This window comes from Pseudoalteromonas umbrosa (assembly GCF_030125375.1).
GTDB lineage: Bacteria > Pseudomonadota > Gammaproteobacteria > Enterobacterales > Alteromonadaceae > Pseudoalteromonas > Pseudoalteromonas umbrosa.
On the sequence record NZ_JASJUU010000004.1, the window covers coordinates 170897 to 228567 of the forward strand.

The following is a 57671-nucleotide window of genomic DNA, read 5'->3' on the forward strand; positions in this document are numbered from 1 at the left end:
TTGGCAGGCTTACTCTATACAGGGCTTGGAAAGAATCCGTTAATTGGGATGGCGGCAGCATTTGCCGGTGTGTCAGCAGGTTTTAGTGCTAACTTGATCCCAGCTACGCCGGTTGATGTGATAATTGGTTTGAATGCGCAAATCTTTGCAGAGTCTCAAGGCGTGCCATTTGAGTCTTCTACAGGTGAGGCTCTTACGCCAGCTACTATGCATTATTACTTTATTTTTGTATCTACTTTCATGTTGGTAGGTATTGGTGCATGGGTCACGAAAAAATTTGTTGAGCCAAGATTTAAAAATGTGCCTTATGAATTACCAGAGGGCATGGACCTATCAAACTTTGCTGTAACTGAAGAAGAAAAAAAAGGGTTAAGAGCGGCGTTTTGGGGCTTGTTGTTATCGCTTGGGCTTGTTGTTGCACTTGCTTTAGGGCCACTGGCACCATACGAAACGGCTTCAGGTAAAGTTGTCACACCTTATTTGAATAATGTCATCCTATTGATCACCTTAGTTTTTACCATTGTTGGTGCTGCATTTGGTGTGGCAACAGGTAAATTCAAGAGCTTGATGGATGTAGTGCAAGCGATGATCGCGCAAATGAACACCATGGGTTACATCCTAGTGCTGACATTCTTTTGTTATAACTTTTTGGGTATTTTAGGGTATTCAGGTTTAGGCACTTATATTACCTATATTGGTGCAAGTGGCTTATCAGCACTTGGCTTACAAGAGTTCCCAATCCTACTTATTATCGGCTTTGTGATCACCACGGGTCTGATCAACTTGTTTGTTGGTGGGTTAACCTCTAAATGGATGTTACTTGGTCCTATCTTCGTTCCAATGTTGTATCAAGTAAACCCAGCGATGACGCCAGATCTGGTTGCTGCGGCTTACCGTGTTGCAGACTCCTCAACGAATATCATTACACCTATGATGACTTATGCTGGGGTTATTTTAGCCTTTATGCGTAAGTACAAGCCTGATTTGAGCTTTGGTGACGTGATCATGATGATGGTTCCTTATTCAGTTGCGTTTTTACTGTTTTGGACATCACTACTAGTTGGTTTCTTTGCATTTAATATCCCGCTAGGTTTCTAACTCTTTCTATTTTCAGTGCAGTGGCACCGCTGCTGCACTGCTTTTCAATATAAATATTGATTTTTCTTACTTTAAGACTCTTAATCAGCTAGACATTAATTAATCTAAATTTGTAAGTGGTAATGATTTGCGTTAGCATTTGTTCACGTTTAAGTTTAGGTATTTGATATGAGAAAAGAACGGCCGACTAACTTGGCGATCCAGACAATGGCGCTACCTATTACAGCCTATGCGTCTATTTTGCATCGCGTCAGTGGTGTTATCGTATGGGCTGCTTTGGTTGCTTTGTTGCCACTATTAATTTTTGCAATTCAATCGCAAGATAACTTCAATACGTTATCAGTCTTGTTCACTGAGAACTTTCTTGCACAGTTTATCGTGTGGGGGTTGCTTACTGCACTAGGCTACTATTGCCTAGGTACAGTGAAGCATATCATTCAAGAGTTTGGTTACTGTGAAGAGCTGGCAAGTGGCTGCATGATTTCTCGTGTCGCTATCGGTCTTGGTATTGTTTTGAGTGTTGGAATTGGAGTGTGGATATGGCTATAACTGGAATTGCGCGCTCAGGGACTAAACAGTGGGTATTGCAACGCTGTAGTAATGCTTTAATTGTTTTATATACGTTGATTTTGATAGGGCTTTTGGTCAATCAGCCAGTTACCGATCATCAAAGTTTGCTGGCTTTTTTTGAGCCTATTTGGTTCAAAGTTGCGACCACGTTATGTGTCATTATTTTTGCTTTGAATGGCATACTAGCTGGATGGCAAATTGCGGGTGACTATGTGAAAAGTGCAGGTGTATATAAGCTATTTAATACGCTTTGCGTTGTATTGAGTTTCACCATTATTGTTACTGGCGTTAAGCTACTTTGGCTTTAAGCCTTATTGAGAGTGCTCTTCTTCTAGTGAGAAGAGCAAATCTAATGCCGGTAATAACACGCTAACGGCTAATAAAGCGGCGCATAATGCCCATGCATAATTGAGTTCGGTATGGGTTTTTATTAGCCCTGATACACAAGTACTGAGCCAAAAAGTATTGATCAGCATAATGCTAAAGTTAGGCTTCAATGGCTTTGCACAGTATTTACACGTCAATGGCTCTCGGTTAAGCAATGCCAGTCTATCACTCAGCTTGAGTGGTTTGTTGCAACATGGGCAAGTTCGAGTAGCAAAATCTTTAATCATACGCGTAGGTTTGAATGATAATTGTTATCATTAAAGTCTACGCGTATTGCATCTGAATTAAAACCCCTAACAAGGATATATTTGGCTTTGTGCCCGGTCACCATGAGCACATACGCCAGAGTGTAAATAAAGGTTGAGAGGGTAAGTCGCAAAAGTAAGTTAATTTGCTGCAAACTTCCCTGTTTGCAGTAGAAGAAATTAGATCAGACTCATTAACGCGCCCGCCGACATGAAAGTGACTACCAACCAGATAATGGGCAGTTTTATTTGCTTCATTAAGAAAAAGCCAACAAGTACCAACGCGATATCGATAGGCGTCAATACTGCACTGATAAACACAGGTTGATATAAAGCCGCAGCTAATAGTCCTACAACCGCAGCGTTAACGCCAGTGAGTGCACCTGCTACTTTTGGTTTTTGTGCCAGTGCCTGCCAGTTTTTTAGCACCGCGAGCAGCAGTAAAAAGCCAGGCAAAAAGACCGCGATGGTTGCAATTAAAGCCCCCATAATTGGACTGCTAGGCAGCAGCTCATAACCTATGTAGGTTGCAAAGGTAAACATGGGGCCTGGTACTGCTTGTGCGGCCGCATACCCAGTTAAAAAGGCATCTTGGCTAAGCTGATCGCCAACAATATTTTGCAGTAAAGGTAGGACAACATGGCCTCCACCAAATACTAAGCTACCCGCTTGATAAAAGTCATTAAATAAAGCAATTGACGGCAGAATATGTGCTGCGAGAGGCAATCCAACCAACAGCGCGATAAACAAGCACAGTGGTACATAGCTAGGTTTAAATGTGGTATTGACTTGCTCTGTTGCTGCATTTTTTAAATAGCAGGCACCAATAATGGCTGCGATGGATAGGAGCGCGATTTGCATCAAGATACTGGGTGCGATAAGCAAAGCAATGGCGGTGACTAAGCAGAGGCTAGTGGTGAGGGTGTTTTTACAAAAGTTTTTGTACATACCCCAAGCTGCATCAGCAACAACGACGACGGCTAATAGCTTTAAGCCATGGACAATGCTTTGAAATACATCGTGCTGTGTTACTTGGCTTGCCACCACTGCCAACCCGATCATGATTAATACAGAGGGCAGCGTGAAGCCTAAAAAGGCTGCGAGCGCACCGGACAGTCCGCCGCGTTTGTAACCGAGCGCAAAGCCTACTTGGCTAGAACCGGGACCTGGTAAGAACTGGCTTAAGGCAACAATTTGACCATATTCGTGGTCATCAAGCCATTTGAGCTTTTCGACAAAGGTTTGTCTAAAGTAGCCAATATGTGCTGCGGGTCCGCCGAAGCTAACCCAACCGAGCATAAAAAAGAGTTTAAATATGGTAAACATGTTTGGCACCGTGTTGGATGCTGCTGTTGAGAATGCCACTAGGTTAGAAAATGCATTATAATTAATCAAATTAATAGTATTAATTGTAAACATGAATAATATGGGATTAGGATGAGTTTTACAGATGTGCCGTGGCGCAATATCGATTTAAACCTACTGGTTGCTTTTGCTTATTTGTATCGATATCAAAGTGTGAGTATTGCCGCTGAAAAAAGCTATGTGAGCCAATCGGCAATGAGCCATAGCTTATCTCGATTACGCGCCTTGTTTAATGATGTATTATTTGAGCGCAAAGGGCATAAAATGATGGCCACAGAGCGCGCTCATCAATTAGCCCCCACGGTTAACAAGTTACTCGATTGTGTGAGTAATGACCTTTTAACCAGTGCCCCATTTGATCCTGCTGACTATGACGGCATTTGTCGTATTGGCCTCACTGATTATGCTGAGTTTATATTTGCTCCAACCATTTTTGATGCTATCAGATTACAGGCACCAAAGGCGCAGGTAAGCTTTGTGAATGTCAATCGCAGTAATTACCTTGCTTTGGCTGAGCAGGAAAAACTCGATATCGTCATTGGCAGCATTACTGCACCTGATCCCGCTTTTCAATCCCAGCATTTATACACAGAAAGTCATGTATGTATTGCCGATCCGCATTGCATTGCATTTGAGCAGGGTTTATCAAAATATGACTTTGCCAATATTGAACATGCGCTAGTTAGCCCTGATGGACGTCTAGCAACAGGGGTTGATGATACACTGCAAGCTGAGGGATTAAATCGTAAAGTTACGGTGGCAACACGAAATTTTATGACTATTCAAAGCTTGCTCAAAGGTCGTAAACTTATCGCCATTGTACCGAAGAAAATGGCTGATGTAGCTTGCGAGCAGAGCCTGCTGCGTTATTTTGACCCGCCGATAAGGGTGCCGGATTTTGATATTTCGATACTGTGGTTTCAACGCAAAAACAGTGATGATAAAAGCATATGGCTTAGATCTTTGTTGATCTCACTGATGGCACAGCAGTAACTGGCCGCCATATTGTATGGCGGCTTGTATTTTATTGCATGCGTTTAATGGTGATAAAACCGATGTGTTCGCCACTGTTAAAATGTACGCCCTCAGTGAAGTCTGTATCGCTTCTTTCGCTATTAAGCAAAGTAATTGGGGTTTGTGGATCTGCGGTTGAATCTGCTGCGCTAAACGTAGCGCCATTGTCACTACCTGCATCATACACTTTAAGCTGTATAGTTTGCTCGTCTATCCATTGGTTATCGTTAAAAAGTAATAGGCTATCTATCCCAATAAACCAATCCGGACTCGGTGCAACCATAGAGACAATGCTCAGGTGAGGATAAGTTTGGCTTGCCTCAAAGGTCAGCGTCACACTTTTACTGCCATTAGGGATCCCTGCTTCGTCAATTAGGTAACTTGAATTCCCAAGGTTTTGTATATCACTTATCTCGCTTTTAAGTAGCGTTTTAGACCCTGTTTCCGCCATGCTGACAATACCGGCACTTGCAGTACTGTCGCGTTGAAAAATACGCCCTTGATCATTGTGTGTTAATCCGATCATGGGAGAAAAATGGGTACCATTTGGGTAATTGGTTGGAAAAGTGGTTCGCTCCCAGGTTTGGGTAAATTTTAACTCATAAGTCACTGAGGTCGCAGCGGGAGCCGTACTTGAGGTATCCGAAGATGAAGTGGTTGAGGACGTCGTTGTCGTTGAGGCTGTGGTATTTTGTGATGCCGAATTATTGGTGGGCGATGAGGCAGGCGACGAGCTGCTGCTGCCTCCACATGCGGTTAATCCAAATACTATAAACAAAGATGCTAATTTAAGCGGATGTACCATAGTCAAATCCTCAAGCGGTGAAATTGTCATCTTTTCAACAGACCTTACAAAACGAGATCCACTTTCAAAGTTTTGTTCTTTTTTTGAACAAATTATTAAATCCTAATGGCGCTTTGCATGATCTCACGTCCCTCGGTTTCTACATACGTTAAAAATACGCTGGCGATGGGTGATAGTGTTTTGCGTTTGGTCCACGAGAATGACCATTTAGATCGAATGGGAAGTGACTCGACATTGATGACATTGACATCATGGATCTCACCAAAGGCTAGAGTATGAGAGGATAAAATAGAAACTCCAAGGCGTGATAACACGGAATGAATAATGGCTTCATTACTGGCAATGGTCATTTTTATGTTTGGCGTCACAGCTTGGTTTTTGAAAAATGCTTCTGTGGCGTAGCGGGTTCCCGAACCCGATTCTCGAATGAGGAAGTCCTCTTGGCAAAACTCTTCTAATGAGACGGTGTCTTTTTGGCTAAATGGATGAGAAGCGGGCGCAATGGCGACTAAGTCATTGGACATAAATTCAATGACTTCTAAATCTAGTCCTTCAGGCAGGTGGCTGAATACATAAAAGTCATCTAGTCCTTGCTCAAGGCGCTCAATGACTTGCTGTCTATTGGCCACCGTAAATTGAATATCTATGCCTGGATATCGTTCGCAAAAGGGCCCAAGTAAATGCGGGATAAAGTATTTAGCCGTGGTGACGCTGGATAGCCTTAACGTACCTGACTTGAGCCCTCGCAGGTTAGAGAGGTGCATGTCCAACTCTTCGCAACTTTGCAATATTTGTTTTGCCGTCGCAACGGTAGCAAGGCCTGCATCTGTAAATTTTAACTGCTTACCGACTTGCTCATAAAGCGGCAGGCCAATTGCTTCAGCCAGTTTTTTTAGCTGCATCGACACTGTTGGTTGAGTTAAAAACAGCTTTTCTGATGCCGCTTTGACACTACCGCCTTGGTGTAGTGCTAAGAGGATTTCAAGTTGTCTAAAAGTCCCGATATGGGCATGTAATCTTGAAGCCATATTGCAACTAAATCCTTAAATTAGAGTTTTATCTATGGTTGTCTTAGTTACTATCTATTTTTATCTATATTTTGACTTTTGTAAAATCCTCAAAAATACAGAGGAGAGAGTTATGACATTTAAAAGTTTGGCATTACCTTTAATAACGTGCTTAAGTCTGTTGGCATTTTCGTATTTGAGCAGTGTACTTGGTCATGGCAGTACGGGTTTTATTCTGCTGGCTATATCTATTTTCAGTTTTTCAATCGTCAGTTTGATACAGTCTTCACGTGAGAATCACACACTAATGCGCGCCTCGTCTCGCCAGTTAAAAGAGGCAAAGTAGGTCATGATAGATGCGGTCGTCGCTTTTTTTTTACTTGGGATCATTGCGCAATTATTAGGTGCAAAAATCCCCTTTCCTGATGGGTTATATAAAACACTCAGCCTTTTTTTGATGGTCGCGATTGGTCTAAAAGGCGGTATCGCATTACAGCAGCATGTCGATCCTGCGCTGTTAACCATGTCTATCGCCGTTGTGGCCTTTGGTTTATTGTTACCGCTCGTTGCCTACCCATTATTACGTTATTTTGGTCAGTTAGATAAAATTAATGCAGGCGCAATTGCTGCGCATTATGGCTCGGTCAGTGTGGCTACTTATGCTGTTGCTGTCGCTTTACTTGAAGCGGGCGATATCGCGTATGAAGCTTATTTCCCTTTGTTTGTGGTGTTGTTAGAGATGCCTGCGATCTTGGTTGGATTAGTACTCGCTAAAGGTAACTTGAAGGTCATAAACCGTGCCTTTATCAAAAAAGAGCTGGTGGCAAATCAGAGTATTTTACTCATGGTGGGCAGCTTGGTGATTGGCTTTGTTGGCGGCGATAGCGTACAAAAACTCACCCCATTTTTTGTTGAGCTATTTTCAGGTGTATTAGCGCTATTCTTATTAAAAATGGGCTTGGTGGCAGGTGAGCAATTAGGCACTTTAAAGAAGAACAGTTTGTTTTTAATTAGCTTTGCGATATTGATGCCGATGTTAGGTGGCTTAGCTGGGACTGGTTTGGGCGTGCTATTGGAGCTAAGCGCGGGAGGTATTGCACTGATGGCCGTATTGGGGGCGAGCGCTTCATATATTGCGGTACCTGCGGCAATGAAAGAGAGCTTACCTGAAGCCAATGCTGGCATGTCTATCACAGCGTCACTGGGTATCACGTTTCCATTCAATGTATTGTTGGGCGTACCATTTTTCATCGCTTTAGGACAATACCTTGGCGCTTAAGCGTTTAGCATTTTGATGCCAAAAGGGATTAATTAACGGTTTTATGCTGACGTCTTTCGGGCGTCAGTGTAAATTAGGCACACAGCAATGAAGAAAGTACTTTAGGTTAATACTTGTGCCGGAAAAAAACTTACTAAAAGCGGAGCGCGTAGCGTATATCTTGGCAGATTTACAAGCACGTTATCCAAAGCCTCCTATTCCTCTGGATCATAAAGACCCTTATACCTTGCTAGTGGCCGTTTTACTCTCTGCGCAATGTACTGATGAGCGCGTGAATCAGGTGACGCCATCGCTATGGCAGCTGGCAGATAATCCCTTTGATATGGCCAAGCAATCGGTTGAAGATATTAAGCAGATCATCCGTCCGTGTGGCTTATCGCCGCAAAAATCGAAAGCTATCAAAAAGCTTTCTGAAATCTTAGTTGCAGAATATGACGGCATTGTGCCCGAAGATATGGATGCATTGGAAACGCTACCTGGGGTGGGGCATAAAACGGCAGGGGTGGTGATGGCGCAGGCGTTTGGTGTCCCCGCTTTCCCTGTGGATACTCATATTCATCGCTTAGCCCAGCGCTGGGGATTGACCAATGGTAAAAACGTGGCGCAAACAGAAAAAGATTTAAAGCGACTGTTCCCTGAAGAATGCTGGAATGATCTGCATTTGCAGTTTATTTACTATGGCCGAGAATTTTGTACAGCCAGAGGCTGTGATGGTACTGTTTGCCCCATGTGCACGACTTGCTATCCTAATCGCAAGCGGCCTAAAGTGGTTAAAAAGCCTTAATTGTTTAGTCTTGTGGGTTGGCGTGCTTACTGCGAAGCACGCATAGCAAAAAAACACACGTCACACTGGCAACTTAGAGCTCAGCAAGCTGTTGATGGATAGAGTGCACCAACTCTTTTGGGATGCAAAGCTGATTCGCCAAAGTTTGTAAATATTGCTGTGAAATCGTTTGCTGTAGATCGATGGCACTGGCGCTGGCAGCATAAACCTCAATACCTGTTTGCGCATTAGGCACTGCTTGCACCAGCTCAGAGAGGCTCATCGGTTGCCTTAATTCATCAAATAACATGGCTTTTTCTTGCACGCTGAGCGTCATGGTTTCAACTTGGGCAAATATTTTCTGGCGCTCATTGTCATCTATGTGCCCATCTGCATAAGCGGCTGCTATCATGGCTCGCATAAGTAAAAGTTGCCCAGAGCCACTTTCATCTTCGACAACCTGCTCGAAGCTGTGTTCTTGTATGGTGGCAGGTTTAAAATCGAAGTGACGCGTTGGTTGTGAGCGTGTTGCCATGGCTTTATCAAAAGCTGCGCTATCTCGCTGTTGTGCAGCCGCTTCATTTTGTTCGCTATATTGCTTGTAGGCTTTCCAAGCGAGTCCGCCTACGGCTGCAAGCGCGCCATATTTTACGGCTTTTTTACCCGTTTTTTTGCCTTTTTTACTGCTTAATAAGCTACTTACACCGCCGCCAGCAACGCCGCCCAGTAAGCCGCTCAATGCGCCAGATTTGTTTAAACCACTGACCAATTTTTGTAAATCTTTCATCGCGTTCTCCATTTGCTCTTATGTTTCTAGAGTAGGGCAAAGTCATCAGTTTGAGAACACTCAATTTGTTACAAATCGATTCAAATTGAATTAGTTGGTTTGCTCACACAGTAGCTCTTTTACTGGGATTTGATAAAAACGGGCAAGCTCTCTGGCGGTGCGGTGGTACACTTTACAGCCGCATTCTGCGCGTTTTAGTGTTGCGATGGAGACGCATAGGGCTTGCTCTTGGCAGGCGCAAGCCAGTTTCTCTTGGCTCAGCCCCATATTTCGTCTCAGTTGCTTAAGGGTTTTACAATCCAGCTTTACTCTGCCATCCATTATTTGACTCCTTGAGTAGGGTCCTAAAGCCTAGCAATGACCGATGACTTTCGCCAATGCCCTCGCTCTGAATGGGTGTGCGTTTTGGTGTACACATAAGGCGCAAAAGTTGCGTGAAATTTACGCTTTGTATCTGATACCAAAGTGATACTAAACTGATGCCAAAAAACCAACTCATTACGCCTAGACTAGGTCGCATCTAAAGTCGCTCCACAGACTGGAGCACCCATTCATCTATGACATAAAAGGATAAAACAATGTCTGAAGCAAATCGTATTTTAGGTGGTTTTGGTCCAATCGTTTTAGCACAAGATTTTGATAAAGAGTACATCAATGCATTTGAGCATGTTAACAAGCGTGATGGTGTAGAAATAAAACCTTTGGCAGCACAGTCTCAAGTGGTTAATGGTAAAAACTTTGCGTTTTACTGTTTTGTTTCCCCAGTGGTTGCGCCAAATGTGCCTAAAGTAAATCGCTTAGAGCTGATTGTTGTTAATCAACAAGGTGAGCACTTTACTCAATTGTCAGATCGCACATTCAGCGAGCCAGTATTAGTGCCGCCGATTGGTTCATTTGATTCAGTTGCACTGCGTGAAAACTTCACTGACGCTGAGAAAAGCGCAGCTGAGCAAATAGAGTCTTTAGTTGGCGTGAACTACATGATTTTAGCCGCACAGCAACAAGTGGTGGCAGGATTAAACTTTGCGTTTTACTCAGTCGTTATCCCAGTGACGCCGAATGCGCAGGCTTTCTTCGCGCGTATTGATGCGCATCGTAATTTTGAAGGCAAACTGGTTGATACCGAGCTGCATCATATCAACCCTTAATTTTGCACGGCCAAGGTGTTAGGTGATGCGACACTTTGGCCTTTATCTTCTCCATCTATTCTATGAGCTGGCCAGAGACACTGGCGTTGAGGTTTGCGATTTGATCGCATTTAATACGCTTACTAATGTGTTGTGCTCACTTTGCTCATGCGCCTTTAAACTGATAGAGGTGATCTCCCCTTGTGCTGCAAGTCGAGCAATATTGACCGCGATGGCATCAACTTCAATGCGCTTGTGATTTAAATAAATACGATTTTGTTGGTCGATTCGAAACTGGGGTACGACTGATTGGTTTAAGGCCTGATTTGATTTCGCAGGTTTATTAATATCAAGTACATGGGCTTTTTGAAAGCTGGCAGTCACGATAAAAAAGATAAGCAAAATAAACACAATATCGAGCATTGGGTTCATGTCTACATCCGAATTAGCAGGAGTTGTGGGCTGATATTTTTTCTTCATCATTGTCACCTTACGTCATTAAACATAGCTATTCAGTATGGGTAAAACGACACAGCGTCCAAAAAGGGGTGAAATCACCTGTGATTAAAATGCGACACGCTAGCCATTATGTTTTGTCTCATCGAGGCGTTCAAGAATATTAATGGCACTGGCGTGAGCGTTTTTTGATGCCTGTGTGTGGCCTCCTAGGGCATTTGAAAGCTTGAAGGTATGCTTCATATCATTGAGCAGGTTATGTTTTTTCAGCTGCGAGCCGTCCATTGAAGAAGGTGCCATTAGTATCATCATTTGTGTGGTATTGATAAAGCCTGAATCGAATAACTCGCGAGACATAGCGCCAGTTTCTGCGTCTGAAATATTGCGAACATCGTATTGACTGGCAATAGATTGCCACTTTTCTTGGGCATGTTTTGCGTTATCGCTGATTTGCACTTGTGTTGAAGCCGGTTGCATGGTGCTTTTTGGTTCTTCAACGTTCGAGGGTTTGCTTGGTGGTGGGGGCGGTGCATAAAAAGTATGGTGTGCACTGTTTACATTCATAGCTTGCGTATCCTTAGCTTTTGAAGTGTGTAAAAATTAAGCAAGGTTGATGCCATGTGTTCGCAGATAGTTTTATAAGCTTTGTTACAATAACGAACGATTTTTAGACAGCTTTATCATGCGTTCGGTGTTTCAATATTGTGACTTACCAACCAATAAGGATAGCAATATGAAACTTTCGATGATCTTTACTGTACTCGCTGCCACATTTTCTTTAAATGCCACACAAGTGATAGCGAGTGATATTGACACACCTAAAAAAGAATACCTTAAAGTAATGCGCAGTGAGTTAAGTAAAAATGAACCAGGTGCCGCTGCACTTATTAGTCAAGATGGTGAAGTTCTGTTTAAAAAAGCAATAGGGCGCGCTAATTTAGAGTTAAATGTACCTTTAAAAGCGAAAAGCGTATTTAAAATAGGTTCTATTACCAAGCAGTTCACTGCTGCGGCCATTATGGTTTTACACGAACGCGGCAAGTTATCTGTGCATGATGACATTCACAAATACGTGCCAGATTTCCCAACGGAAGGTCATGTCGTGACTATAGAGCATTTATTAACTCATACCTCAGGGATTGCCAATTACACAGAGGATCTTGAATTAATGCTCAAAGAAGCCACTGCACCCGCTACTTTGGATGAAATGATTGCCCGCTTTGCACGGCACCCAATGAAGTTTCAACCGGGGGATAATATGGCCTATTCAAATACCGGCTATGTGCTACTAGGTAAGATCATCGAAGTGGCGAGTGGTCAGTCATATGCTGAATTTATAGACGAACATATTTTCCAAAAACTAGGTATGAAAAATAGCCATTATGCGGGCCGGCAGATCATTAAAAACCATGCATCTGGTTACGATATGTCTGCAGATGGGTATGTGAATACGATCCATATTGATACTTCTTGGCCGCATGCAGCAGGTGCGTTGTCATCTAATGTGTTTGATTTGAGTGCTTGGTATCATGCCCTTGCAAATGAGAGGTTGATTTCTAAAGAGAGTTATCAGCAGATGTTGGCACCTGTGACGTTAAATGATGGCCGTGTTTCGACATATGGGTATGGGATCGCGGTATCAACATTGGGTGACTATCAAGTGATTACTCACAGTGGGGGTATTAATGGCTTTTTATCTGATGCGCTTTACGTGCCAGAAGAGGCTCTTTATGTAACGGTGCTTGCTAACAATACCGATATCAATCCACAGTTGCTGAGCCAGCGTTTAGCTGCAAAAGCACTGGATATCGACATGCCAAGCTTTAAAGAAGTGGTGCTAGATGATGCACAATTAAAAGCATTTGAAGGGCAGTATTCAATGCAAAGTGGTGCAACGTATGGCGTTGTGCATTATCAAGGAGAATTGTATTTCCATCGAGGTGATGAAAATTATCAAGAATTGGTGGCGATGTCCTCAGACAGCTTCTTTTTTGAAGGTAATAATGTGTATATAAAGTTTACTGACAACGAAGGGCAGTTGATACTTAACGAGTACATTAATTTTTCTTCAACACCTCACACTGGGGTTAGGCACTAGGCCGCTTGACGCTATTTGGGCTTTAGGGCCTGAATAGCGCATTTCGATGGTTGTATCAGACTCTTTTATAATTTATCCAATACATCTCAACCAGCAGTTTAAGATAAATCGCACTGCATTTAGCTGAGTGCTGACTTCTGTGGAATATAGTTAGGTTTAAAAATAGCAATGCTCATTAAAGATACGTACACAATAATGTTTATAGTGATAGCAATTGGGTCCATGAAGTAGTAAATAATTGGGTATTTATCAATTATATAAAATATGTATAGGAGTGTTTCTAAGTATGCGATTAAATTGCAAAAAAACAATGCGATCATGGAGCTTAAAATCAATGCTTCACGGCGACTTAAGTGATGTGGCGTCGTTAGTTCTTTGGGTGGATTAAGATTGAATCTCTTGTATATTCTAACGCTGATTCGGTCCTTTTTTAAAATCAGCTTAATATAAATAAAGCAAAGTATAGCGGATATGAGATAAGCAGAGTCTGTACTATATGGCTTTGACCAAGCGATGAGGGTATCGAAAATGCTAAATATTAATAGTAAAATAAATAACCATCGTGTCCTCTTGCAAGGCCAAGCAAACACTAATAACAAGCCAAGAGTGGGTACTTGAAATTGTGTGATTAAATTTTCAGCAGCAGATACATCTATCATTTTATTATTTTACTTGATGGTAAAGCACAGTTTAGTATCTGATTTACGTTAGTAATATGCAATTGATATTTAATAGGTGTTAGAGGATAAGTCGTTGCACAAAAGATAAAACCCCTTTGCGCAACTATTTTTGGCTTAGTTTAACAATGTTAAATTGCTGACATTGCGAACACCCGGGTGGCTCATATAGTCATTCTTAATGCCCTCAACCCTTAAGCTCTTACCAATAAGTTGTGGGTTCAACAATGGACTAAATGTGTCACGCTGAGATGATTCTAGTTTGATGTATAGCTTATAACCCGCATTATTCGGATCGCTCAGCTCAAGTGCATACTTATTATTAATGGGCGCAGTGATGGTGCCTGATAACACAACTGGCTGACCATTATTCATTGCTAGCACCTCTGATACTGACAGGTCATTGCCTTGGTCAGGGCTGCTGCCATTGTCGCTCGATGCTTGAGTAATACTAGATACCTGACGTACACCCGGTTGACTCATATAACTATCGCGCACACCTTTGATCACAAGCGTTGCATTAAGAATATCTGGGTTCAATACGGGGCTAAACTCTGCTCGTTGACTGCTTTCAAGCTTAATATTAATGGTAAAACTTGGGTCGTTCAGATCTTCTAAAACAAGTGCATAGATGCTGTTTAAACCAGACTTTACGCGCCCTGTAAGCTCAAGCGACTCACCTTGTGCAGTTGCCAAAGCTTGTTCAACGGACATGAAAGACGGTGCAATCTGTAAATCAGTGACATAGCGAATACCCGGCTCACCCATGTAACTATTGCGTTTACCTGTCACTATGATGCTCTGATTTAAAATGGCTGGGTTTAGCTGTGGATTAAAATCAGCCCTTTGATTGCTCTCTAATTTCACATAAATGTGCGTAGCGGGATTATTAAGGTCGCTTAGCTCTAGACCATAAATACCATTGACTGCATTCGTGACTTTACCAATGACAACCAGTGGCGTGTTTTGCGCCGCAGCGAGAGCATCACTGACTGAGACTGTATCACCCGGTGTTGGCGTCGGATCTGGGTCTGGATCGGTTTGGCCATCGCCGTAAGGGGCATTAAAAGAGTTGTTTTTGTAGGTATCTGTATCCCAAGGATTAAAGCCATTTGCTGGGGTGCCCCAAGGTTGTCCATTGTTTGGATCAGACATTTCTTGGGCATCCATCGGTGTCGGTGTCGCAAAACCGCTAGTATGGCCATTTTGTCCATCAAAGTACTGGTAGCTTTCAGGCGTTGCAAGCCAGTTTATGATGTTGACTGCCAGTACCGAAGCGTGACCCGGATCAGTCCATCCCGGGTAGGTTTTTTTGGTACTGCCGCTGTCTTGACGGCGATATTTAGGCGTAGCATCTTCAATTGGAGAAGAATCGCCGATAAAGGCTGCTTTACCCGCACCAGATTTTGCAATTGCGACATAAGGCCCTTCGGCTTTGCCACCAAAATATAGCCCGTCATCTTTGGCATGTCGCCACTTCACGGGTGTATCTGTTTCTGAAAAATAAACTAAGCCTTTGGCTTTTTGTGGGTCGACAATTGCAAGTGTCGCGCCTGCGGCCATAAGAATAGGGTCAACGCCTTGGGTGATCCCTTCAGTTTGGGCACTTGGTTCTACGCCACTGACGCCTTGCTTGTAGTCCACGCCATTGAAGCGAAAGCGGATCCCGAAGTTTTCGACTAGCCAACCTGCATAGGCTGATTTTGGGTTACGCCAATCGCCATAAGCGCCTCCCATATTGTATTTACTTAAGTCTGAGCGGTTATAACCATTGAAGACTTCAGTGGCATCCCATGTATTGAGGTTGCGGTCAGCATCATAATGATCGGCAACGAAAAATATCCCTTTGCCGCTTGCAACATATTGCTCAAGCGCAGCCTGCTCAGCAAGCGTAAAAGGTCTGTTTGTTTCAGCGAGTACAAAGACATCCGAGTCTTTAATTGCATCATAAGTAATGATGGCTTCGTTGTTTTGATTGCCTGTGCGGTCGTCAAAAAAGCGAATGCGGCCATCGTTATTTAGGTCAACACCGCGATACTCTTTTACCGTGTAGCCTTGCTGGACCAGTGCATCTGCAAAATCTGAAAACGCACCATCGATAACCCAGTCTGCATTACCTTCCACACCGCCGTGGGATACGTCAAAGTATATGGTTTTACCGTTATTGTTTGCGGCACTAGGTGCTTTAACTGGTGCAGTATTATTCCAATCATAGGCGGCTGCCATGGCAAAGCCAGAATGTACAAGCATGCCTGCACCGAGCAATACCGAAAGGGTCAGTTTATTTACAGTCATTTTTCAATTCCCGTTGGTTTGGTTTGTTGTTACAGCCAACTTCCAAATAGCTGTAGAGGAGGAGAGGTATGCGTTTGTGCATACCTCAATTGGGTCTTTTTCTGAGTTTTATTATTGGTTTTGAGATAAGTTCAATAGGTACAGTGCAAAGCCGTCTTCATTGGTTTTGTCCAGTGGTTGGATATGTCCAAACTGTTCACTGTAAGCTTTTGCATTGTCACTGTTAGAGGTTGTGAATTGGATTTGGACGTTTTCAATCGCCGTGAATGACCAGTTCATATCAGCTGACGGATCAAGACCTTTACCATCATTTGCCTCACTTTGATGCGTGATATAGTTTGCGACCACTTGGCGGTTTTCATCTGGTGAGTCGACCACGATTTTATCTGCGCCAATCGCCGGGAAGTTACCACCTCCAGATGCACGATAGTTATTAGTGACAACAAGGAACTCTTGCCCATCAGTGACAGGTTTGTCTTGGTAAGATAGCGCTACAATACGCTGGCCATCAGACACCTTTTCACCTTTACTGTTGTATCTTGCAGGCTGAGTGAGGTCGATTTGATAGGTCACACCATCGATAACATCAAAGTTGTAAGATGGGAAGTCTGGATTGATTAAAGACTGCATATCAGCAGAGTCAGGGTTGATTTGATTAAATTGTCCGGCAGACATTTCTAGCCACTCTTTCACCTGTGCGCCGTTTAGTTTTAGCACTTTCAGGATGTTAGGGTAGATATAAAGATCTGCTACGTTACGATAGGCAATGTCACCTGTGGCGATGTAGGTATAGTCGTCCGCGCCGCCACGACCCGCTCTAAATGGCGCACCGGCTGAGAGAATTGGCAGGCCTTCTAACTCAGTGCCTTGCACTATTTTTTGCGTGTACCAAGCCTGGGCATCGGTGACGATTTGAATTGAAGGATCATCATTAACCAGTGCAAAGAAGCTATTAACTTGATTGGTCACTTTTGCAAAAGGCTTGTTGACCCAAGTGCGGGTTTCTTCGTGCTCATGGTGCACAGCGGCTTCAACATCAGCATCATTATCAACCAAAGCAGTGATGTTTCTATCGGCATCTTGCTCGTAAATCGGCATCAAAGAAGACTGAGAATCAGTCACTTGCCAAGCACCGGATTGATAGGTCAAGGTGACATCAATCACCCCTAAGTGATTACCCCAAAAGCCCGGCATGACTGCTGCCACACCATTGATGGTGCCTTTTTCTAGATCGATGCCTTTATCTTCCATCCCCTCGTAGCGCGAGCTTGGGAAGTTTGCATGAGCGTGACCAAACATGATTGCATCTATGCCTTCCACTTTTGATAGATGATAACTGGCGTTCTCTTTCTTATCCGTGTGTGCTGAGGTATCCAATCCTGAATGTGGAATCGCAATAATAATGTCCGCGCCTTTTTCTTTCATCTCTGGCACATATTTATTGGCCATAGCTATGATGTCTTTGGCGATAACTTTACCTTCAAGGTTGGCCTTATCCCACTGCATGATCTGTGGCGGTACAAACCCGATGTAACCGACCTTTATGGTGTGCGTGTTTCCGTCATTATCTACAAATGCTTTATCTTGAATAAGGTAAGGCGAGAAAAGCGGCTCGTCGTTACTTTCATCCTCATCGCCATCGTATTTAAAGACGTTGGCTGAGATGTATGGGAAGTTGGCATCATCGATGGCTTCTTGTAAAAACTCTAAACCAAAATTGAACTCATGATTACCAATGTTTGCAACGTCATAGTCTAAGGTATTCATGGCTTTATAAACAGGATGCACTTCACCATCTTGAAGGTTTTTAATTTTTGCCATGTAGTCACCCAGTGGACTACCTTGAATTAAGTCACCATTGTCTACCAGTACAGAGTTTTGCACTGCATTTCTTGCTTTGTGAATTAATGCCGCCGTTTTAACTAAGCCAACTTTGTCATCTTGGCTGTCAGAAAAGTAGTTAAAGTTAAGTACATTGGCATGTAAATCTGTGGTTTCAAGTAAGCGCAGTTCGATGGCGGTGCCCTCAATCACTTCTTGATTTGGCGTTTTTGCTTGCGCTTTAACATCATTGTCATTTGAATCAAAACACCCAGTTAGTAATGAGCTTGCACCACATAAAATTGCCAGCGGCAGTAATCTTGTTTTCATATTCCTTTCCATTTATCGGTTTTAGTGCCGCTACTATAGAGAGCGAAAAAGACAAATAGGCTAAGGAAAAATGGCAAGTTGGTTCCAAAATTATGACAAGATCATGAGAGACTGCTATGCATCGACAAGATGCAGGGAAGGTATGTTATTTTATTAATTTTTATGACTTTTTTCATATTATTAATTGTCAAAAATCAACTCAATACGCATGGGTTTACGCTGATCTGGTTGAATAGACATTAGGTAGAGTAAATTGCTTATTTAAACATTGAGGGGACTTTGTGAAGTGGATATGACAAGCAAAGCATAGAGGTTTGATGACTATGCTTAGGTGTGGAATCTGTTTATGCTTTTACGAGATAAAGCAAAGGTGCTCATTACTGAACACCTTCAAGTGGATTATAAGTTACCGTCATTTACCAATTGATGAAGTTCCTCAAGTGAAGCCGCAATTTTTACGCCCGGCACATTTGTACCGATGGTTGCTTCGAATGAGCCCTCAACTTGTGAGCGGAATGAAGTAAAAGAAATGCGGTAGACGCCACGAACAAGAGATTCAGTAGGGTTGTTTAAGTTTGTGGTTTGTCTTAATAACGAGTTGTAGTATGCGCCACTTGGGTTAGCGGGTAATTCTCGCGTGTCATCATTATATCCCAGCGGTTGCAATACTTTTCCGCCCTTAGCAATGCTTTTACTATCGATAATATTCATGCGATCAAACACAATATAAGTATCAAAAAACTTTGCCTTGTCTTTTTCCATACCCGGAGCAAAGTTGGTATGGACAAAGTCCTTATCCGTTGGTTTTGATTCAACGGGAGATTGCATTGAAATACCAATTTCATCTACAGCAGCAGGGACCCATGCATATAAGTAATAAGTATCTTTGCCTTTATACACGCCCTCTGGCTTTATTGTGGCGTCAACGTAGCCAAAATAATTCACGTAGTTTGCGTAAGGAGCGCGCACTTCTAGTGGCCCAACCCCTTCAGAAATAGAGCTTTTTAAATAGGGTGATGATGAAGTACTCATACATGCAGTTAAAGTAGTGAGAGAAAGTATAGCAATTACCTTTCCAGTGGATTTAAGCGTCATTAAATAACTCCTTGTTCTGATTAAAATCAAAGCAAGCATAGTTGTGTTTTAAGGCATTGCAATGTGAATTGGGTGGTTTTTTTCTTACAGATAGAATGCCGGTATTTTAAGTGATTAAATGCTTTATTCGGACAGGGGTTTTAGGTACATTGAATATAAATCAAAAGGGATAAATACCAATCACTTAGTGGGTTTCATGCAAGTAAAACCGCAATGTGTAAATTCACTATTTAGCTTTGGAGAAGCAATCATGTCAAAGGTAGTCATCATATTAGGTGGGTATGGTAATTTTGGTAAACGCATTGCTGAGTCATTATCACATCATGACATTACTTTGCTGATAGCAGGAAGAAGCGAGGCTAAGGCACAGCAATGTATTGCACAGCTACAAAGCCAATCATGTGCAGTGCTCAAACCTTGGCAAGTGGATATTCATGCAGATGACTTTACCGAACGACTTGCTGCCCAGAATCCTTTTATGGTGATCCATACCAGTGGACCTTACCAAGGTCAGAATTATACTGTGCCGCAAGCGTGCATTGCCTCTGGCGCTCATTACATAGATTTGGCTGATGATAGACGGTATGTGTGTGATATCAGCACTCTTGATGGGGCTGCGAGCACTAAAGGGGTGTTGATTGTCAGCGGTGCCAGCTCAGTACCTGGGTTATCCTCAGCTGTCATTGATAAGTACTCGACTGTGTTCAAAAGTATTCAAAGTATTGATATTGCCATTGCACCGGGCAACCAAGCGCAAAGAGGTGTGGCGACAATTGCAGCCATTTTAACCTACACAGGTCATCCATTTGAGGTGTTTAAAGAGGGGCGATGGCAATCAATCTATGGTTGGATGGATGCAAAGAGTCATGACTTTGAAGGTATCGCCAAACACCGACTTTTGGCCAATGTCGATGTGCCAGATTTGGCACTTTTCCCTAAGCGCTATGCGGTCGCCGAGCGAGTGAGTTTTCAAGCAGGGCTGGAGCTGCCACTGTTGCATTGGGGCATGGTGGGTATGGCTGCATTAGCCAAGTGGGGTATAGTAAAAAATTGGTCTCCACTTGCAAAACAGCTAGATAAGTTGAGTAATTACTTTTTACGTTTTGGCAGTGATATTGGTGCCATGGAAGTGTCTATATCAGGGATGGAAGATGGTGACAAACAGCGTAAAGTGACTTGGCGTCTCTATGCTCCAAATGGACAAGGGCCTTATATTCCAACACTTTCCACCATTATTATTGCAAAAAAGCTCCTCAGTGGAACATTGGATATAACGGGGGCGCTTCCCTGCTCAGGGTTGGTAGAGTTATCTGAATTTGAGCCGTATTTTAAAACATTTGAAATATATCAAAAGACGCAGTTGGAGGACTGATGGAGCCGTACTTTATCGCAAAGTTTATCCATATTTTGGCCGCGATAGTGGTGATGGGGACAGGCGCGGGCATTGCTTTTTTTATGTTTATGGCGAATCGCTCCAACAATCCTCAAGCAATTTATGTGACAACGCAGCATGTTGTTTTAGGAGATTGGCTATTCACAACCCCTGCGGTGATCACGCAAATAATCAGTGGTCTATACTTGATGCATTTGCTCGGTTACGCTTTTGACTCACCTTGGTTTTTAACGGTTGCAGGGCTATTTGCGTTCATAGGCTTGTGCTGGCTTCCGGTGTTGAAAATACAGTATCGTCTGCGTGCGTTGGCACAGTTCGAACAGCAAAAAGGTGAAGTATCAGCCGAGTTTAAAAAACTGATGCGACGATGGACGCTACTAGGTATTCCCGCGTTTACTGCTATTTTGGTTTTACTTGCCTTGATGGTATTTAAGCCTTTATCGGTCGTATAAACATGATAATTAAAGCCCATAAACTTGACCTGTATGCGAGTTATAGCTTGGCGTTTGTTTGGATGTTTACCGGTCTTACATCGGTATTTTTTGCCCCAGAGGTTGGCTTTGATATATTGGCAAGCGCAGATATTACTGGGCTTGTTGCACAAGCGGCTGTGTATGGCGGTGGGGCACTGGATGTTGCGCTCGGGCTGTGGATTTTGACACGCCGCAACGTCAGACTATGTTGCTTGGTGCAGGTGAGTGTGATCCTTGTGTACAGTGCTCTTTTGACTCTTATTGATGCTTCGTTTTGGTTGCACCCTTTTGGTCCTGTCACTAAAAATTTCCCCATCATCCTACTTATTATATGTGTGTATCACAATGCAGCAGAAAGTGAAAAGTAATGCGATTTATGTGTTCGGCGTATTTGATGTTTTGAATATTATCCGCCATCTATCTATATTTTATAAGTATCGGAACAATGAGGAGGTGGTGTGCGAACAGCTGCTCAGTTTATCTTGGTTGGACTGTTATCCAGTTCAGTGGTTGCGGCACCGCTTGATGAAATAATCAAAGAGGCGGAGGATTACTTGCGTGTCGAGCCCTCCCGTTCATTAAAGCTACTCAACGCGATACCGCATGTACATTCGCTAACTGATATCCAGCAGTTGAGATGGCATATTGCAGCTATGCGAGCGTCAGTTCCTACGGGGGATATGACACAGCTAATTGATTCTTTAGAGGTGATATTTCACCACCAAAAACATCCTTATTTTATTGATAAATTGGTTTCTATCACCAGTGCGACAGGTATTTGGCTGCGAAAAAACCACTATATCAATGATGCGCAAACCAGTCTTGAGTGCTCCTACAAACATGCCATCAATGATCGTCAAAAATTGACGATCACAAACAGTCTCGCGTTGCTTGCACGGCAGCTTGATGAGTTAGAAAAAGCCAAGTCGTTGTATGCCAAAGCGAAGCGGCTGGCAAGTATCGCGGATAGGAAAAATTTACTGGCTATCATTGAGAATAATCAAGGCATGATAGCGTTAGAAGAAGGGAATATTGGGCAAGCTGAACAGCACTTCAGAATAGCTTTAGCAGGTTATCAAAATATAGATAAACGTTCAGGCCAAATTTCGGCTGGCATTAATCTACTGTTTGTTTTTGCTATCCAGCAGCAGTGGGTGAATTTCCAAAGGCTGTATAGCCCGACTGAAACCTTGGCACAGGCTTTTCCCAATAAAGCTAAGCAGGCATTATTATTATGGCTTAATACCCGCTTTAAACACATGCACGGAGAGCCTTTATCACGAGAAGAAAAGGCGCAGCTGATCAGTGCATTTAATCAATTGGATGACGATAGAATTAGAGCTTTGGTATCGCGACATTTGACATCAGGAGTGGATATATCAGTCCCAGTGATTGATAAGCCGAAAATTAAACGTTTTAATCGCCCTTGGTTTGAAAAAATAAAGCGCTGTGAGTGGTAAATGAGTTTTTATGTTTGGCTGGACTCGCATTTTCATCAATGCCGTACAGCAAAAGCGGCATTTATTAACAGGGGAATGGGCTAGAGATTAATAGTCCTGACACCAACCACGTGTATTACAACCTTTGTGTGGTGTTGTGATACAAGGGCCATTCGTCCAGCATGGCATTTGTCCAGATTGACACCAATAATCTTTAGATTCAATCGCACCACCCCCTATTTGCTTTGTCGCATCTGAGTTAATTTGTTTTTGGCTAAGTTGCTTAATGCCTTTTTTATTTAATTTTAATTTCATGTTATATCCTTTGTTTGTTTTTTGTACTGCATGGTTAGAGTCACAATTTACCCAATATCAGTCAATTGCAATTTTTTTATAATCGTACTTTTAGCTTAGTTGGTATGTGGATTGCTAGCGTTCAATTGTTGATGATGTGACCATGAAATGACACAAATACACTCGGTCATCGAGTGTGGTAGTGATTAGTCGCAGTTGCTTTGAATCGCAGTTCAGTTTCAGGCATCTTAGAATTGACAATAAAATTGATATAACATAACAAAACTGATCGCCTTAAGAGGGATACATTAAGTATTCAGGCGGTGAGTACAATATTAAGAGTTAGATTATGAAAAATAACAACAAATTATCACTGACATTGCTTGGCGCTCAGATGCTTGCTTTGCCCGCGCTGGCAAGTGATATTAATACTGACAAGACGTGGCAGTATGAAGATGTATTCAATATCGAATACGCAGCGGCGCCACAAGTACACCCTGATGGTTACAAGGTTATTTATGAGCGTAGAGCCATGGATATTATGGCTGACAGCACACGCATAAATTTATGGGAAGTGGATTTAAAAACCAATACACATCAACCGGTTTTATCTGGTAAAAACCAGTTTCGCAGTGCTAAATATTCACCAGATGGTAAGCGATTGGCTTATATTACGAACGCTGAAGGTGATAATCAGCTGTATGTACGCTGGTTAGGTTCGGGACAAACCGCGCGTGTAACTAACGTACATCAAAGCGTCGGTAACATAAGTTGGTCACCAGACGGTAAGTGGATTGCATTTACCATGTTCAAGCCAGAAAGCAAAAGTAGTTTTTTTAAAGAGATGCCTAAAAAGCCTAAAGGCGCGCAATGGGCTGATAATGCAACTTATATAGATGAAATGGTGTATAAACGTGATGGCAGTGGCTTTGTTAAGCCGGGTTATCATCATGTGTATGTTGTACCATCAGAAGGCGGCACACCGCGTCAACTAACTCAAGGTGCGTTTCATCATCGTTCATCTCTCACTTGGAGTGAAGATGGTAAATCACTGTATTTCAACGCTAATCGGCATGATGATTGGCAAAATAAACCGCGTCAGTCAGACATATATCAAGTAAACATTGCGGATCGTGAGATCACGCAAATAACTGATGAAAATGGTCCAGAATACGGTCCGAAGATAAATCATCAAAGGGATAAAATCGCTTATTTAGGCTATGAAAATAAGCACTTATCAAGCCAAAACTTTGATATTTATATGATGGATTTAGATGGTAAAAACCCAGTTAACTTAACAGCATCGTTAGACCGCCCAATTAGCTCACATCAGTGGGATAAAAAAGGGCGTGGGCTTTACTTTAGTTATGATGACCATGGTCAAAAGTACGTTGGTCACGTTACTTTAAAAGGCAAAGTGACGGAAAAATTGGCTAAATTAGGTGGACAGTCTTTAGGTCGTCCATACACATCCGGTCAATTTGCTGTTGCAGGCAGCAATCGCTTGGTTGTTACAACAGGTGATACAGAGCGTCCTGCTGATCTGGCATTAGTTGATAAGCGCCAAAAAGTCACTCAGCTAACAGATTTAAATGCTGATTTATTAGGCCATAAAAATATCGCTAAAGTTGAGCCTATCACAGTAAAGTCATCTGTAGATGGCCGTGATATTCAAGCTTGGTATGCATTACCGCCTAACTTTGATGCCACTAAAAAATACCCGATGATTTTAGAGATCCATGGTGGGCCACATACGGCATATGGGCCAAACTATAGTACAGAAGTACAGCTGATGGCATCTAAGGGCTATGTTGTAGTGTGGGCAAACCCGCGAGGCAGTACATCTTATGGTCAGGAGTTTGCTAACCTAATTCATCACGATTACCCTTCAAAAGATTACAATGACTTGATAGATGTTGTAGATGGCATGGTGGCTAAAAAGTTTGTTGATGAAGACAATTTATTTGTCACAGGTGGTTCTGGCGGCGGTGTGTTAACGGCATGGATCATTGGTAATACAGATCGTTTTAAAGCGGCTGTAGTTGCCAAGCCTGTGATTAACTGGATAAGTTTTGCTTTAACTGCTGATGCCTATAACTACTATGCGAAATATTGGATGCCGGGCATGCCGTGGGAAGCAACGGAGCATTTATGGAAGCACTCACCATTGTCGCTGGTGGGCAATGTGAAAACACCAACGATGTTGTTAACGGGCGAAAATGATCATCGCACACCTATGAGTGAAACTGAGCAATATTATCAAGCATTGCAGTTACGCAATGTGGAAACCGCCATGGTACGTATTCCTAAAGCGGGTCATGGTATTGCTGCAAGGCCAAGTAACTTGATCCAAAAAGTGGGTCATATTGTGGCGTGGTTTGAAAAATACCGTAAAGCGGATAAATAAAAATATAATAGGGCAGTGTTTTGCTGCCCTAACTTTAGTTAAGCCAGACTCACTTGTGGCTTACCCTCTACAGAGACACTGCGCTTGGCAACTAGCCATAAGCTGACGGTGATGGTGATGCTCATCATGACAAAAATCGCCAGCATAATCATTAGCTGATATTTAATCGCTACCATGGGGGATGCCCCGCCGAGTATTTGACCTGTCATCATGCCTGGAATTGTCACCAGCCCTGTCGTTGCCATTGTGGCGAGAATGGGTGACATCGCCTTAGTCAAAGCATCCTGTACAAAAGGTTTCGTCGCATCGCTTGGTGATGCGCCCAGCGCTAATGCGGCTTGATACTCGGGCCAGCGTTCTTGCAGTGCACTAAAGTAACTTTGTAGACAGATGATATTGCTGGAAATGCTGTTGCCAAGGAGCATACCCGCCAAAGGGATAACGTAACGGGCGTGATAAAAAGGTTCTGGCTGAATAATTCCCAAGGCAAGAATAGCCATTAGCGGCAAGAGTCCTGCAACTAAGCTAATTGCCACAGGAAATAAAATCATAGATTTTGGAAAAGGCACCTTGTTGATAATGGCACTGCTGCCGACAAGTACCATGGCCATCATCCAGGCGAGGTTTATCCAAACATTGTTGAGATCGAAAAGTAACTCTAGGTATAGGCCGATTAAGATGAGCTGTAATGTCATTCTACTCAGGCTGACTATGGTTTCTTTTAATAAGCCCAGCTGATAGTGCCTATTTATGTAATAAGGGATGATCAACGCGAGGCTAAAGAGGACCAACTGCCACCATTGAATATCTATGACGCTTTGCATACTGCCAACTACTTTGTCTGAGCCTAAAACAGGAGTTAATTAACTGAGCGTTCACGCTAACATGCCTGTATGACACTTTTATTTTAAGTGTCATACAGGCATATGCATTGGCGTTATCTGGCTATAAAGTATGCAGGGAACTACATTACACCACTTTTGCTAACACAATATCGTAGCGATATTGATTGGTAATTTCGGTGGTTTTTGCGGTCATTAAGGCTTGCTCTTCAGGCGTTTTTCGCCTGAATAAGCCATCTTTTTGGTTGAGTGGGTGATCGGGAAAATACATTTGCGTAAGCAGCGAGTGGTATCCTCTTTTTGATATTTTTAGATGAATATGGGGTGTTCTTTGCTGCGCTGCATTGAGAGGGTAAGCCCCCGGGAACACGGTTTTAAAACGAAAGTGTCCTTTTGCTTTGGTTTGTATAATGGCCCAAGCCTGAAAGTGGGCATCAATTGGGGCATCACTGTTGTCATGAGGATGGTGGTATTTTCCAAAGCTATTTGCTTGCCACAGATCAATGGTGACATCCTCTATGGTATTGCCTTGGTCATCGAACACTTGGCCAAATATGTCTATGATGGTGCCTTTTGCTTTACCTTTTTTACCAGCAACCTGTGTTAAGTCAGCATCTTTGTCTTTTTGTGGCGTAATTGGATAATAAGGCCCCTCCATCTCTTTTGGCGTTATGGCGCGTGCTTGTACATGTATTCCAACAAGGCCCGCAAGTGAGCCGAGCGTTAAATTGCGAATAAAGTGACGGCGATTGAATGTTGTCATTATTAATCCTTATGCAAGATGGTTAAAGCACCCTTACAGACGTTATGTCATGCCCGCGCAATTGGCCAGTAATGACCATTGTCGCGTTTAAATGTAAATTGGGTGCATAAAGCAAATGGAGTATTTGATGCTGAGGTCAGTCGCGTCTTAGTATTTCTCTATTATTTTAAATCATAGAGTTTTAATAGAGTTTTAGTGTGTTGAAATTTAAACTTATTTTCTATTTAAAGACTGTGGTTGGTATTGGTAGTTATCAAAGGTTACTGTGGACGTTTCTTCTATATCGATAAAGAATGAAAAAGTCCCTCGCATGTCCATTTTAGTTTGGTGTACAAGGACAGCATCGTTCACTGTTATAAATTGCATTGAGAGATTAAAGTCGCTGATATCAGCGAGTGCAACTGGGCTAAACGAGGCGGTATTGTGTACAGAGACCTGTTTAATATGCTGATTGCTTTTATCAATTTTAATGTGGCCAGTTAACTTTCCAATGGCATCTTTGCCGAGATCTGCCAGCTCAACAGGGTAGCTAAAGGTGATGCTATCAGAGGTTTCTTGAACTAGGGTGAGCGTGTGTGTTCTCACTAACTCCCTAATACTGATCGAAAAGCCTTTATTTTCACGTTTTTGTGCAAACTCTTTGATTTGTTTTGGTGATGGCTGTTGACCATTAAGCTGAAGTAGTTGCCAGCGCTGATATGGGTTGTTGTTGGGCTGGTGTTTGGCTTGAATTTCTGTTTTGTCACCTTCTTCAATTTCAATACTATGAATTGTGTAAGACCAGTGTTGCTTGTTGGTTTGAGAAAAACGCTCAAGGGCAGATTCCACTAACTGAATATGTTCGCTTGATGCAGACATGGCAGGTTTGGTGAATACAATAAGTGAGCAAATGATGGCAATGCATCTGAACTGTTGAAACATAAAACGGCCTCCTTTTTGCGTATTACTTTGCAGGCCGTAGCGTGAAATAGACGTGAATATGAAAGGCCGGTATGCCTTTTAAAGTTATAGAGGCGTTTTAAATTCTTCGAGCGCTAAGAGGATCTCTTTTCTTAAAACTTCTGTGAGTTGCCCATTTGGATAATGACCTGCTAGGTGCCTATCTACACTGGTTGAAGCATGTGGGTCGTAGCGATTATCAGCGCCTGCAAGTTGATAAAATTGATTGACGACTGCGGTTGTGTCATGGGGGTCAGCTTCTATCATAATCATTGCTTGTGCCAATACTGCGCGGTATAAACCCTGTTCATTTCTTGGTGATAGCGCGACTCGCTGCGCAGTACCTGTGACTTTCAATGCATCTATATTGAGATTAAAGCGACCATCACAATACGCGCCAGGTGTTTCCCCATATTCGCTTTGCAAGCCAAGACTGCGCAGTGCGCTGCGAATGGGTTCACATAAAGCGATATATATGGAGTCTAAATCTAATGGTTGCGACTTTGTTTGCGCAAAAATCACCGAGAAGTTTAAAATACCGGGACCATGAGGAACGGCAGTACCACCGCTTTGCCTCACTGAAACTGGCCAATCTAATTGCGCGAGTGTATCGCAGGCATCGTTAAACATCGGCAACTTGGCTTCTTTACGGCTGACGATCAGTGATTGAGGGCATTCCCATAACCTAATTGTGGCAGGCTGCATGCCTTTAGCAACTTGCATCAGTAGTGTTGAGTCTTGCTCTAATGCGCGCTCAGTAGATGTTTCAATGGGCTCGTTAAGTACAGACCACGAATAGGCGCTATACAGCTGAGTTGCTAATTCTTTTTCATTCATATGTACTTGTCCCTAATTATCATGACACCTTCTCTAGTATAGACGCCGGTGTGGCATGGTGATTTACTATGAGTTGGATGTCTCTGCCGTTGGCATCATCATACTTTGATAACGCAATTCACCTAAAAACGCTCTGGCTGCTGGGCCTAGGCTATCACCATCGACAAAGGTGAGGTGCAGCTGAACTTTTCGTGTCTGACCCGATTGCAGGTTGAGTGGGACAAGCTCACCACTTTGCAGTTCTTTTGCAATTAAAGGCACTGGCAGCCACGCAAAGCCAAAGCCATTTTTTATCATATCAATAGAAGTGCGCATATGGCTTACTGTCCAGCGCTGAGAGGCCTGCAGCCAGCCTGAGTCATGACTTTTTGATACCGCAGAGTCCCTAACGACAATCTGGCGATGAGACTTTAAATCTTCTAAGGTCAGTGCTTTTTCAGTTTGATTGAGTGTGTGCTCGGGGCTTGCAGCGGCAATAAACTCAATTTGGCATAATTCTTCACTAAATAGACCTTCAAGGGTAAAAGCAGATACGGCGATATCAACCAAGCCACCTTGCAACTGCTCATTGGCTCCATTGAGTACAGATTCGACAAGTTCGATGCGCAGAAATGGGAATTCTTGTGATACTTTATCAAGCACCTTATACAGTAAGTGCGATGGGAAAATGGCATCGATGGCGATACGCAGCTTAGTCTCAATGCCTTCTGCGAGAGTCTCTGCAATGGTTTCGACTTTTGAAGCTTCCTCTAACAGGTAATCAACTCGGCGCAGCATTAATTCACCGGCAGGAGTTAGGAGCGTTTTACGACCTTCGACACGAAATAGTTTTACGCCAAGAGAGGTTTCAATTTTATTCACGGCGTTGTGAATGCTGGATTGGCTCTTATGAATTTGAGCCGAAGCTTGGTTAAAACCGCCATGCTCGACGACGGCTTTAAACATACGCCACTGCTCGAGCGTTACTTTAAGCATGAGCCACCTATTTGCTGTATGTATAAGGATTGTGTGATAAGCATATTACACGAAAAAAAGCGTCAGGTTCATATTGTTTAAACAAATTTATAGCGCTGTTTTAAAACGTTTATTTGAGTTTTTTTGAGTGTTTTAGCGGAAAAGTTTTTTAGTATTCAGGTACAGTAAACTTTCTCTCGCGTAATTTAGATACTCCCAAGCAGTGAGGCTCATTCGTTCGTGAATGGGCTTTTTTATTGCTAGAAGGGCGCTGATCCCCAATGCGCTTTTTGCTTTTTTTCAGCCTGTTTTTTAGCGCGTTTAAGCTCACTTTTACGCACGTGCTTCGTTATCCATTTGATCATTTTGGGCGCCAACTCTGGCGGAATGTTGTGACCCATTCCTGGGACAATTTTTAGTTTTGATTTACGGATCTGCTGTGCCGTTTTCACCCCTTCTTGGCTCGGAATTATGGGGTCGGATTCACCGTGTATTACTAAGGTCGGTGCCTTAACTTTGGCCATCAGATCCTGACGACTGCCGCTTGCAGCCATCGCGGCAAATTGGCGATGAAAGCCATGGGGGTTGTTTGCGCGCTCAACTGTATCGATTGCCTGACTTTTCAGTGTCTTTTCATCTTGGGGGTAAGCTGGGCTGCCGATCAACTGGTTAAGACGAATATTATAGCGAATTGCGGCTTCTCTATTTGGTTTGTTAGGACGAATTTTAGCGAGCTGCAAGAAGACTTTTAGGTTGGAATGAGTTAACTTTAGAGAGGAAGAAGAAGACATAATAGAGGTGAGACTAAGCACTTTTTTCTTTTGCTTTGCGGCAATAAGCTGCGCAATCATACCGCCCATGGAGGCACCGACAAGATGGGCTTTTTTTATTTTTAACGCTTTCATTAATGCCAAGGTATCTTCGGCCATTTCTTCTAACGTGTAGGGTACTTTAGTGCGCATCGGCAAACGCGCGCTAACCCAGGTTTTAAATAAGTTAGGGGTACCATATTGTTCTAACTGAGTTGAAAGGCCGGCATCTCGGTTGTCGAATCGCACGACTCTAAAGCCTTGCTCAACCAAGCCATAAAAGAGTTCATCGGGCCAGAGTGTCATCTGCGCACCAAGCCCCATGATCAAGACAATAGCAGGTTTGTTTTTATCCCCTTCATCTTGATAGCTAATAGAAATATTGCTGCTGATAGAGATTGATTTCATAGTGATATAATTGCAAACGCCCTCAGTGCAGTTTAGGCATAAAAATAGCAAATGCCTATGAACTAATTTGTTTTAGAAGGGTGTATACTAGATGCTGATAGCGCCGACTACGGCAAAAACCAGGCGATAAAAATTGGCAGCTATTGTGAATACCAATTGTTATTTTACAATCATATTAATAGGATGAGTGATGCATAAAAAAGTACATCATAGCCATGAACATCATCGTGGTGATATTAAAGATAATGCCTTGAAAGCATTGGTAACTAGCCCTGTATTTAAGAGCAAAGTTGAGAAAGCAAAAAAAGGCAAAGGGAGCTTTCGTCGTAAAGCAAAACATCAAGGCCAAGAGCCCTATTTTATGGCAGCGTAATAAACGCGGCGAGCCATAAAATAAGGTTTTTTAAATCGTATTCATTGCAAGGAGTTTTGGAGATAAAATGCGGAAAAGGACGTGTGCACTGACTATTATCGCTATTGGACTTATCGGATGCCAAGCAGCGCCTTTTACTTATAATCCAAAAGGGATAGAGCAGGCGCGTTTAGCACACATCGTTTTAGAGCAAGGCCCTCGTCAGTATGCACAGGATTATCTTGCTAAAATTGAATTTATTTGGAATGAACAAGGCGAGGAGCTCAGCGGGCGGCTGCCTTATGTGAGTGCCAAGTTTGATAGCATGAAGGTCTCACCTGGGGTTTATCGTATTCAGGCGTCCTGTGCCAACAATCAATACAAGGGCAGTGTGGAAGGGATTTTTAATTTTGAGCCAGCTAAAAACTACCGCTTATTGTGTGAACCGAAAAAAGACCGCCACACACTGGGGTTTGCGGTCTCAACGCATGTTGCACTTAAGCTGGAGCAGCTAGCTGATTAATCTATGCTTTGAATTTGCTCCGATGAGGTTGTGTCAGGCAAGGCTTGTTTACTCCAGAAGCTTGCTAGTATCGACCCACTGATATTATGCCATATTGAAAAAACAGTCCCCGCAATGGCCGCTGCCGGTGAGAAAAACTTCATTGCTAACGCCACTGCCAGTCCCGAGTTTTGTAGGCCAACTTCAAAGGCTATGGTCCGACAGACGACTTCTTGAAATCCACACCACCTTGCAGCCCAATAGCCACTTAACAAGCCAATACCGTTGTGCACAATCACTGCACATAAAATCACCGGCCCTACCGAAGAGAGCTGTGCTTGATTGAGCGCCACAATGATGGCGATGATAAAGACAATGGCCAACATGGATAAAAGTGGCAAAACAGTTTGTATTTTTGCTACTTGCTTTCGTAACAAGGTATTGAGCAATAAACCAATGAGCACAGGCGCAAGCACTATTTTAAGTAGGTTTAAAATCATCGCTTGGATGGGAATATCTACTAGTTGCTGGGCATACAATGAGATTAAAAATGGCGTGACTAAAACACCTAATAAGGTGCTGATGGCCGTCATCGTTATGGATAAAGCTACGTCTCCTTTGGCCAAAAAACACATCACGTTACTCGCCGTGCCACCCGCTACACAGCCCACCAGAATAATACCAAGACTCAACGTATCGTTTAATCCAAATGCATAAACAATGACTAGTGCCACAAAGGGCATGACTAAATATTGTAGTAGCACACCCAGCATAATGGCTTTGGGCGTTTTAATCACGTTACTAAAGTCTGACCAAGTGAGTGTTAAGCCCATGCTGAGCATGATCACAGTTAACAGTGGAATGATGGCAGATTTAAAGGGAGTAAAAAAATCTGGATTGACATAGGCAATGACACTGAGCAAGAGTGCCCATAGTGGGAAAAGTTGAATGACTCGATTTAGCATAGAGCTCTCATTTGGACTGATTAGTTTGATCATTGAATCGCGAAATTGTGGAATGAGTATGTTGTAACGCAACTATTTATGCATTTGTATATTTTTCACCCCACTGTTATGTTAACAAGCAGTAAACCTTAGTCAATCATGTTCATTCGACTTCATTAAATTTGATGTTTATTGGGTGGCATTCACAGTGATAGGAAATTCTATGGTCGAGCAGAGTGTGACATTCATAAACCAGTTATTGTGGGGTAAAGGGCAGATTCTGATTTATGTGCTTCTGTTTGCCGGTTTTTGGTTTACATATAAATTGCGTGCTATTCAATTTATGGGCTTTAAACATATGTTTTCGCTTGCAAAAAACAGTGGTAGTGCAAATCCTAATGGGATCAGTTCATTTCAAGCTTTGTGTACTGGGCTAAGTGCCCGTGTGGGGACTGGGAACTTGGCAGGTGTTGCAATGGCCATTTCTTTGGGTGGCAGTGGAGCCGTTTTTTGGATGTGGGTGATTGCATTGCTTGGGATGGCGACTGGATTTGCTGAAAGTGTGCTAGGTCAGCTTTATAAAGTAAAAGATAGTCGCAAAGAGTTTCGTGGTGGACCTGCTTACTATATTCGAGCTGGACTGGGTAAAACATGGCTTGCGGTGTTATTTTCGCTGTGCTTATTTTTGGGCTATGGCGCCAGCTTTAGTGCGATGCAGGCAAACACCATGGCGGAGGCATTGAACAACACATTCGCCATACCAACTTATCTTAGCGGGCTAGTCATAGCTGGTGTTGCTGGAATTATTGTACTGGGGGGTCTTAAGCGAATAGCCCGTTTTGCAGAAATAATAGTACCTTGGATGGGGGCGGCATTTATATTCACCGCGATCATGATCAGTGCTATCAATTTTAATCTATTACCTGGGCTTTTCGCTGATATTGTGCTGTCTGCGTTTGGACTGACAGAAGCCTCAGCAGGGGCGCTGGGAGCAGCAATCAAAAGTGGTATCCAACGCGGTATGTATTCTAATGAGGCAGGTGCTGGCAGTGTGCCCCATGCAGCAGCGGGGGCAGCTCCCAACCCAAATCATCCGGTTGTACAAGGTTATATCCAAATGCTGGGCGTGTTTGTGGACACCATTGTTCTATGCAGTTGTACTGCTGTGATCGTATTACTCGCGGGAGTTGGTGCTACTGGAGAGATGGCGGGGATCAGTGTAACGCAGCAGGCGATGGCAGTGCATTTTGGTGAATATGGAGATGATTTTATTGCTTTGGCTATTACGCTATTTGCATTCACTTCTGTGGTCGCTAATTATGCCTATGCTGAGAGCAACCTGCACTTTTTTAAACTCGATAATACCTTGGGTAGATTAAGCTATACGGGTATTTATCTTGCAATGGTCATATGGGGAGCAAATGCCAGCTTGCAACAGGTATGGAACTTGGCAGATATGTCTTTAGGGTTGATGACCTTGGTAAATGTCTATGCCATTGTGTTACTCACGCCAACAATAAAGAGCCTGACTCAGGACTATTTGAATAAAAAGCGAGTGGGTGGAAAGCCCGAATTCCATCGAGGGGATGCAAGCATACAAGGTAACACTGCACCCGGGGTTTGGGATTAAAAGCGAATCTAGCGCAAGTTTGTGAGCAGCGGCAGCCTTGCCACCGCTACCAATCGTTAAGTGTTGAACCATGTAGCAAGTTGTTGCTGATACGGCGTAATATCCCCAATGTTATTTTTAACCCACTCTGGATTGTAATAGGTATCTAAATAGCGCTCGCCACTGTCGCAAATTAAAGTGACGATGGCACCGCCTTTATTTTGATTTTTCATTTTTTCTGCACTTGTTAAAGCACCCCACAAGTTGGTGCCTGTGGATGGCCCAGCTTTACGCCCCGTAAATTGTTCAAGCCATAACATCGCTGCAATACTGGCGGCATCCGGCACCTGCATCATATGGTCTATGACATCGGGCTGAAAAGATTTTTCTACTTTGGGTCGGCCAATGCCTTCGATACGACTAGAGCGGCCTGTACAAATGGTGTCATCATGTGCCGTATAGCCTTGATAAAATGCGGAAAACTCTGGATCGACGACCATGAGCTCGGTATCATAGCCTTTGTACAGAATGTAGCGGCCAAGTGTTGCAGAGGTACCGCCTGTGCCTGCACCCATGACAACTAGACTGGGCACTGGGTAGGGTTCACATTTCATTTGATTAAAAATACTTTCTGCAATGTTGTTATTACCACGCCAGTCTGTCGCCCGTTCGGCGTACATGAATTGATCCATAAAATAGCCATCGCACTGCTTTGCAAGCGCGGCAGCGGTATCATGCATTTGTGTGGCGCAATCAACAAAATGGCATTGTCCGCCATAAAATTGAATTTGATCTATTTTACTTTGCGCCGTTGATGCTGGCATCACGGCAATAAAAGGCACGCCTATCATTTGTGCAAAGTAGGCTTCGGACACTGCAGTGCTACCAGAGGAAGCCTCGATGACGGTGGTGCCCTCTTTTATCTTTCCATTGCACAGCGCATACAAAAATAATGAGCGGGCAAGGCGGTGTTTTAAGCTACCGGTAGGGTGGGTGCTTTCATCTTTTAGGTATAAATAAATATCGTTGAACTGTGGTAGTTGAAATTTAAACAAATGCGTGTCTGCAGAGCGATTTTGATCGGCTTCTATTTTCGCAATGCTTTGCTTTACCCAGCTTTTCATATTTATGAACTCCTATTGTGCGTTACCCAGATGAAAAATCTTATTTATTCTTTTTGGTTATAACTTATTCTATATCTAATTTGGAGATAATTTAAGCTTTATTTTTGCCTGCAAAGGTCGGGTAGTCATTTTGCCTTGTTACTTTTTGTAGCAAATTAATATTTATCAAAGCGAAGGGCGCATTTTGATCATGCATTTAATATGGCACACTGAGCACCATAAGTTGACGTGTTTGCCAGCGCATTCATCTAGGTAAAGGAAAGAAATTGAGCTATATCCCCCCAAAAAAACAGCAAAAAGCCATTGCGAGCTTGCTACCCATAGTTACGTTTATTAAGCCGTATAAGTGGGTTGCCTTGTTAGCACTGCTGGTCTTGTTAATTACCGCAGGTCTTAACTTGTCCATTGGTCAGGGGGTGAAATTTGTCATTGATAGCGGTTTTATCGCCGGCTCTAAAGAGCAATTAACACAAGCAATTTCTGGATTAGTGGTTTTGATCTCGTTAGTTGCTGTAGGTACATTTTGTCGCTTTTATTTGATGAGCTGGCTTGGCGAGCGCGTTAGCGCGGATATCCGAAAAGCGGTATTTAATCAAATTGTGCATTTACATCCGAGCTATTTTGAAGAAAACCGCAGTGGCGAGATGATGTCACGTTTGACAACGGATACGACTTTGCTGCAATCCATTGTCGGGTCTTCTTTTTCGATGGCGCTGCGCAGTGCTTTGGTGTTGCTCGGTGGCTTAATCATGTTACTTGTCACCAATATTAAATTGACTTTGTTGGTGGTTGCCTGTGTGCCATTGACACTAGTACCTATTATGATTTTTGGTAAACGGGTACGCAAGCTGTCGGAGAACAATCAAAGTGCCATCGCGGATATTAGTACCTATGCAGGTGAGATCATTCAACATATCAAAGTGGTGCAAAGTTACACCCACGAAGAAAAAGAAAAACACGCTTTTGGCGGTGAGGTAGAGAAAGCGTTTAATGTTGCAAGGCAAAGTATTAAACAGCGCTCATTTTTAATCGCAGCTGTGATTTTTCTGACTTTTGGTGCCATCAGCGTGATGCTGTGGGTCGGTGGCATGGATGTGCTTGAAGGACGTATGACAGGCGGCGAGTTAGGTGCTTTTATCTTTTATGCCATTATGGTGGCAATGTCGGTTGCAACCATTGCAGAAGTGTACGGTGAATTACAGCGAGCAGCGGGCGCAGCTAGTCGATTATTGGAGCTGTTGCAAATCGATAGCGCAATAAAAGATGTCACCGAGCCAAAGCCAATGCACTATGGAAATGAGGTGAGTATTGCATTTAAAAATGTGGATTTTTACTATCCCTCAAGGCCAGATACACCTGCACTCAAAGATATTAATTTATCTATTTTGAAAGGAAAAGTAGTGGCTTTGGTTGGCCCATCTGGTGCAGGTAAAACCACTTTATTTGAGCTATTACAGCGCTTTTATGATCCTCAACAAGGGACAATTGAGTTTAACAATGAAGTGATAACGCAAGTATCACTGACCGAATTACGCCACTCAATGGGCATGGTGCCACAGCATCCTGTGCTCTTTAGCTCTGACGTTTGGCATAACATTCGCTACGGTAATCCAGACGCATCTGATGAGCAAGTGATAGAGGCTGCAAAGCGCGCCCATGCCCATGACTTTATCGAGCAATTACCAGATGGCTATGGCAGCTTTTTAGGGGAGCAAGGTGTTAGGTTATCTGGGGGTCAAAAACAGCGTATCGCTATTGCACGCGCTATTTTGAAAGATCCAGATGTTTTGTTATTGGACGAAGCCACCAGTGCATTGGATGCGCAAAGTGAATTTCATGTACAAGCAGCGCTCAATGAATTAATGCAAAACAGGACGACTCTGATTATTGCTCACCGCTTGGCAACCGTGACCCACGCGGATGTGATCGTGGTGATGGATAAGGGTCAAGTTGTTGATATGGGTACGCATCAGGGGTTACTTGAGAGCTCCGTACTTTATCAAAAGTTATGTGAGTTACAATTTGATAAAGCACAGAGTATTGAAAGTGTTACTACTTAAAATTGGTAGATAATATTACCATTAATGAGGGTGTCATCTTCATTACGGTTGAACCAATTAGAGCGACTGTGTACGACTTCTAATGAGCCGAGAAAGCGCTTTGTGAATGCATACTCAAGGCTTAGGCTAAGGCCATATGCTGAGCCATCATCTGAAAAGTGACTTAGGGCGCATTCTGCTGCGTGTTGCTCATTGCAGCCTTCGTATGTTGTTCGGTAATAAGTGCCATCAATGTCACCTGTTTGGTAAAAAACACTGCCATATAAAAGAGTATCCTCTGATAAGCGATAGCCAGTTACCCACGCAATATCAATAAGATCATGGTCTAATTCCCAAGCTCTATTATCTGAAGGCAACAGGTTACTTTGCTCCTTGCTTTCTACACCAGACTCATGATCAGATAAATAACCAATAGTAATAGCATGAGAAAGGTTGCCGGCCTGCGCTGTTTCTGCATGCTGTCCTGAAAGCTGGTATTTTAGAGTCGCTTTGACAGCTTTGCCTGTTTGGTACTTGGCTGAAAAGCCAGCACCAAGAGACATTTCACCACTAACGTAAAGGCCTGTATCATTTGACTTAAGCGGCGAATCACCAATTGGAATTGGCTGACCTTTGTCTAGGCCGATTGCTAGTTTTACATTGAAAGGTTGACTGTGTACTTCTGGGCTATCTAGTCGAACTGAACCTGTGTCAGCTTCTGGCGTAGAGTTACAGCCAGTGAGTACGGCTAAAGAAGCCAAAGCTGCAGCGCATTTTTTCATATACTTCTGATCCCTATTGAGCTTTTAAATGATTATTATTGCGGCTATGGATAGTATCGTCTTTTCCTTTAATAGCAACAGAGTGAATTAAAAATAAGCCATTTAATGAAAAACTACATCTGCTTAGTGAGCTTGTTGATGATTTATCAAAAATTAAAAGCAATGAAAATTTTGAGGCTCTATAAGTTGTGTTGTTGGGTGAAGTAGCCTTTGCATCGCGAGTGTAGTGTGAACTGCATGTGTAGCTGCTCCCAATGAAGTAATGCAAGATAGGATGACTCTGAATATTGCTCATCGCTTAGTTTTCGTGAACTAGGCGGATATGAGCGTTATGACGGTTAAAGGTCAAATTATTGATATGGGCACGTATCATGGGTTGCTCGAAAGCTCAGTACTTTATCAAGACAGTGTTTGATAAAGTACTGAGTGTCGAGCGTATTCCTACTTAAAATTGGTAGGTTACCTTTCCATTAACAAGCGTATCTTTCTCTTTGCGATTGAACCAATTACTGTGACTGCGTATTGCTTCAACTGAGTAGGAAAGGTGTTTATTAATTGCGTATTCGATGCTCAAGCTGAGGCCATAAGTAGAGCCATCATCTGAAAAGTGGCTTAGGGTGCACTCTGATGCATGTGACTCGCTGCAGCCGTCAGAGACTGTGCGATAGTAAGCGCCATCGATTTCACCAAATTGATAAAATGCGCCGCCATACACAAGCAACTCATCTGATAAGCGATAACCTGTTATCCATGAAACATCAATAAGGTCATGGTCAAGCTTCCAATCTTTACGAGTTGCAGGGGAGTTGTTACTGCTATTTTCTACTAAACCAGACTCTTGATCAGATAAGTACCCAAGTGCAATAGCGTGAGAGATATTGCCAGCTTGTGCTGTTTCTGCATATTGTCCTGAAATCTGGTATTTTATAGACCATTTGTCTGCTTTACCTGATTGGTGTTTAGCAGAAAATCCGCCTCCCAAAGACATCTCTGCGCTAGCAAAAGACTCCGAGTTATTTGAATCAAGTGGAGCCCCTTCGATTGGAATTGTTCGGCCTTTATCTGTGCCTAATGACAACTTTAATTTGAAAGGTTGACTGTGCACTTCAGGGCTATTAAAGCGAGCTGAGCCAGGGTCAGCTTCTGGTGGTGTCGATTGGCAACCGGTTAGAACGATTAAAGAGGTCAAAACTGCAGCACATTTTTTCATATACTTCTGATCCCTGTTAAGATTTTTGATGTGAATTATTGCGGCTGTGGATGGTATCGGTTTTTCCTGTAATAGCAACAGAATTATTTGGAAATATGCAATTTAATGAAACATGCCATCTCATTAGTCAAGGTTGAGAAGGTTAAGGTAAGATGCAATTATAGAGTCAGCTTGTTGATGACTTATCAAAAAAGGAAAGGCAATGAAAAAGTACATGGTTTTAGTAATGGGGCTACTTATTACAGGGTGTTCAGACAGTGAGGTTGGCGACGTTTCTTTGGGGTTATTTACGCTAAAAGACATTAAATTAGACTCTATGATTGACCCTGTGGTAACTGGTGTCACATGCCATGTTGCTAGTGTTGAAGCAGACTTGAGCTTATCGGACCCAAGTGATAGCTCAATCTCATGTCGTCAAACGGGTGAGATCACAGCTGCCATGATAGCCAGCATTGATAAATCGAAATCTGGAGAAGTGGTATTTAAAAAATCCAAGAGCATCTTTTTAAAAAGCATGAAAGTGCGTCGAATTTATGATGCAAAAAGTCAGACGTTGATGTACTTGTCATATAGTACAAAAGAAACATCTGGCAGTTTTAAGCACAGCCTATCCACGGTGCCTTTATGGGGCACTTCTGCTTATGCTACTGCAAAAGCAGAGCAATAAATGGATGTCATGGTCGAGCTGAGTTCGACCATGACAAAGCGGTTACTTTTCGCCTAATACTTCAAACTCGTCATAAATCAGACGTGCATGGCCATCTGCTTCAATGACCCAATGCTCTTTATGCACCACCCCATAGGCTTTGTTCATGGTCCATTTTGAAGTCAGAATATAGCCGCCCTCAGGGGACGGTTGCCAATCAACGTCGCTGTAGTCGACACTGTGAAACCCTTGATCCATTATGTCTTGCCAAAACTGTGCAATTTGCTCACGGCCAGTGAACTCTCCAAATGGCGATGCTTTCATCGTGGCGTGCTCTGTATATTGCTGCGCACACGCTTGTGCATCTTGACGGTTAAAAGCTTGTTGCCATGCGCTAATGCCTGCTTTACAAAGTGCCAGTTGTGTTGTGTGAGTGTTCATTTGATTGCTCCGATAAATTAAACTTGTTTTAGCATAGCGATTTCATTAGATTGAAAAAACAAGATAAAAAGAACGCACTGTTTAGTCTGGGAGAACAACCTATGAATAAGTTGCGGCATATGTCTTTGTTTGCACAGATTGTTGAAAGGGGATCTATTACTGCCGCCGCCAATGCTCTTGGGTTATCTAAGTCTGTCTTAAGCCAGCATTTAAAAGAGTTGGAGCAATCACTTGGGGTAATGCTACTGCGACGCACAACGCGTAAGCAAAGTCTAACGGTTGCTGGGCAGGGGTTTTATGAGCAATGTAAGTTAATCAATCAAACAGCTCAGTTAGCTTGGTTAGAGACCGCACAATTTAACGATGTGCCCAAAGGAAAGGTCAAAATAACTGCACCGAACGTGTTAATGACGACCTTGGTCGCACCCGCACTGGCTGGGGTATGCATCGAGTATCCAGAGCTTGAACTTGAGCTGATTGCTGATGATCAACAGCTTGACCTACATGCGCAAAATATCGATTTGGCAATTCGTGTCGGGAGATCGAAAAGCAGCGATGCGAAGCAGCGTTGGGTAGGGGAATTTAAAGATGTGTTGTGTGGCTCGTCAGCACTCTTAAAAACGCAGCCTCCAGAAGCGCTTCGTTATATTGCTAATATTTGGCAAGATCAGCACATAGAGCATGTTTTTACCTCCTCCACAGGGCAAGAAAAAGTATTTTCAACTCGCGCTAGCTGCCACGTAAACACGTTTGATACGTGCTTTGCCATGATAGCGCAAGGAGCGGGTATTGGCTTGGTGCCCGACTTTAAGTTGCCAGAGCTCGCTGCGCAAATATGTGAGGTTTTTCCTGAGCATAGCTTAAAGGCAAATCCGATATTTGCACTGCACACATTTGATAAGCAAATACCAATGAGTATCAAAGTATGTTTGCAAGCGATTGAAAACAAACTAGGCCAGAGCATGGACTAGCTTGTTATCTTGTTATCTTGTTATCTTGTTATCTTTAATCGGTGATATGTGATTGTGTGTTGCTATAAGCTTCAAAGTCTCGCTGTGGCACATAAACAGCATAACCTCGGCTGGGCGCCGTGAAATACCCTCTGCCATCGTCATAGATGGTCACTCTGTCATTCGTATCGAATGCATTCACGAGCGTTTGCCCCGCTAAATCACTAAACCCGGTTGCATGGGTTGTCACCCATGCCCCTTTTCGTTCGGTGCCATGGTTGTTTAAAACAATAATGGCACCTTGCTTGCCTTGTTTGCCAAATCGCCTTGCAATATAAACATGTTGCACATCACCATAGGGTGCACCTTGCTCGGAAAGAACCACTAAGCCGCCATCCATATAGGTGTTACGAGCGAACATCAATTGCTTGATATCCTGTTGTAAACTCACAGGCGCGGTGGTTGTAAGGCTTGAGTCATGATAGTCATGCTGTTTTACCGCAAAATAATGGGAATAGAATACAGTGGGTTTTCCCTCATGACTTAAAATATAGGCATAGGCCAATTTATGATCTTTATGCACCCATTTGTCATGCTCTTTGCCTGTATCGTGGTTTTCAACAAAGGTGACCACTGATGTCCCCGCTAGATGATTACCGCGATTATTTCGTACAAGTCCGGCATGATTGAGCGCACGCATATCAAAACTTTGATCTTGATTGCTCATTTGCGTTAGCACTGATTTTAGAGGGAAATCAAACGCATCGATATCAGCGCCCGCGCTTTGTACTGACTCTATCCATGATTTAATGCTGCTATCGCCACCCCAATATTCAGCGACAACAAATGGCTGCTTGTCATGGTTTTTTGGCAAGCTATTGACCCATTTTGCTGCAAACTCTGGCTGAAATCCGCGTACAAAATCGAGCCGAAAACCATCAAATTTATGTTGTGTTTTAAGCCATTTCCCCCAATCAATTAACTTCTGCTGCACGCGTGGTGAAAAGGTATTAGTATCATTACCAAAAAACTTGGTGTTGGTGATGACTTCATCATTGCCCTGCTCTCCTAGCCAGTCATCGCCATCCACTGGGTGAAAGTCATCAAACTGCCAGCCATTATCGCTACTGGGGTAATTACCGTCGGAATGTCTTGCTGGTGGTGTTATCCGAGTATTGGTATAAGCATATAAATGTGTATGCGTGATATTTTTGACAGTTTGATTGTGCGCGCTTTGCTGCCACACTTCGATTGGTAAAAAACCATTGTTTTGCGACGCATCAAACCAAGCTGTGGGACTATTTATGTCTCCTTGTTTAGCGCTAAGCTTGATAAACAAATCCGTTTTGTCTGGTACATCCAACCAGTACTCATCGACATCAGCTTGGTCAATAATGCGTCCTCGTAGCGTGGTATTTAAACCTGAAAAGGCGTTACTGCCGGGGCGGGTAGTTGCGTAATTACCATCATTTGGTTCTTGCTCTATGTAAATCGTAGTTGGCGTGACGGTATTTTTAGCCTCGGTGATACTCAGGTTATACCCTCTGGAGTTGATGTGTTGTGTCCATGGCATGGTAGAGCCATAGCCTTGAATCTTAATATAAATCCGTCCATGTACACCTTTGAGTTGCCAGCTAATTTCATTGCTAGGGTAGGCCACGTGCTGATGTTGGTGGGCTTTATTCATGGCATACGCTTTGACCGCAGGGTTAATTTCACTGTCTTGTTCATTACTGTAAATATGATTGAGTACCACATCTGCATAGACCTCGATCTGATGGTGTTGCATGGTATTGATCATGTTTGTCAGTTCACTTTGGCTGCCAAAACGCGTTTCAATACTGCCTTTTTGCAAATAACGGCCTAGATCATAATGGTCGTATACACCATAACCCATATCGATGATCCCCCAATTACCTTTAGAAGGTGGCGGGATCCAAATACTGGAAAAACCGGCACGGGATAAGCTGGGCGCTTGCTCACTTAAATGATCCCACCAAATGCCATTTTTGTTTTTTTCATCTACTGGCACATCCCAATAAAAGCCTTGTAGCATCACATCATCGGTCGCCAAACATAACGTTGGCGTACAGCAGAGCAGCGCGCCGCAAAGCAGATAATGTGCAGCAGTTGGATAGTAAAAGGCTTGGAGTTGAATGTTTTTTATCATATTGCATGTCCTTGCAGAGTTAATTTAGAGTGTTTTTTGTCCAGTTCAATTTTAACCTAGCATGTTTGGCGATGATCTGTGTTGAATACGTATGCAAAAGTCACATCGGTGGGCATAAAGTACAGTGCTTTAATCTGTTCGTATAAATTTGCTACGTTATTTTTGATGTGTTATATCATATCTATATTGGCTAATTTTTAGGGACTGATAATGAGAGCTTTGGCATTGTTTATTCTTTTTATGGGCGTTCAATTTTCACCTTTAGCTGCCATAGATATTTTCATCCCGCTTCGTGATAACACCCAATTGGCGGCCACGCTATATGTGCCTGAGCAAGGGAAAAATCAATTTAAGAAGTTTCCTATCATTGTGCAATTTACCCCTTATGGGCGGGCCGAAGCTAAGTCGAGAGGTAAATACTTTAGTCAACATGGCTATATATTTGTTGCGGTAGATAGCAGAGGCTTGGGCGATTCTACTGGACAATTTGTGCCTTTTACTGATGAGGGGAAAGATGGTTATGATGTCATTGAGTACTTGGCTCAGTACCCACTAAGTAATGGTAAAGTTGGGACTTTAGGTGGCTCATATCGAGGTTTTGCGCAGTGGGCGATTCAGAAATATCGACCGCCTTCGCTACAGTCAATGGTTGCCATTGCATCTGTGTATCCTGGCTATGACTTTCCCATGAGAAACAATATCTTTTCTGATTACGCCATATCCTGGTTGGACTTTGTGTTATCCAAGGATGAGAGTAAGCGCTATGGCTCAGGAGATGGTTGGAGCAATGCATATTTACAGCAAAAAAATAACGGCACAGCATTTAAAGATTTAGATAAATATAACAACCATTTATCCAAGGTTTATCAAGCTTGGCTAGCGCGCCCAAATTACGAGAAATATTGGCAAAATATGGTGCCAGAGCGGAGTGATTATACTGAAATATCAACGCCGATTCTGTCGATAACAGGCCATTATGATGGCGATCAGCGAGGTACTTTAAAGTATTACAAAAACCATCATCAATGGGCAAAGCAACAAGCGTTTGAGCAACATTATTTAATCATGGGACCTTGGGATCATAGTGGCACGAGAGTGCCTAAAATACAGGTACATCAGGCGCAGTTTATGCCCCAATCTATACTTGATATGCCAAAGGTTTATTTAGATTGGTTTAATTGGACATTGAAAGGGAAAAACAAGCCTGATTACTTAAACTTACCGGTGATCCAGTACATACAAAGTAAAGGACAGTGGCTTGGCCAGAATAGCCTGCGATCCGGCTCCAATTTAGAACATGTTTCTTTACAAAGCATGCTAACAAATCAGGGGGAACACAGCGTTAGTCCAGTGCCATACAGCAGTTATGACTATGATCCAAAAAAAGAGATTACTTTGCCTGAGGCATTTGATATGACTGGTTCGGTGGATTTACCGAGCGATCAAAGCAGCTATGTGGCGTTTGAAACCTCGGCACTGGATCAAAAGAAAGTACTTTTTGGTCAATTTGAGGCAGATATTTGGCTTAGCATGAATGTTTCCGATACCGATGTTTATCTAGAGGTTTTTGAAGCCTGCCCTGATAGCGCAATGCGTTTATTGAGCCAAGCGCAGCGACGCATTAAGTATAGAGATTCGCTATCCTCACCTGTTTCAACACCCATCAATGTACCTTTCTCTGTCACATTTGATGATTTTGATTGGGTCGCAAGAGAGATTAATCAGGGATGTAAATTGCGGTTTCTCGTTCGCTCGTCAAAATGGCATCAACAAAAGCACTTTAATAGTGCTTTACCCGTCGCTTTTCACACCATGGCAAATGCGCAAGAAGCTGAGATACGCATATTACATAGCGATGACTATCCTAGCCATATTCAGATCCCGTGGTTAGACCCAAGCGCCGATGTGGTAAAGCCTTTAAACTTGCCACTTAGCCAATAAATGATTACGCCATGGGGATACTGACAAAGACAGAGGTACCTGATTGCTCATCGCTTCGATACTCGATATAGCCTTTTTGCTGCTCAATGAGCAGCTTGGCGGTGTATGTACCTAGGCCTGAACGAGTCCCTTTACCATGAGATACAAATTTTTCTAAAAAGTTTTGCCGGATTGGTTGAGCAATTGCGTCGGAGTTGTGTATTTCTATAGTATGAAATTGATTGTCACTTTGTGCACTGACTGTGACTGCTTTGTCGTTTGATGAGGCTTCGAGTGCATTTTGCAGCAGGTGGGTAAATACAGCGAACAACAATGATTGCTCCGCTTTTACTTGCAAGCCATCAGGGACGGTATTGGCTATTTTTATTTGCTGCTTGGAGATAATGTGACTTAATCCCAATATCACTTTATCGATTATGTTATGGACTGACAGTGACGATGGATTGTACGGGTATTCATTGCGCTCAATCTTTTGCAGCGCTTGCATATTATCTAGGTGTGACTGCAATTGCTGGCAGTTTTGCTGGATAAAATCTAAATATTGTTGTGCTTTTTGCGGGTCATTTAAATGGGTTGATAGCGCGTTGCTGGCGGTTTGGATTTCTTTAATGGGGTTAACGACTTCTTGCTGGTTTACCGTATCAAATTGATCCCTCAGTTTTGCATTTTCCATCATGGTATCAATTTGTGCTCGCATGAGGCGGTTAGAGTCGATGGCACGGCAGTGGGCTTTTACTCGTGATCGCACAATAGAGGGGTTGGCAGGTTTGGTAATGTAATCAACAGCCCCTAATTCTAACCCTTTGACGATGTGCTCTGTTTGCTCTAATGCAGATAAAAATATCACCGTAATATGTTGCGTATTGGGATCGGCTTTAAGGCGTTTGCACACTTCAATGCCATCCATATCTGGCATCATAATATCCAGCAGTACCAAATCAGGCTGCGGTTCCATTGCGCATATTTGAAGTGCTTTTTTACCGTTCAGTGCCGCTTTTACTTTGTAATCTTTACGCAAAATATCACTGATCACTTTGATGTTATCAGCGACATCATCAACCACCAATACTTGTGTAATATGTTCTTTTTGTTCTTTTTGTTCCGCTGCCTCGGCTTTCATTGGGCGGACTGGCTTACTCAATGCTCGTTGTAAACGTGATAGTAAAATTTGACTTGAGAAGGGTTTGACTATGTACTCGGATACGCCGCATTGAATCGCTTGCATTACATTGCCTTGATCTATGGTGGCAGACGTCATAACGAATGGGATTTGAGCTGTGCGTGGGTTACTACGTACATATTGCAATAATGTAATGCCATCGAGCTTTGGCAGTTTCCACTCTGAGATAATTAATTGTATGTCGTTGTAATTGAGCTTTTCTCTCGCATCTACGCCGTTAGAGCTTTGCACAACGGTGACGCTTGGCGCCAGTTTTTTTGCCGTACTGGCTATCATGGAACGGATGGTTTCATGAGGTTCCACAATTAACACAGTCAGTGGTTGAGGGTTATCACTCCAAGTCATTGAGTTCTCCGCGTCAAATTTGCTTAATGAGAATTACTGGCTAATTGACTGTCCTTAGCACGCGACCGCATAACTGAGTGATTGATAGACAAAAATTAACTTCTTCTTATTTTGCACATGTTATCGAAAAGTGTCTAATAATTATGCATACACTTACCCAATTTGAAAAGTACGCACTATGCTAATTGAGCGTGGTGAAATCTTAAGGTTTAGTGTGTCATTCAAATGATTCAAGGAGTCAGATATGCGCCTTTGGCGGCTGTGTTTTGTTTTGCTAGTTTTATGTGTGTTTGCAGGAAGTGCCAGAGGCACCACTGAGGTTAAAGTAGAAGCTATCTCCGCTTATAATGGGTTGGCTAACCCGCAGATTTATGCGGTATCAAAAGATCCCCAAGGGTTTATGTGGTTTGGTAGTGCAGATGGAGTAAAGCGCTATGATGGCTATCAGTTTGTCAGTTTTAACCATAATCCGAATGACGAAAATTCACTCTCTGCAAACAGTGTTGGGGCGCTACTGTTTGACAAACAAGGGCAGCTTTGGGCGGGCACTTGGGGCGGCGGATTAAATTTATTTAATCGAGATAAGCAGCAATTTACCCATTTTAAACATGATGAAGCAAACCCAAATTCACTAGGCGCAAATAAAGTACAAACGCTATTTGAAAGCCGAGACGGCACCTTGTGGGTGGGCACAAATGGCGGCGGCCTTAACCGTTTAAAAAAGGATCAGCAGAGCTTTGAACGCTTTGTGATGCAGCAAGACAATCCATATAGTTTGGGCAGTGATCGGGTTTGGAGTATCAGTGAAGGCAATAAAGGTGGTATTTGGGTAGGAACCTCTAATGGTTTGTACCGATTAGACCGAGATACTGGTCAATTTCAGGGTTTTGGCGTGGCACCAAATTCGTTAGATCATGCTGAGGTGCGTCAGGTTTCTGTTGATAACCTAGGTAGAGTATGGGTAGCGACACGCACCAGTTTTGGCTTGTTCAACCCAGAAACCGCCGAGTATCGAATTTATAATATTCCATCAGGTGCATTGCCAAGCGTGACGCGCTTACATCATTTTAATGAAGATATATTATTGGCGACTTTTGCCGGAGTTTATCGTTTTTCGCCCCGAGAAAATCAATTTGTGCCTGTGATTGAAAACGGCGAACTCACCTTATTACAAAATCGCGATGTGAGACAAATCTTGATTGATGACAGTGGCTTATTATGGGCAGCTACGCGCTACTCCGGTGTGCAAAAAGTATTTCCAAATCCTCCTGCGTTTATTTCGTGGCAAAACTTTTTAAGTGAGCAATTACTCTCTGGGCTATTCAATCAAGTTCTGACTATAGAGCAGGCCAAAGCGGGCGGCGTATGGCTTGGCACTGGCCGAGGCTTAGTACATTTTGATGGTCAGTCTCAGTTCACACCATTTGCAGATGAAAAAACATTACGAGGAAATTATCGATTGCGTGTACACAGCATGGCTCGAGATCTAAATGGACAGCTGTTTGCTGCGACAAGCTTTGGTGTGTATCGCGTCGATGAAGATAATAAATCTTTAAGCATAGTTCCCCTGTCATGGCTAGAGGATTCTCGCCGCTCTGTAGAGCATATTAGTTTTGATAAGCAGGGCAGTATGTGGTTAGTTCTATCTGGACGAAGTGGCTTAACAAAGCTGGATGCGGGCAATAACGCAATCGTACATTTTCTCGAAGGGCAAGATCTAGAGTTTACATTTCATGACAGTGAAGGGTATGTATGGGCGGGTAGCGATGGAGAGGGGGTATTTAGAATAAACCCTATTACTTCTAACTTCGAGCAGTATACGGCCCATGGCGAACAAGTGGGGCCAAATGGAAATTATGTCAGTCACGTTATGCAGCAAGGCGACTATATTTGGCTAGCGACTAATTTAGGGATCACTCGCTTTGATATTGCGACCAAGCAATTTAAACAGTACGACAACACCGCCTCTCAGGTAAATTTTGCCGTGCAATCGATAGCCCAAGATAAAGAGGGGTTTTTATGGTTTGCCAGTGCCAGTGGCGTATTTAAGTTTGACCCTGTTTATGGCATTTTTCATCAATTTACCACCAATGATGGTTTGATCAACCATCATTTTTTAGCGCGCTCTTTTATTGTCTCTGACGAGCAAATTTTGTTTGGTAGCATTGATGGTATCACGGGGTTTAACCCAAAAGACGTGAAAGTTAATACTAGTGCGCCTCCTGTTGCATTTACACAGGCTTTTGTCGATGGTAATCCCATCGAAATCGACAGTGGTGAAATTCGTTTAGGTCATCAAGATAAAAATTTATCAATTCATTTTGCTGCACTGGATTTTCAAGCGACAGATGATAACCGCTATCGTACTTGGCTGGTTGGATATTCTGATCAATGGAGTGATATCACACCAGATCACATTGTTAACTACCGAGAGCTCCCGCCAGGAGAATATCGTTTTAGGGTGCAGGGGAGTAATAATCATGGTGTTTGGAATCAAGTTGGGATTGAGCTTAAGGTGATAAGTGTGCCTGCATGGTATCAAACTCTGTGGTTTCAAATTTCCATGCCGGTCATTGTCGTGATTGCTTTGCTGCTTGGGTTTTGGCTGAGGGTTAGGCAATTGCGTGAAAATAGCATTGAGTTAGAGCGGAAAATTGCTAAGCGTACACGCGACATTGTGGTTCTTGGTGAAGTAGGAAAAGAGGTTGCCGCTACCTACGATATGCATGTGATTAGTGAAACCATTTACACGCATCTAAGCGATATCCTACATTGTGAATTTTTTGCCGTTGGTGTGTTTTATTCTGAGAAAAACTACATAGATTACATTTACGCTATGCAACAAGGTGAGCTCTATGAGGCACTGGAAAGCCATACTAAGGTGGTGAGTAGTGCTGATGTTTATTGTGTATCTAGTGGCCAAGAGTTTTATGCTGCAAGCGATGAGAGCTGGCAAAAAGTGGGGCTCAAAGCGTGTAATAACCTCTATGGTGAGCAGACCAAATCTGTATTTTGTGCGCCACTGATTGTCGATGGCAAAGTGATTGGAGTATTTACAGTACAGTCAAACAAACCTCGAGCATATAAAGAAGTGCATTTAAATGTTTTGCGCTCTGTTGCCAATCATATCGCGGTGGCACTTGCCAATTCATTATCCTACAGCGAACTCAAAGAAGCGGAGCAGCGGTTAGATTTGGCCATGCAAGGCGCTAATGCAGGTACATGGGAATGGGATTGCCAAAGTGATTTACTCGTTACCAATGGTATTTGGTCGACCATGCTGGGGTATCAAGAAGGGGAGCTTGAGCTGCGCTATGGTAATACCATCAACCGTTGGCGGGAGCTTATTCACCCAGATGATGTGGCATTGGTAGAAAGTGCACTTCAGGCGCATCTTAGCAAGAGTACAGATACTTACCGCTGTGAATTGCGCATGAAAACTGCCAGTGGAGAGTGGAAATGGATTTTGAGCATGGGACAAAGTGTGTTTGTGAATCAAGATAACAGGCGCAAAGAAATGTTCGGTATTCATATGGACATTTCTGACTCTAAAGGGCTAGAGGAGGCGTTGAAGCAAGCCAAAGAACGCGCAGAAAGTGCCACCCAAGCGAAGTCAGATTTTCTGTCGAATATGTCTCATGAAATACGTACACCAATGAATGCCATCATTGGTATGAGTTATTTGGCATTAGAAACAGATCTTAATTTTAAGCAACGAAATTATGTGGAAAAAATCCACCGTAGTGCAGAGTCTTTACTTGGCATAATCAATGATATTTTAGACTTTTCTAAGATTGAAGCCGGAAAGCTCGATATCGAACAGGTAGAGTTTTCGATAGAAGAGACCTTGCGCAGCTGTTTAGATTTAATTGCATTGAAAGCAAAAGAGAAAGGTTTGGAGTTATGTGCGCATATTGACCCCAAAGTACCCAGTAAGTTAATTGGCGATCCACTGCGTTTGTCGCAAATACTGCTTAATCTTGGCAGTAATGCGGTGAAGTTCACCGAGCAAGGTGGCGAAGTGCTGGTGGATGTGCGTGTGGAGCAGCAACTTGCAGGGGAGTTAACCTTAAAGTTTGCTGTGGTTGACTCGGGTATTGGCATGACACAAGAGCAGCAAGCGAAATTATTCAGCTCTTTCTCTCAAGCCGATACGTCGACGACGAGAAAATATGGTGGTACAGGACTTGGGCTAGCCATTTGTAAAAAGCTAGTGGAGTTAATGCAAGGTGAGATCCATTGTCAAAGTGCGCAGGGAGTGGGTAGTACTTTTAGTTTCACACTGGTACTTGATGATGCGCTATGTGAACCTGTAGCGCTAGAGAAGTTACCAGCGACAGAGGCGCTGATCATTGATGATAACTTCAGTTCAAGCCGTTATCTAGGCTCTTGCTTGTCCCGCTTTGAAATTGAATCACGCAGTGTATCGTCTGCTGACATTACAGACTTTGGTGACTTATTACTGCCTGTAGATATGGTGTTCATTGATATGCGTGTTGAACAGGCTCATGGATATCTTCAACATGTGCAGCAGGCCAAGCCTGCAATTCCTTGTATTTTAATGCCCCTGTATGAGGCGCAAAATGTTGACGCTTGCTTGAAGCATATTGAGCGAGGGAGCTATTTACTCAAACCATTTTTAGCAGATGATGTCTATAGTTCGATGCAGCGAGCGTTTGGGTTTAGCGAAGAGTCTGCTGAGCACAATCACGAGCATGATGAGCAAGCACATCAGTTGGCTGGTGCTCGATTGTTATTGGTAGAAGATAATGATTTAAATCAAGAGCTAGCAGTAACCTTATTAACAAGCAAAGGTATCGAAGTTGAAGTGGCGGAGCATGGGCAGCAAGCATTGGATATGTTGGAGAAAAGCACATTCGACGGTGTATTGATGGATTGTCAGATGCCAGTGATGGATGGGTATACAGCGACGCGCAAAATACGTGAGCAAAGTCAGTTTGAGTCTTTGCCGGTAATTGCAATGACCGCCAGTGTTATGATGGATAATCAAGATGCAGCACTTGCTTGCGGCATGAATGACATTATAAGTAAACCGCTTAATATCGAAAAAATGTTTGCAACTTTGCGAAAGTGGATTTCAGTTTCCAAGCCATCTAAAATCGATACAGAACAGCCTCAAATAGCGAAGGATGATACGGGTTATCCCGATATTGAAGGCATCGACACAGATATTGCTAAGTCTATATCACAAGGCGATTCAGCCTTGTTTAAACGCTTACTTAAGCGTTTTGTTGATCGTCAGCAACACTTTCATTCACACTTTGAAGAGGCATTGGAGCAACAATATATAGATCCGGATGCGCCGATGCGTTGTGCTCATACGTTAAAAGGGACTGCTGGCAATATCGGGGCGACGCAAGTGCAGGCGGTTGCTGGTGAATTAGAGCAAGTGTGTGCTGATAAGCAGCCACATGCATCTGCATTGAACCAAGTCCATGAAAAACTAGAACCCTTAATTTTTGCGATTCAGCAGATTTTAAATAACCAGCCCAATGAAGTTAAAGAAATTCCGCCACAATCGAGTGCTTTAACAGAGCAGCAAGTCGCAAAGATGTTGGCTCAACTGACGGTGTTGCTTGAAGATTATGATACCGATGCCATTGATTTGGTTAGTGAGCTATTACCCGTGTATGAAGGTACAAAATTTGTCAATACATTTCAGCAGTTGGTGAGCTTAATTGATGATTATGACTTTGATGCAGCTAAGGCGCTCTTGTATAAGATCCAACCTGAGCTAACTGTATCCGAGCAAGCATAAGGTTAACTTGAATGATTTGTCGCTAAATTGGAAAGCTATGCGCACTGTGATGTCAAACTTACTGATATTAAGTAGGAAAATGCTGGGCGTACTGGTCAGGTATGTTGGCAAGGATTGACGAGTTGTACGCCCAGCTAAAAGCTCGTTTAAATTGTAATTAATTCATCTTGGTTAAAAATGCTGGGCGTACTGGTCAAGGTATGTTGGCAAGGATTGACGAGTTGTACGCCCAGCTAAAAGCTCGTTTGAATTGTCATTAATTCGTCTTGGTTAAAAATACTGGGCGTACTGGTCAAGGTATGTTGGCAAGGATTGACGAGGTGTGCGCCCAGCTAAAAGCTCGTTTAAATTGTAATTAATTCATCTTGGTTAAAAATGCTGGGCGTACTGGTCAAGGTATGTTGGCAAGGATTGACGATGTGTACGCCCAGCTAAAAAAGTGCGTTTAAATTGTATTTGCTTCATCTCTATTAAAAATACTGAGTGTGCCAGTCAAGGTTATAGGCAAAGCTTGGCACAGCGGCACACTCAGCGAGACGATTTGGTTTTAATCACGCATTAGTGAGCCTGTTGATATGCTGATTGAGTAACATAGTGGTGGTTATTCAATTCGTGGCGTATTACGGCGTCATTTAAATAAGAAAAGGTCTTTGGCCTTCCTGCTGAATCTAATGTACCATCGTTTTCTATACTGTTTTCAATGATTAAGTGCGCTGAATTAGTGTTTACGGCATATAACTTCAATGCATAGCTGCCTGGATGAACGATTAAATTTCCTTTATAAGCATGTGGTAAGCCATTGCTGATCGTACTATCTTGTTGTGCAGCATTGCGTGCAAATATGCCATTTTCACCAGCATAGATAATATGATTATTGAGCACTTTAATCCCATCTCCATCTATCATCATACCGTTGCCACCACTGCGATAAATTAAGTTATTTCTCACTTCAACACCATCACCACCAACTTGAATGCCGGTGTTTTGCCAGTGTGGATCAAATGGACTGACCCCAGTGCGGTATATGGTGTTATTAGTGATAAATGCGTTGCCTTGTACTGAGTTAAGCTGTATGCCATCGGCAGCGATATTCTCAAGTTTATTATCAAAAATATGTACATCTTGAATTTTGTGTGGGTAGACTGTAGTCAGTGCATTGTCACATACTAGATTACGGGATTTACCCGTATACCCGATGTACATACCTTCGCCGCTTTCGGTGTTGTGAATGTAGTTACTATGGATACGAAGGCCTGTCATCGTAAAATTCTCAGCCCATGTGTTGGCATCGCAAGTCGGGTCTGTTTTGATTAACATGCCAGCAAAACGAGCGCGATAAACTTCGAGGTGGTCGATTTCTATTTGCTCGCTCAATGCGCCAATCCCCAGTGTACCGCCAAGTCTCAACCCATACTCTGACTCACCCTCTATTGGGGTTGAGGTAACCCTTAGCCACTGGCTATTTTCAATCGCGATGCTGTATTCATAGGGAGCAAACGTAACGACACCATTTTGGTTACGTATTGTGATAGGTGCTGATGCCGTTCCTTGCATATTACGCACTCTCAGTGGTCCACGTGTACCGGCTTCTAAACATACGGTATCCCCAGCGTTGATTGCCATACTTTGTCCATCAATCAGGTGTTGTGCGCTGCGAATGTAATGATCGCAGTGTAAATTATTTGTTTGAGCTGTATGGTTCATTTGTTTGATAGCACTTGCAAAACTGGGTGTTGCTATGAGTATATTTATTAACAGCATGGTTGTGTGAGTAGGTTTTTTTGTATTCGTCATTGGACACTCCATTATCAAATGTTTGAATTTATTGTTGATTCAAAGTGAATAAGAAATTGCGTTTATATTGGTAACAAGATGCAGAAAACACTAGAAAAACAGGGTAAATAAAGAGTAAAATTACTTTTACCGGAATTGGGTAAGTGTTAGTTATTGATATATATGGATAAATTTTTTATGGATGAAAAAAATCTTAGTTTAGAAAAATGTAAAGGTTTGTGGATAGGTGATGTTTATGCCGATTTAAACACTAAATCGTTACACAAAGAAAACTCGATCCAGCCACTATCTGAGCTGTCTTTCTCACTGCTTTTGACTTTGGTTGAGCATCAAAGTAGACCTTTACCTGCTGAACAGCTACAGAATATGGTGTGGCAAGGTGTTGTCACAGGCAATGAAAATGTAAAACAGCGAATAAGTATTTTACGAAAAGCGTTTTCTGCACTTGATGAGTTAGAACACATAAAAAATATTCGAGGTAAAGGATATTTGCTCGTACAGCCAGTAAAGTTAGATTACGCAAATAAGAGTGTCAATATTTGGCCATTTGCAGTGATAGGTGTCATTTTTACCATCCTCATTATTGCTGGACTGATTTGGCACACTACTTCAACATCTAAAGTGCTTAAAAGTGAGCAATATCAATTGTCCGTAGAAACGGGTGACAGCATAAGACTTGCGAATAAAAAATCAAATTTAGCTTTTTGTTTAGATGGTTTTGACGACTATGTAGAAGTTTTTGATTCTGAATTAGATGTAAGTACAGGAGACTTTTCGTTGTCGACTTGGGTTAAAACCTCTTCGCAAGGTCAGCATATCATTGTGGATAAACGCTATGAAGACCAAGTATCTGATGTCCAAGGGTATGCTTTTTATATTGATGATGGATACTTGGCGCTTCAACTCGCCGATGGTGATGGCAGCTGGTATTGTCAGGAGCCAGACTCTTCGTGTACTTTTTACGATTCTAAAGCATTCGTCTCTGATGGTCAGTGGCACCATGTTGCTGTGAGTATAGATAGAGACCGTAGTAAAGGGCTGCGTTTTTATCTCAATGGACAGCTCAATAGCGCTTTTGACCCAACTGGTCGCCAAGGCTCTTTAAGTAATGAAAAGCCGCTGCGGATTGGCAGTCGTTCATCGTTTAAAACAGGGCTGTTTAATGGTGCAATAGGCGAAATACAGCTTTACCATCGGGTTTTGACTCCATCAGAGATTCGCCAGCAGTATAACAAGGGTAATTCTCGTAACTGCAGTGGCTCAGGCAGTAAAGGCGGTATTTAGCGAGCGTTTAAAGTTAACGGCTTTCACTTAGGAAAGCTGTTCACTCGTTCAGAGTTTGTAATCCCCAACGAACGTGTTATTTGGACTTTTTACGCTCTTCTAAAATAAGGTTAATCATTTCGGTTCGGATCTCAGCTTCTTGGGTTTCAAGATCATTCAGTTGCTGCTCTAGTATTTCAATCAAGTCTTCTTCTTGTGTGTTCTTGTAAGCTTTGCTGCCTATATGCTCTGGCGCTTCACTGCTTTTAGGTGTATCGGGCGCTGAGTCAGCAGTGGAGGCATGTATAGTTAAAGTTCGTTGCAACGGCGGCTTTTTTAACTCGTTGATTTCTTTTTGCAGATTGCGGATTTTTTCTTGTACAAGCTCCACAACTTTTTCAAGATTTTCATATTGCTCTTTGAAAACAGGGTTGCGCCTTTTATAGGCCGCAGCTTCTTTGTCTAGCTCCTTACTAACGAGAGGTTGCTTTTCCTCATCGTCTTTTTCGTCTTTTCGATACGCTGATTTTTCACGTGGTGTGGGCTTTAGGACATTTTCAGGTAGTTCGCTGGTTCTTTTATGACTCGGAACATAGGGCTGTGATGCTCTTTTTTCAATAACTTTAGGTTCAGTAATATGGGTGTGATGTAGGATTTTAGATAACATGATGATTCCTTATCTGTGTGTTATGTACCTCTAGTATGTATCGGCTGACTATCCTTTTTATAAAGTTGCATAAGTTGATATTCCTAAAAAAAATTGCCGGATATTTCCGGCAATTTATGTTTTAAGCTATTTTATTTTTTATACATCTCAAACCAAGCAAGGGTGTGCTCAATTTTTGAAATCATGCGTGATGGTCGACCTGCAATACCGTGCGGCGCGCCAGGCACGCGAATCAGCACAGTGTCTACTTTGCGCAGTTTTAATGCTTGGTAGAACTGCTCTGATTCGGACATCGGAGTACGTCGGTCTAATTCACCTGTCATGATCAACGATGGCGTAGTGACATTACCTACCAGAGATAGCGGTGAACGCTGCCAATAATGTGCAAGGTTTTCCCAAGGTAGGCCTGGAAATTGATTGCGGATTTGGCCAAGGTAGCTGTCTGCTGTCAGTACTTTACTGATCCAGTTAATTACTGGCTTTGTGATTGCCGCTGCGTTGAATCTGTCTGTTAGACCAACCGCATAGGCTGTTGCAATACCGCCCGCAGAGCCACCTGCGATGAACAAGTTGTTTTCATCGATAAAGCCTTTTTCGATAAGGGCATCAACAGCCGAGTTATGATCCGCAAAGTCTTCTTTAGAGCTATATTTGCCGTCCAGTAACAAGGCGAAGCGCTCGCCATAGCTGGTTGAGCCACGATAGTTGACGTAAACGACAACGTAACCTTCGGCTGCATAACGTTGTAACTCAGCACTAAAGTGAGGGCCATACGCTAGATGTGGGCCGCCATGAATTTCTACTAATAGCGGGTATTTTTTTGATTTGTCAAAGTTAGGTGGTGTGATATACCAACCTTGGATCTGCTCACCATCGAACTCTGATTTGTAATTTAGTTCATGTACTTCACCTAATGTGCGGTGGGCTAATAGATCTTGGTTTAACTGTGTTAGTGTTGTTGTTTTTCCTTTTCGCCAGTAAGCCACATCTGCCGGCGCTTGACTGTTGCCTTGGGTATAAGCCAATGTCCCATTGTTAGCCATGGTAAAGCTGCCGCTGACGTAGGGGCGACCTAGTGTTGTACCAGATACATCATCTACCAGCTGCTTAACTTTGCCTCGTGAAGACACTTTTGCTAGTACGCGCTTACCTAGGT

The 57671-nt window shown here is 42.9% G+C and carries 51 protein-coding genes (2 of these 51 running past the window's edge); 23 read left to right on the forward strand and 28 right to left on the reverse strand.

All coding sequences use genetic code 11. The annotated features are described in order from the left end of the window. The 3 genes from QNM16_RS15655 to sdhD form a co-directional block, all read left to right on the forward strand. Nucleotides 1–1098, forward strand: partial view of an AbgT family transporter gene (locus QNM16_RS15655; RefSeq protein ID WP_284021380.1) — the 3' portion only. The gene continues 459 nt to the left of window position 1, outside the view; 1098 of the gene's 1557 nt are visible here — the last part of the coding sequence; the start codon falls outside the window, past its left edge; the stop codon is at nt 1096–1098. Nucleotides 1099–1266: 168 nt separating this feature from the next. Then, a complete protein-coding gene (gene sdhC / locus QNM16_RS15660) occupies nt 1267–1647 on the forward strand; it encodes a succinate dehydrogenase, cytochrome b556 subunit (protein WP_284021381.1) in 381 nt (126 codons plus the stop codon). After that, nucleotides 1638–1976 carry a succinate dehydrogenase, hydrophobic membrane anchor protein gene (sdhD, locus tag QNM16_RS15665; RefSeq protein WP_284021382.1) on the forward strand — a complete coding sequence of 113 codons (339 nt, stop codon included), beginning with the start codon at nt 1638–1640 and terminating at the stop codon, nt 1974–1976. Before sdhC ends, sdhD begins: the two co-directional genes overlap by 10 nt. 3 nt (nt 1977–1979) lie before the next feature. Here the strand turns inward: sdhD and QNM16_RS15670 are convergent, their stop codons facing one another. Both QNM16_RS15670 and chrA read right to left on the reverse strand, forming a co-directional pair. After that, nucleotides 1980–2282, reverse strand: a complete 303-nt coding sequence (locus QNM16_RS15670; RefSeq protein ID WP_284021383.1) for a hypothetical protein — start codon at nt 2280–2282, stop codon at nt 1980–1982. 198 nt (nt 2283–2480) lie between these two features. Continuing rightward, entirely contained in the window at nt 2481–3626 is a 1146-nt protein-coding gene (gene chrA, locus QNM16_RS15675) for a chromate efflux transporter (protein WP_284021384.1), read from the reverse strand. Nucleotides 3627–3737: 111 nt separating this feature from the next. Here chrA and QNM16_RS15680 point away from each other — a divergent pair, with 111 nt between their 5' ends. Further along, nucleotides 3738–4658 carry a LysR family transcriptional regulator gene (locus QNM16_RS15680; RefSeq protein WP_284021385.1) on the forward strand — a complete coding sequence of 307 codons (921 nt, stop codon included), beginning with the start codon at nt 3738–3740 and terminating at the stop codon, nt 4656–4658. 31 nt (nt 4659–4689) lie between these two features. Here the strand turns inward: QNM16_RS15680 and QNM16_RS15685 are convergent, their stop codons facing one another. Beyond that, on the reverse strand, nt 4690–5514 hold the full coding sequence (locus QNM16_RS15685) for a spondin domain-containing protein (RefSeq protein WP_284021386.1): 825 nt from the start codon (nt 5512–5514) through the stop codon (nt 4690–4692). 65 nt (nt 5515–5579) lie between these two features. After that, a complete protein-coding gene (locus tag QNM16_RS15690; protein WP_284021387.1) occupies nt 5580–6512 on the reverse strand; it encodes a LysR family transcriptional regulator in 933 nt (310 codons plus the stop codon). Nucleotides 6513–6624: 112 nt separating this feature from the next. On the opposite strand from QNM16_RS15690, the gene QNM16_RS15695 reads away from it, so the two are divergent. The 3 genes from QNM16_RS15695 (at nt 6625) to nth (ending at nt 8554) form a co-directional block, all read left to right on the forward strand. Beyond that, nucleotides 6625–6837 carry a hypothetical protein gene (locus QNM16_RS15695; protein WP_284021388.1) on the forward strand — a complete coding sequence of 71 codons (213 nt, stop codon included), beginning with the start codon at nt 6625–6627 and terminating at the stop codon, nt 6835–6837. A gap of 3 nt (nt 6838–6840) precedes the next feature. Next, nucleotides 6841–7770, forward strand: a complete 930-nt coding sequence (locus tag QNM16_RS15700; RefSeq protein ID WP_284021389.1) for a sodium-dependent bicarbonate transport family permease — start codon at nt 6841–6843, stop codon at nt 7768–7770. A 115-nt stretch (nt 7771–7885) separates the two neighbouring features. Further along, on the forward strand, nt 7886–8554 hold the full coding sequence (nth, locus tag QNM16_RS15705; protein WP_284021390.1) for an endonuclease III: 669 nt from the start codon (nt 7886–7888) through the stop codon (nt 8552–8554). A gap of 73 nt (nt 8555–8627) precedes the next feature. Here nth and QNM16_RS15710 read toward each other — a convergent pair whose 3' ends face one another. Both QNM16_RS15710 and QNM16_RS15715 read right to left on the reverse strand, forming a co-directional pair. Beyond that, on the reverse strand, nt 8628–9320 hold the full coding sequence (locus tag QNM16_RS15710; RefSeq protein WP_284021391.1) for a tellurite resistance TerB family protein: 693 nt from the start codon (nt 9318–9320) through the stop codon (nt 8628–8630). Nucleotides 9321–9410: 90 nt separating this feature from the next. Further along, nucleotides 9411–9641: a helix-turn-helix domain-containing protein gene (locus tag QNM16_RS15715; protein WP_284021392.1), complete on the reverse strand. Its 231-nt coding sequence runs from the start codon at nt 9639–9641 to the stop codon at nt 9411–9413. 257 nt (nt 9642–9898) lie between these two features. Between QNM16_RS15715 and QNM16_RS15720 the strand changes: the two genes are divergently transcribed. After that, nucleotides 9899–10468: a hypothetical protein gene (locus QNM16_RS15720; protein ID WP_284021393.1), complete on the forward strand. Its 570-nt coding sequence runs from the start codon at nt 9899–9901 to the stop codon at nt 10466–10468. Nucleotides 10469–10528: 60 nt separating this feature from the next. On the opposite strand, the gene QNM16_RS15725 is transcribed toward QNM16_RS15720, so the two are convergent. Continuing rightward, entirely contained in the window at nt 10529–10930 is a 402-nt protein-coding gene (locus QNM16_RS15725; protein WP_284021394.1) for an ExbD/TolR family protein, read from the reverse strand. Nucleotides 10931–11026: 96 nt separating this feature from the next. Then, nucleotides 11027–11467, reverse strand: a complete 441-nt coding sequence (locus QNM16_RS15730) for a hypothetical protein (RefSeq protein WP_284021395.1) — start codon at nt 11465–11467, stop codon at nt 11027–11029. Between the two features lie 169 nt (nt 11468–11636). Between QNM16_RS15730 and QNM16_RS15735 the strand changes: the two genes are divergently transcribed. Beyond that, entirely contained in the window at nt 11637–13001 is a 1365-nt protein-coding gene (locus QNM16_RS15735) for a serine hydrolase domain-containing protein (RefSeq protein ID WP_284021396.1), read from the forward strand. A gap of 794 nt (nt 13002–13795) precedes the next feature. On the opposite strand, the gene QNM16_RS15740 is transcribed toward QNM16_RS15735, so the two are convergent. The 3 genes from QNM16_RS15740 to QNM16_RS15750 all read right to left on the reverse strand — a co-directional run bounded on the left by QNM16_RS15740 (nt 13796) and on the right by QNM16_RS15750 (nt 19219). After that, a complete protein-coding gene (locus QNM16_RS15740; RefSeq protein WP_284021397.1) occupies nt 13796–15973 on the reverse strand; it encodes a DUF6359 domain-containing protein in 2178 nt (725 codons plus the stop codon). Between the two features lie 111 nt (nt 15974–16084). Continuing rightward, nucleotides 16085–18124, reverse strand: coding sequence for a bifunctional 2',3'-cyclic-nucleotide 2'-phosphodiesterase/3'-nucleotidase (locus QNM16_RS15745; protein ID WP_284021398.1), 2040 nt, complete (start codon nt 18122–18124; stop codon nt 16085–16087). Nucleotides 18125–18523: 399 nt separating this feature from the next. Continuing rightward, nucleotides 18524–19219, reverse strand: coding sequence for a LipL32 family surface lipoprotein (locus QNM16_RS15750; RefSeq protein ID WP_284021399.1), 696 nt, complete (start codon nt 19217–19219; stop codon nt 18524–18526). 250 nt (nt 19220–19469) lie between these two features. Here QNM16_RS15750 and QNM16_RS15755 point away from each other — a divergent pair, with 250 nt between their 5' ends. The 4 genes from QNM16_RS15755 to QNM16_RS15770 all read left to right on the forward strand — a co-directional run bounded on the left by QNM16_RS15755 (nt 19470) and on the right by QNM16_RS15770 (nt 22545). Next, nucleotides 19470–20591 carry a saccharopine dehydrogenase family protein gene (locus QNM16_RS15755; protein ID WP_284021400.1) on the forward strand — a complete coding sequence of 374 codons (1122 nt, stop codon included), beginning with the start codon at nt 19470–19472 and terminating at the stop codon, nt 20589–20591. Then, nucleotides 20591–21064: a DUF2269 family protein gene (locus tag QNM16_RS15760; RefSeq protein ID WP_284021401.1), complete on the forward strand. Its 474-nt coding sequence runs from the start codon at nt 20591–20593 to the stop codon at nt 21062–21064. Before QNM16_RS15755 ends, QNM16_RS15760 begins: the two co-directional genes overlap by 1 nt. 2 nt (nt 21065–21066) lie before the next feature. Then, nucleotides 21067–21453 carry a DoxX-like family protein gene (locus QNM16_RS15765; protein WP_284021402.1) on the forward strand — a complete coding sequence of 129 codons (387 nt, stop codon included), beginning with the start codon at nt 21067–21069 and terminating at the stop codon, nt 21451–21453. Between the two features lie 90 nt (nt 21454–21543). After that, on the forward strand, nt 21544–22545 hold the full coding sequence (locus QNM16_RS15770; protein WP_284021403.1) for a tetratricopeptide repeat protein: 1002 nt from the start codon (nt 21544–21546) through the stop codon (nt 22543–22545). 87 nt (nt 22546–22632) lie between these two features. Here QNM16_RS15770 and QNM16_RS15775 read toward each other — a convergent pair whose 3' ends face one another. After that, nucleotides 22633–22839 carry a hypothetical protein gene (locus QNM16_RS15775; RefSeq protein WP_284021404.1) on the reverse strand — a complete coding sequence of 69 codons (207 nt, stop codon included), beginning with the start codon at nt 22837–22839 and terminating at the stop codon, nt 22633–22635. Between the two features lie 328 nt (nt 22840–23167). Between QNM16_RS15775 and QNM16_RS15780 the strand changes: the two genes are divergently transcribed. Further along, entirely contained in the window at nt 23168–25225 is a 2058-nt protein-coding gene (locus QNM16_RS15780; protein WP_284021405.1) for a S9 family peptidase, read from the forward strand. Between the two features lie 38 nt (nt 25226–25263). Here QNM16_RS15780 and QNM16_RS15785 read toward each other — a convergent pair whose 3' ends face one another. From QNM16_RS15785 to QNM16_RS15810, 6 genes are all read right to left on the reverse strand, one after another. After that, nucleotides 25264–26049, reverse strand: a complete 786-nt coding sequence (locus QNM16_RS15785; protein WP_284021406.1) for an ABC transporter permease — start codon at nt 26047–26049, stop codon at nt 25264–25266. A 145-nt stretch (nt 26050–26194) separates the two neighbouring features. Next, the gene (locus QNM16_RS15790; protein WP_284021407.1) at nt 26195–26830 is read right to left on the reverse strand and encodes a protocatechuate 3,4-dioxygenase; all 636 of its coding nucleotides are present in this window, start codon (nt 26828–26830) and stop codon (nt 26195–26197) included. 213 nt (nt 26831–27043) lie between these two features. Then, nucleotides 27044–27751 carry a hypothetical protein gene (locus QNM16_RS15795; protein ID WP_284021408.1) on the reverse strand — a complete coding sequence of 236 codons (708 nt, stop codon included), beginning with the start codon at nt 27749–27751 and terminating at the stop codon, nt 27044–27046. An 84-nt stretch (nt 27752–27835) separates the two neighbouring features. Continuing rightward, nucleotides 27836–28606 carry a lipoate--protein ligase family protein gene (locus QNM16_RS15800; protein WP_284021409.1) on the reverse strand — a complete coding sequence of 257 codons (771 nt, stop codon included), beginning with the start codon at nt 28604–28606 and terminating at the stop codon, nt 27836–27838. Nucleotides 28607–28672: 66 nt separating this feature from the next. Next, nucleotides 28673–29581, reverse strand: coding sequence for a LysR family transcriptional regulator (locus QNM16_RS15805; RefSeq protein ID WP_284021410.1), 909 nt, complete (start codon nt 29579–29581; stop codon nt 28673–28675). Between the two features lie 239 nt (nt 29582–29820). Further along, nucleotides 29821–30777: an alpha/beta fold hydrolase gene (locus QNM16_RS15810; protein WP_284021411.1), complete on the reverse strand. Its 957-nt coding sequence runs from the start codon at nt 30775–30777 to the stop codon at nt 29821–29823. 190 nt (nt 30778–30967) lie between these two features. Between QNM16_RS15810 and QNM16_RS15815 the strand changes: the two genes are divergently transcribed. Continuing rightward, nucleotides 30968–31150 carry an alternative ribosome-rescue factor A gene (locus tag QNM16_RS15815; protein WP_284021412.1) on the forward strand — a complete coding sequence of 61 codons (183 nt, stop codon included), beginning with the start codon at nt 30968–30970 and terminating at the stop codon, nt 31148–31150. 67 nt (nt 31151–31217) lie between these two features. Then, nucleotides 31218–31652 carry a hypothetical protein gene (locus QNM16_RS15820; protein ID WP_284021413.1) on the forward strand — a complete coding sequence of 145 codons (435 nt, stop codon included), beginning with the start codon at nt 31218–31220 and terminating at the stop codon, nt 31650–31652. On the opposite strand, the gene QNM16_RS15825 is transcribed toward QNM16_RS15820, so the two are convergent. Next, nucleotides 31649–32596, reverse strand: a complete 948-nt coding sequence (locus QNM16_RS15825) for a bile acid:sodium symporter family protein (RefSeq protein ID WP_284021414.1) — start codon at nt 32594–32596, stop codon at nt 31649–31651. The genes QNM16_RS15820 and QNM16_RS15825 overlap by 4 nt on opposite strands. Nucleotides 32597–32798: 202 nt before the next feature. Between QNM16_RS15825 and QNM16_RS15830 the strand changes: the two genes are divergently transcribed. Further along, nucleotides 32799–34205: an alanine/glycine:cation symporter family protein gene (locus QNM16_RS15830; RefSeq protein WP_284021415.1), complete on the forward strand. Its 1407-nt coding sequence runs from the start codon at nt 32799–32801 to the stop codon at nt 34203–34205. A gap of 56 nt (nt 34206–34261) precedes the next feature. Here the strand turns inward: QNM16_RS15830 and QNM16_RS15835 are convergent, their stop codons facing one another. Next, nucleotides 34262–35308: a PLP-dependent cysteine synthase family protein gene (locus tag QNM16_RS15835; RefSeq protein ID WP_284021416.1), complete on the reverse strand. Its 1047-nt coding sequence runs from the start codon at nt 35306–35308 to the stop codon at nt 34262–34264. 266 nt (nt 35309–35574) lie between these two features. Here QNM16_RS15835 and QNM16_RS15840 point away from each other — a divergent pair, with 266 nt between their 5' ends. After that, complete coding sequence (locus QNM16_RS15840; RefSeq protein ID WP_284021417.1) at nt 35575–37368, forward strand: ABC transporter transmembrane domain-containing protein; 1794 nt, start codon at nt 35575–35577, stop codon at nt 37366–37368. On the opposite strand, the gene QNM16_RS15845 is transcribed toward QNM16_RS15840, so the two are convergent. Further along, nucleotides 37365–38129, reverse strand: a complete 765-nt coding sequence (locus QNM16_RS15845; protein WP_284021418.1) for a hypothetical protein — start codon at nt 38127–38129, stop codon at nt 37365–37367. The two genes, QNM16_RS15840 and QNM16_RS15845, sit on opposite strands and share 4 nt — an antisense overlap. Nucleotides 38130–38574: 445 nt before the next feature. Then, nucleotides 38575–39339: an outer membrane beta-barrel protein gene (locus tag QNM16_RS15850; RefSeq protein ID WP_284021419.1), complete on the reverse strand. Its 765-nt coding sequence runs from the start codon at nt 39337–39339 to the stop codon at nt 38575–38577. A gap of 202 nt (nt 39340–39541) precedes the next feature. Between QNM16_RS15850 and QNM16_RS15855 the strand changes: the two genes are divergently transcribed. Further along, a complete protein-coding gene (locus QNM16_RS15855; protein ID WP_284021420.1) occupies nt 39542–40006 on the forward strand; it encodes a CreA family protein in 465 nt (154 codons plus the stop codon). Nucleotides 40007–40048: 42 nt separating this feature from the next. Here QNM16_RS15855 and QNM16_RS15860 read toward each other — a convergent pair whose 3' ends face one another. After that, complete coding sequence (locus QNM16_RS15860) at nt 40049–40426, reverse strand: YybH family protein (RefSeq protein ID WP_284021421.1); 378 nt, start codon at nt 40424–40426, stop codon at nt 40049–40051. A 101-nt stretch (nt 40427–40527) separates the two neighbouring features. Between QNM16_RS15860 and QNM16_RS15865 the strand changes: the two genes are divergently transcribed. Next, nucleotides 40528–41397: a LysR family transcriptional regulator gene (locus tag QNM16_RS15865; protein ID WP_284021422.1), complete on the forward strand. Its 870-nt coding sequence runs from the start codon at nt 40528–40530 to the stop codon at nt 41395–41397. A gap of 34 nt (nt 41398–41431) precedes the next feature. Here QNM16_RS15865 and QNM16_RS15870 read toward each other — a convergent pair whose 3' ends face one another. Beyond that, a complete protein-coding gene (locus QNM16_RS15870; RefSeq protein ID WP_284021423.1) occupies nt 41432–43546 on the reverse strand; it encodes an alpha-amylase family protein in 2115 nt (704 codons plus the stop codon). Nucleotides 43547–43756: 210 nt separating this feature from the next. Between QNM16_RS15870 and QNM16_RS15875 the strand changes: the two genes are divergently transcribed. Then, nucleotides 43757–45487, forward strand: coding sequence for a CocE/NonD family hydrolase (locus QNM16_RS15875; protein ID WP_284021424.1), 1731 nt, complete (start codon nt 43757–43759; stop codon nt 45485–45487). A gap of 4 nt (nt 45488–45491) precedes the next feature. Here QNM16_RS15875 and QNM16_RS15880 read toward each other — a convergent pair whose 3' ends face one another. Beyond that, a complete protein-coding gene (locus QNM16_RS15880; protein ID WP_284021425.1) occupies nt 45492–47012 on the reverse strand; it encodes a response regulator in 1521 nt (506 codons plus the stop codon). A 244-nt stretch (nt 47013–47256) separates the two neighbouring features. Between QNM16_RS15880 and QNM16_RS15885 the strand changes: the two genes are divergently transcribed. Next, nucleotides 47257–52791 carry a two-component regulator propeller domain-containing protein gene (locus QNM16_RS15885; RefSeq protein ID WP_284021426.1) on the forward strand — a complete coding sequence of 1845 codons (5535 nt, stop codon included), beginning with the start codon at nt 47257–47259 and terminating at the stop codon, nt 52789–52791. Nucleotides 52792–53349: 558 nt separating this feature from the next. Here QNM16_RS15885 and QNM16_RS15890 read toward each other — a convergent pair. Next, entirely contained in the window at nt 53350–54585 is a 1236-nt protein-coding gene (locus QNM16_RS15890) for a right-handed parallel beta-helix repeat-containing protein (RefSeq protein ID WP_284021427.1), read from the reverse strand. A gap of 177 nt (nt 54586–54762) precedes the next feature. Between QNM16_RS15890 and QNM16_RS15895 the strand changes: the two genes are divergently transcribed. After that, complete coding sequence (locus tag QNM16_RS15895; RefSeq protein ID WP_284021428.1) at nt 54763–55869, forward strand: LamG-like jellyroll fold domain-containing protein; 1107 nt, start codon at nt 54763–54765, stop codon at nt 55867–55869. 76 nt (nt 55870–55945) lie between these two features. Here QNM16_RS15895 and QNM16_RS15900 read toward each other — a convergent pair whose 3' ends face one another. Next, nucleotides 55946–56515 (reverse strand): hypothetical protein, encoded by a 570-nt coding sequence (locus QNM16_RS15900; protein ID WP_284021429.1) that lies wholly within the window; start codon nt 56513–56515, stop codon nt 55946–55948. 131 nt (nt 56516–56646) lie between these two features. Next, nucleotides 56647–57671, reverse strand: partial view of a S9 family peptidase gene (locus QNM16_RS15905; RefSeq protein ID WP_417710051.1) — the 3' portion only. The gene runs 1015 nt beyond the window's last position; the window shows 1025 of its 2040 coding nt (coding positions 1016–2040); the start codon falls outside the window, past its right edge; it ends in the stop codon at nt 56647–56649.

Bases quoted from the DNA above. Each gene is read 5' to 3' on its own strand.
- QNM16_RS15895 (WP_284021428.1), top strand. From the start codon at position 54,763: ATGGATGAAAAAAATCTTAGTTTAGAAAAATGTAAAGGTTTGTGGATA.
- QNM16_RS15775 (WP_284021404.1), bottom strand. From the start codon at position 22,839: ATGAAATTAAAATTAAATAAAAAAGGCATTAAGCAACTTAGCCAAAAA.
- QNM16_RS15860 (WP_284021421.1), bottom strand. From the start codon at position 40,426: ATGAACACTCACACAACACAACTGGCACTTTGTAAAGCAGGCATTAGC.
- QNM16_RS15710 (WP_284021391.1), bottom strand. From the start codon at position 9,320: ATGAAAGATTTACAAAAATTGGTCAGTGGTTTAAACAAATCTGGCGCA.
- QNM16_RS15800 (WP_284021409.1), bottom strand. From the start codon at position 28,606: ATGAATGAAAAAGAATTAGCAACTCAGCTGTATAGCGCCTATTCGTGG.
- QNM16_RS15845 (WP_284021418.1), bottom strand. From the start codon at position 38,129: ATGAAAAAATGCGCTGCAGCTTTGGCTTCTTTAGCCGTACTCACTGGC.
- sdhC (WP_284021381.1), top strand. From the start codon at position 1,267: ATGAGAAAAGAACGGCCGACTAACTTGGCGATCCAGACAATGGCGCTA.
- QNM16_RS15815 (WP_284021412.1), top strand. From the start codon at position 30,968: ATGCATAAAAAAGTACATCATAGCCATGAACATCATCGTGGTGATATT.
- QNM16_RS15885 (WP_284021426.1), top strand. From the start codon at position 47,257: ATGCGCCTTTGGCGGCTGTGTTTTGTTTTGCTAGTTTTATGTGTGTTT.
- QNM16_RS15810 (WP_284021411.1), bottom strand. From the start codon at position 30,777: ATGAAATCAATCTCTATCAGCAGCAATATTTCTATTAGCTATCAAGAT.
- QNM16_RS15850 (WP_284021419.1), bottom strand. From the start codon at position 39,339: ATGAAAAAATGTGCTGCAGTTTTGACCTCTTTAATCGTTCTAACCGGT.
- QNM16_RS15765 (WP_284021402.1), top strand. From the start codon at position 21,067: ATGATAATTAAAGCCCATAAACTTGACCTGTATGCGAGTTATAGCTTG.
- QNM16_RS15695 (WP_284021388.1), top strand. From the start codon at position 6,625: ATGACATTTAAAAGTTTGGCATTACCTTTAATAACGTGCTTAAGTCTG.
- QNM16_RS15730 (WP_284021395.1), bottom strand. From the start codon at position 11,467: ATGAATGTAAACAGTGCACACCATACTTTTTATGCACCGCCCCCACCA.
- QNM16_RS15880 (WP_284021425.1), bottom strand. From the start codon at position 47,012: ATGACTTGGAGTGATAACCCTCAACCACTGACTGTGTTAATTGTGGAA.
- QNM16_RS15820 (WP_284021413.1), top strand. From the start codon at position 31,218: ATGCGGAAAAGGACGTGTGCACTGACTATTATCGCTATTGGACTTATC.
- QNM16_RS15875 (WP_284021424.1), top strand. From the start codon at position 43,757: ATGAGAGCTTTGGCATTGTTTATTCTTTTTATGGGCGTTCAATTTTCA.
- QNM16_RS15785 (WP_284021406.1), bottom strand. From the start codon at position 26,049: ATGCAAAGCGTCATAGATATTCAATGGTGGCAGTTGGTCCTCTTTAGC.
- QNM16_RS15690 (WP_284021387.1), bottom strand. From the start codon at position 6,512: ATGGCTTCAAGATTACATGCCCATATCGGGACTTTTAGACAACTTGAA.
- QNM16_RS15805 (WP_284021410.1), bottom strand. From the start codon at position 29,581: ATGCTTAAAGTAACGCTCGAGCAGTGGCGTATGTTTAAAGCCGTCGTC.
- QNM16_RS15865 (WP_284021422.1), top strand. From the start codon at position 40,528: ATGAATAAGTTGCGGCATATGTCTTTGTTTGCACAGATTGTTGAAAGG.
- QNM16_RS15825 (WP_284021414.1), bottom strand. From the start codon at position 32,596: ATGCTAAATCGAGTCATTCAACTTTTCCCACTATGGGCACTCTTGCTC.
- QNM16_RS15700 (WP_284021389.1), top strand. From the start codon at position 6,841: ATGATAGATGCGGTCGTCGCTTTTTTTTTACTTGGGATCATTGCGCAA.
- QNM16_RS15750 (WP_284021399.1), bottom strand. From the start codon at position 19,219: ATGACGCTTAAATCCACTGGAAAGGTAATTGCTATACTTTCTCTCACT.
- QNM16_RS15795 (WP_284021408.1), bottom strand. From the start codon at position 27,751: ATGTTTCAACAGTTCAGATGCATTGCCATCATTTGCTCACTTATTGTA.
- QNM16_RS15855 (WP_284021420.1), top strand. From the start codon at position 39,542: ATGAAAAAGTACATGGTTTTAGTAATGGGGCTACTTATTACAGGGTGT.
- QNM16_RS15740 (WP_284021397.1), bottom strand. From the start codon at position 15,973: ATGACTGTAAATAAACTGACCCTTTCGGTATTGCTCGGTGCAGGCATG.
- QNM16_RS15835 (WP_284021416.1), bottom strand. From the start codon at position 35,308: ATGAAAAGCTGGGTAAAGCAAAGCATTGCGAAAATAGAAGCCGATCAA.
- QNM16_RS15670 (WP_284021383.1), bottom strand. From the start codon at position 2,282: ATGATTAAAGATTTTGCTACTCGAACTTGCCCATGTTGCAACAAACCA.
- QNM16_RS15780 (WP_284021405.1), top strand. From the start codon at position 23,168: ATGAAAAATAACAACAAATTATCACTGACATTGCTTGGCGCTCAGATG.
- QNM16_RS15830 (WP_284021415.1), top strand. From the start codon at position 32,799: ATGGTCGAGCAGAGTGTGACATTCATAAACCAGTTATTGTGGGGTAAA.
- chrA (WP_284021384.1), bottom strand. From the start codon at position 3,626: ATGTTTACCATATTTAAACTCTTTTTTATGCTCGGTTGGGTTAGCTTC.
- QNM16_RS15680 (WP_284021385.1), top strand. From the start codon at position 3,738: ATGAGTTTTACAGATGTGCCGTGGCGCAATATCGATTTAAACCTACTG.
- QNM16_RS15870 (WP_284021423.1), bottom strand. From the start codon at position 43,546: ATGATAAAAAACATTCAACTCCAAGCCTTTTACTATCCAACTGCTGCA.
- QNM16_RS15755 (WP_284021400.1), top strand. From the start codon at position 19,470: ATGTCAAAGGTAGTCATCATATTAGGTGGGTATGGTAATTTTGGTAAA.
- QNM16_RS15720 (WP_284021393.1), top strand. From the start codon at position 9,899: ATGTCTGAAGCAAATCGTATTTTAGGTGGTTTTGGTCCAATCGTTTTA.
- QNM16_RS15760 (WP_284021401.1), top strand. From the start codon at position 20,591: ATGGAGCCGTACTTTATCGCAAAGTTTATCCATATTTTGGCCGCGATA.
- QNM16_RS15745 (WP_284021398.1), bottom strand. From the start codon at position 18,124: ATGAAAACAAGATTACTGCCGCTGGCAATTTTATGTGGTGCAAGCTCA.
- QNM16_RS15715 (WP_284021392.1), bottom strand. From the start codon at position 9,641: ATGGATGGCAGAGTAAAGCTGGATTGTAAAACCCTTAAGCAACTGAGA.
- QNM16_RS15890 (WP_284021427.1), bottom strand. From the start codon at position 54,585: ATGACGAATACAAAAAAACCTACTCACACAACCATGCTGTTAATAAAT.
- QNM16_RS15900 (WP_284021429.1), bottom strand. From the start codon at position 56,515: ATGTTATCTAAAATCCTACATCACACCCATATTACTGAACCTAAAGTT.
- QNM16_RS15790 (WP_284021407.1), bottom strand. From the start codon at position 26,830: ATGACAACATTCAATCGCCGTCACTTTATTCGCAATTTAACGCTCGGC.
- QNM16_RS15735 (WP_284021396.1), top strand. From the start codon at position 11,637: ATGAAACTTTCGATGATCTTTACTGTACTCGCTGCCACATTTTCTTTA.
- sdhD (WP_284021382.1), top strand. From the start codon at position 1,638: ATGGCTATAACTGGAATTGCGCGCTCAGGGACTAAACAGTGGGTATTG.
- QNM16_RS15685 (WP_284021386.1), bottom strand. From the start codon at position 5,514: ATGACAATTTCACCGCTTGAGGATTTGACTATGGTACATCCGCTTAAA.
- QNM16_RS15725 (WP_284021394.1), bottom strand. From the start codon at position 10,930: ATGATGAAGAAAAAATATCAGCCCACAACTCCTGCTAATTCGGATGTA.